The sequence below is a fragment of the Rhodococcus sp. NCIMB 12038 genome (assembly GCF_002165735.1).
GTDB lineage: Bacteria > Actinomycetota > Actinomycetes > Mycobacteriales > Mycobacteriaceae > Rhodococcus_F.
This window is the reverse complement of sequence record NZ_NHML01000015.1, coordinates 170,991-227,963: the sequence shown is the minus strand read 5'-3', so window position 1 is coordinate 227,963 and position 56,973 is coordinate 170,991. Positions and strand designations below refer to the sequence as shown.

Below are 56,973 nucleotides of genomic sequence, written 5' to 3'. Positions count from 1 at the left end.
CTCGAGGTGCTGCAGCTGTCGGGGCCCGCACCGGTGCTCGAAGCGTTGGACGCGGAGGCCTGGGGCGGGGCCGCCTGAGTGCTGGTCTATCGCGTCTTCCCATACCTGTCCACCGCGGCGCCGGGGCAACCGGGCCACCCACTGTACGAGCATCGACCGCAGCGCGGCGGCCGGATCGATCACCCGGATTATTACGTCTGGTACGTTTCGCGGCTGGCTGAGGCGGCCTGTGGGGAGAGTTTCGGCAACCTCGCCCGCTGGGAGGATTCGATGCTCGAGTTCCCGCTTTTGCCGGGTTCGCGGCGCGCGCTGGGGGTGTTCGAGTTGCCTGATGACCTGCGAATCCTCGACCTGGATGATCCGGCGGAGTTGGTGCGCTTGGGACTGCGTCCGACGCAGGTCGTGACCCGGAATCTGACGGTCACCCAGCGGTGGGGGCATCGGATCTGGTCGGAAACCGAACCCCACACGGGGGACCGGGCGTGGCAGGCGGTGGCATGGTGGTCGTATCACCGCCAGCAGTGGTCGGTGCTGGCGGGCTGGCTGCGCCCGCAGCTGGTGCGGGTCGAACCGCTCGCGCTCGATCACCCCGCGATCGTCGATGCGGCGAAGGCCCTCCAGCGCATCGTGATGTAACCGGCAAGTGCAATCGTCGAGGTGTATGACATTTCGGCAAGTCCCGGTGGCGGCTGCCACCGGGACTTGCCGAATCAGAAACCTAGACCTTGGCCGCGGCGGCGGCACTCTGCGCCGCGAGCTTCGCGAGCCCGGCCGGGTACATCCGCTTGCCGAGGAACAGGGCGACGATCGCCAGCACGTACACCAGCGGTGCCAGCTGCAGGGCGCCGAGCAGGCCGAGGCGGTCGGCGAGGATGCCGATGACGAAGGGGCCGGTGGCCAGGCCGAGGACGTTGTTGGTCACGGTCAGGCTGCCGAGGGCCGAGGCCCGCACCGACTGGTGGGTCAGACCCGCCACCATGGCGGCGGTGGGGCCGGACGAGCCGGCGGCGAAGAAGGCGCCGATGCCCAGCAGAATCAGCTGGGACGCACCGGTTTCCAGCTGAAATGCGATTCCGAGCGAGGTCAGCGAGATCGTGCAGTAGAGGATCGCGCTCGTCCACTTCGCGGCGGCGTTGTTTCGGCCGACCCGGTCGGTGATCATGCCGCAGACGATCATGCTGATGGCGATCAGCAACACGAACGCCGACGCAACCGCGCCCGCCTTGTCCGGGGCCATGCCGTAGTAGCGGTTGAAGAAGCTGGGGGCCCAGGCGAGCAGCACGGCCGCGTTGAACATCTGCAGTCCGCCGCCGAGGTATGCGCACCACACGGTCGGGTTGGTGAACAGTGTCGACACGGGGACGCGGATCGCGGGTTCGTCGGGGCGGGCGGCTTCGGCGGTGTCGTCGGTGGCGGCGTGCTCGGCCAGGCGGCGTTCGGTGACGATCGTGCGGAATGCGAGGACCAGGATGAGTCCGAGGACCGCCATCGCGGCGAACGACCAGCGCCAGCTCAGGTGCACGGCGATGACGGCGCCGAGCGAGACTCCGACGACGGAGCCGAAGGAACCGCCGGCCATGAACGCGCCGCTGAGCGTGGAGTGGACGCGTGGCGCGAAGACGCTGAGAACCACGGCGATTCCGACACTTCCGTACGCGGCCTCGCCGACACCGACCAGGAAGCGCGCGGCGAGCATCTGCTCGTAGCTGGAGGCGATCGCGCACAGCAGGGTCGCGACACTCCACAGCGAGGCCATCAGCACCAGGGACTTCACGCGCCCCCAGCGGTCGGCCAGCAGGGACAGCGGGAGGGTGAGCAGCCCGACCATCAGCGCGACGATGCTGGTGAGGGATGCGAGCTGGGAATCCGTCAGTGCCCAGTCGGCCTTCAGGAACGGGAAGACCGCACTGAGAACCTGGCGGGACATGTAGTCGGACAGCAGCAACGCGAACGCGAGGGCGAAAACGAGCCAGGGGTAGAACGAGGAGCGTCGGGTGCGGCGGTCGGCGGTCGGCACGGAACTCGACGGGCCGGCGACTGCGATCTCGAGTTCGGACGTGGTGGGATGCGGTCCCATGGATGCTCCTGAGGGTGCGGATGGAGAGGGAGAGAGTGGGGGAGCGGCGTTCAGTGTGCCGGGTGCCGGGACTCGTACGCGTCGAGTTCCTCCGCGAGGATCGGCACGCCGAGATTGCAGGCGTGGATTCCGAGGACGCTGACCATCTCGAGGACGGTGAGGATCTCCTCCTTGGACACACCGAGTTCGAGTGCGGCCCGGATGTGCCTGCGCACTCCCGGCGCGTACAGGTGGGTGGCGGCGGCATCGATGGCAATGCTGAGCAGTTCGACGAACTCGGGCGTGAACACCCCACGCTGCACGGGAGTGGCGTTCATGGCCATGAACTGCTCGGTCCACTCCGGATCCCACTGGGACAATTTGTCCCACAGCGGATTCCAGCTTCCCGCACTCTTCATTCGGTCGAGTGTCGGGGTGGGTATCGGCTCAGCGGTCATGGCGGCTCGTTTCACGGAGAGCGAATCGGGTGTGATGCGGGCTATGGCCCGACCCGATAGTGGCCTGCATCACGCTACGTGTCTCATGAGCCGATTAGTTGCCCCTACGGGACGGAATTCTTTGCATTTCGGGACATCAGTCGCCGTCACCTATCCCGTGGTCTGTTTGCGCCACTCGCGAGGACTCATGCCGAACTGCTGATGGAACCACCGGGAGAAACTGCTCGGCGTCGAGAAGGCGAGCATCTCGGAGATTTCCGTCAACGAGTAACGCCGGCCGGTGACCATGCGTTTCGCGAGTTCGGCGCGGGTGGAGTCGAGGACGGAGGTGAAGGTCTCTCCCGATTTCGCGAGGTGTCGGTGCACCGTCCGGCGGTCGACGCCGAGGCTGCGGGCGACCTGCTCGATCGAGCAACGCCCGCTCGGCAGCAGCAGTTCGACGAGTTCGCGCACGCGATTGGTGAGGGTCGGTTCCTCCGGCGTGCCGAGCGTGTCGAGGATCTGCTGCGCATAGGACCGCAGCAACGGGTCGGACAGTCTGTTCGGCTCGTCCAGATCGCCTGTGTAGACCAGGATTCCGGAGTACTCGCCGTCGAAGTGGAGTGGCGCGCCGAAGACCTGCCGGTGCGTCGAGTCGTCGGCCGGTCGTCCGTGTTCGAAGCTGACGGACACCGGATGCCACCGCTCGCCCAGCAGCTGCCGCAACAGCTGGTGGGTCACCGCGACCGCCAGTTCGACGGACTGCCGGACCGGCACGGGTTCGCCGGGATCGAAGCGGATTCGTATGGTGGCCAGGCCGTCGCGCTCGGACAGCCGGATGTGCAGTGCCTCGTTGTACGTGTGCTGGAAGCGAATCAGCATTCGCAGTGCGCTTCGCGCGTCGGGCTCGTCCCGGATGCCGACGCTCAGTGGGCCGAGGGTGGACAGGCGCCGCCGCTCGGCCAGCTTCAGCGCGAAGTCCTGGCGGCCCGACGTCGCCGCGGACAACTCGAGGAGACGGGCGACCGACGCTGCGGGTACCCAGCGGTCCTGCAGGTCCAGCCCGGCCGGGTCGAGTCCGACGCTCGTCAGCAGCTGCACCGGGTCGAGCGAGAGGGTGCGGCCCAGGTCGACGAAGCCGGTCAGCGCGGCATACCGGGCGAGGGGCTTGGCCATCCGCGTCACCTTCCGTCGCATGCGTCCCGCTCGGCTGGGTGTCCCGAACAGGAAACAAATATGTCCCGTCAGGGTAAGTATGCACCGCATCCCGTGGCTACCGTTGTGTCAGCTGAGTCACAGTCCCGCCGTCCGCAACCTTTCGAACGGAGAACACCCATGCATTTCCACGACGACGCCCTCTTCCCCGAAACCCAGGAGAAGCTGGTCATCACGTGCGCCCCGTACGGTCCNGAGTGGGAGCCGGACGACTTCCGCGAGGACCTGCCGCTGACGATGGACGAGCACGTCCAGAAGGCGGTGGACTGCTACGAGGCCGGCGCCACCGTGCTGCACATCCACGTCCGCGAACTCGACGGCAAGGGCTCCAAGCGGCTNTCGAAGTTCAACGAACTGCTCGCCGGACTGCGCCAGGCGGTGCCGGACATGATCCTGCAGGTCGGCGGTTCCATCTCNTTCGCCCCCGAGGGTGAGGGGTCGGACGCGAAGTGGCTCTCCGACGACACCCGGCACATGCTCGCCGACCTCGATCCGGCACCGGACCAGGTGACGATCGCGATCAACACCTCGCAGATGAACATCATGGAGNTGATGACCGCCGACGACATCGCCGGCACGTCGATGCAGCGCCCCGAGCTGGCNGAGGCGTACCGGGAGATGACGGTCCCGGCCGGNCCGGCGTGGGTCGAGGAGCACCTGCGCCGGCTGCAGGCNGCGGGGATCCAGCCGCACTTCCAGCTGTCGAGCATCCCGCAGCTCGAGACCGTCGANCGGCTNATCCGGCGCGGGGTGTACACCGGTCCGCTGAACCTGACCTGGGTCGGGATCGGCGGCGGCTTCGACGGCCCGAACCCGTACAACATCATGAACTTCGTNCANCGGGTNCCGGACGGTGCGTGCCTGACCCTCGAGACCCTGATGCGCAGTGTGTTGCCGGTCAACACGATGGCGATCGCGATGGGCCTGCACCCCCGCTGCGGCAACGAGGACACGATCTGGGGTCGCAAGGGCGAGAAGATGACNTCGGTCGCGCAGNTCGAGCAGTTGGTCCGGGTNGCCGGGGAACTCGGCCGGGAGGTGGCCACCGGTAAGGAGGCCCGCGACATCTACCGGATCGGTCAGACCTACGCCGATGCCGACGAGACCCTCGCCAAGCTCGGCTACGCCCCGAACCGCCGTCCCGGCCAGGTGGGCTTCACCCAGCACGCCTGACGTCGACGCCGCCCGGGCGACCACATCGTGGTCGGGCTCGCTACCACTTCCGCGCGGTGAGCAAGAGGTACTCCCAGTTCATCACGGTGCTGCCGGTGCCGTAGTCGAAACGCCTTGCAAGGTCGGCGAGTTCGTGGTCCAGCTCAGCCACCCGGGCGGGGTCGTCGGCGATGTTCCGGTACACCGCGATGGTCGGGCCGTAGCGGGTCTTGAAGTAGTCGCGGAAGTCTTCCGGGGTCCGGAACCGGTCGATGCGGACGGTGTGCCGGGTTGCCACGACGTCGGTCACCCGATGGCCGAACAACGCCCGCACGTGGTCCTCGCGACCCCACATCGGCGGCGGCTGCGCGCCGGGAGGCGGCGGGGGTGCGTACGGTTTCATCGTCGCGAACATCTGACCGATGAACCCCTCGGGGGTCCAGCTGAGCAGTCCGATCGTCCCGCCCGGCCTGCAGACGCGGACGAGTTCGTCGGCGCTGTCCTGATGGTGCGGGGCGAACATGACACCGACGCACGACATCACGGTGTCGAATTCGTTGTCGGCGAACGGCATCGCCTCGGCGTCGGCCTCGCGCCACTCGACCTCGGCGCCGAGTTCGGCGGCCCGGCGGCGGCCGGCGTCGAACAGTTCCGGGGTGAGGTCGCCGGCGACGACGCTCGCACCGGACAGCGCCGCGGGGATGGTGGCGTTGCCGGAACCGGCCGCGACGTCGAGGACACGGTCACCGGGCCTGACCCGGCTCGCCCGGACCAGGGCGGGGCCGAGGTCCGCGATGACGTCCGTCGCCACGGCGGGGTAGTCGCCGAGCGCCCACATGGCGCGGTGCTTGGTCTTCAGTTCGCGGTCGGCTCGTACTGCGTCGATCGTGTCATCCATCTCGGTACTCCGGTGGGTCGGCTGCATCGGTCGAGATTCAGCCTGGCCGGACGAGGGCGCCCGGAACAGGCACCCTCGGGGTGGGTTCCCGCCACCCGGAACGTCACTCCTGATCGCGGAACTGCGCCGCGAGTTCGCTGCGCGAGCGGATGCCGAGCTTCGCGTAGACGCGGGTCAGGTGGTACTGCACCGTCTTGACGGACAGGAACAGCTCGCCCGCCGCCTCCTTGTTGCTGGCTCCGCCCGCGACGAGTTCGGTCACCGCCCGTTCCTGCGGAGTCAGTTCCTCGAGCGTGAACCGGCTGCGTTTGACGTTGAGGCCGCCTGCCTTCAGTTCGCGGTCGCACCGCTGCACGTAGGAGGTGGCACCGAGCGCGGAATACCCTTCCCGCGCGGCCTGCATGACGGCGTCGGCTTCGCGTCGTTTGCCTGCCCGGCGCAGGGTCTGGCCGTACGCGAAGTTCACCCGGGCGCGGTCGTAGGGGAGGGGCAACGTGTCGAGTTGGGTCAGCGCATTCTCGAACACGTCCCTGGCGGCGTCGATGTCGCCGCGCGCGCCGGCGATGCGACCGCGGGCGTAGCCGAGACGCGCCATCGCGGACCGGTGCCCGCGTTCCGCGGCCCGTTCCTCGTGCGGGGTGAGGAACGCGTCCGCGTCGTCGACGTGCCCGGTCATCACGAGCGCGTTCGCGTAGACGTCTGGCCACTGCCAGAAGCCGGGTTCGTCGACCCCCTCCCGGGGTTCCAGGCGGGTGAGAGGCTCCAGCGCCCTGATGACGGCCGCGTAGTCGGCCTCCACTTCGGCGCACTGGGCACGCGCCAGTGAGGACGGGATGAACATCATCGGGTAGTCGTGCGAACTCGCGACGGCGAGGCGGAGATGCTCCTGTGCCGCGGGCCAGTTCCCGCGCAGCGCGTGGGTCTGCGCGCCGGTCCAATGGACGAGGGGCCGGAGAAGATCGAGCGTGGCGTCCTCGAGTTGGTGCGCGGCACGGTCGACGGTGGCGATGGCGCCGTTCCAATCGCCGAGGGCGAATTGTGTTCGCGCCAACCAGGCCTGCGCCCACAGCGAGATGCGGGTGGAGCCCATCCGGAAGGCCGTGGGGACGGCACTCTCGAGTTCCTGGCGCGCCGCTTCGGGATCGTCCAGCGCCAGGTCGAGCCAGCCCCGGGCCATGTCGAAGCGCTGGGACTGGGCGCCGAGGGCGATCTTCGCGGACAGGGTGTCGTAGTGTGCCCTCGCCTCCGCGATCCGGCCGGTGGCGGCGAGTCCGAGGCCCATGATCGCCGCGGATTCGACGGCCGACGGATCAGCCGAATCGACGAGAGCGACTGCCCGGGAACCCCACTCGACGAGGTCCGGTCCGTGCCAGCGGGCCAGCGAGTCGAGGACGCGCCGCTGGCAGATCAAGGCCGCGGTGGCGGGATCGGTCTCCGGGTCGCAGGCGGCCCAGGACTGGGTGAGCAGCGCCTCGGCTTCCGCGCGACGGCCGCGCTGGATCGCGAGGTAGCCGAGCACGGCGTCCCGCAACGGGCTTTCCGGGAAACTCTCGATCTCCGGGGCGAAAGCCACTGCCTGGGACAGATTTCCGGTACCGACGAGGGCGTCGACGGCGCGAATCAACCGCTGCTCGCGTTCCCGCCGATCCGCGGTGAGGCGGCTCGACTTGATCAGTGCGTCCGCGACCGCCGACCACGCCCCGACGGTCGCCCTGCTCGCGGAGTAGCGGTCTAGTTCGTTTGCGAGTGCCGGGTCGGCGAACGGGGAGGCCGCGGCGCGGTGGTCCAGTCGCCTGCCCTCGTCCTCGACGATCCGTGCGGCGTGATCGTGCAGGTCGCGCAATCGGGTCGGTCTGAGGCTGTGGTAGACGGCGGCGCGGGTGAGTGGCGACGGGAAGGTCAGCACGATCACACCGCGGTGCTCACCGGCGGTGAGGAGGCCTGCCCGGTGAAGTTCGTCGAGCGCGTCCACCGGGTGTTCGATGCCGGCGAGTGCGGCGGCGTCGGCGAATCTCGGACTCCCGGACAGGACTGCGGCCGCTTCGGCGAGCGCCCGGGCCTGCGGTGAGGCCTCCGACAGCAGCGACCGTACCTTTGCGGCGAACGTGTGCGGCACCGGGAGGACCGCCTGCCAGCGTCCCCAGGCGACCGGATCGACTTCCTGGAGGAGTTGCGTGAGGTGCCGCGGGTTCCCGGCCGTGTGCTGGACCAGCTGGTACGCGAGCGGGGCGGGAAGGTCGACGTGCGCGAGGCTGCTCGCGAGGGCGCGAGCGTCGGACGCGTCGAGTGGGCGGACACGAACCCGGTGGCGGCTGTGCCGGTCGAGAACGTCGAGGACGTCCGCGGGAACACCGTCGGGCGGATCCGGGTTCGTGACGAGGACGATCGTGGCCGGACGGTCGAGCAGGTGCACGGCGGAGGTCAGCGACTGAAGCGACGCGAGGTCTGCCCAGTGCGCGTCGTCGACCACGACGACGAACGGCGCGTCACCGGCGCGCGGACCCACCGACGTGACGAATTCACGGGCGACGTCGAGCGGGTCCTGCGACGTGACGGCCGTACCCAGCAGCTGTTCGGCGACTCCGAAGGGACGGCTCGACGCCCACGGGGCACACACCGCGGAGAACGCGGGCACGGCGGGATGCGCGGCGAGGAAATGTTCCACCAGAGTGGTCTTGCCGATGCCCGGCACGCCTTCGACGACCACGACGACGGGCCCGTGTAGGGCCGTCTCGTGCAGGGCCGCCTCGAGTTCGGCGAGCTCGCGGGAACGTCCGACGAACTCGATATTCCCTGGGTCACTCACGTCACTCACCGTATCGCGACGCGCTATTTCGGCGTCTTCCTGGCGAAAATTGGGAACGCTTGTACGGTGAGGTTAGAAGCTGCTGGTCAGAGCGAACACGAGTCGAAGGATTCGGTGCAATTCATGACGAGGGTGCATTCATGACGGGGGCCAACTCCACGAAGCTGGAGCGGGTGGCGATCCGCTTTGCCGGCGACTCGGGCGACGGTATGCAGTTGACCGGCGACCGGTTCACGTCGGAGGCGGCGGCGTTCGGCAACGACCTCGCCACCCAGCCCAACTTCCCCGCCGAGATCCGGGCGCCGCAGGGCACCCTCCCCGGTGTGTCGTCGTTCCAGATCCAGATCGCGGACTACGACATTCTCACGGCTGGCGACCGCCCGGACGTCCTGGTCGCGATGAACCCGGCGGCGTTGAAGGCGAACGTGGCCGATCTGCCGCGCGGCGGCATGATCATCGTGAACACGGACGAGTTCACCAAGCGGAATCTCGCGAAGGTCGGGTACGCCACGAGCCCGCTCGACGGCGATTCCCTCGAGGACTACGTGGTGCATCCGGTGGCGATGTCGACGCTGACGTCGGGTGCGGTGGAACCCGCCGGACTGAGCCGGAAGGACGGCGAGCGGGCGAAGAACATGTTCGCGCTCGGGCTGCTGTCCTGGATGTACAACCGCCCCACTCACGGCATCGAGCGGTTCCTGCAGGTCAAGTTCGCGGAGAAGCCGCAGATCGCGGAGGGCAACCTGCTCGCGTTCAGGGCCGGGTGGAACTACGGGGAGACGACGGAGAGTTTCGCGACGACGTACGAGGTGTCGGCGGCGACGCTCCCACCGGCCACGTACCGCCAGGTCACCGGGAACACGGCCCTGGCCTACGGGGTGGTCACCGCGGGGCAGCTGGCGTCGCGGGACGTCTTCCTCGGCACCTACCCGATCACCCCGGCGTCGGACATCCTGCACGAGCTGAGCAAACACCGGAATCTCGGTGTCACCACGTTCCAGGCGGAGGACGAGATCGCCGGGATCGGCGCGGCGCTGGGTGCGTCGATCGGGGGTGCGCTCGGGGTGACGAGTACGTCCGGGCCCGGGCTGGCGCTCAAGAGCGAAGCGATCGGCCTGGCGGTGATGACGGAGGTTCCGTTGCTCGTCATCGACGTCCAGCGCGGCGGCCCGTCCACCGGTCTTCCGACGAAGACCGAGCAGTCGGACCTGTTGCAGGCGATGTACGGGCGCAACGGCGAATCGCCGGTGGCCGTGATCGCCCCGTGCTCACCCGCGGACTGTTTCGGCGCGGCGGTCGAGGCCGCCCGGATCGCGTTCACGTACCGCACACCGGTGCTGTTGCTGTCGGACGGTGCGATCGCGAACGGCAGCGAACCGTGGGCCGTCCCGGACGTGTCCGCACTGGACCGGATCGATCCCGGCGTCGAGACGGCGCCACCGGCGGACGACGAGTTCGCACCGTACGTCCGCGACCGGGAGACGCTCGCGCGTGCGATGGCGATACCGGGAACTCCCGGGCTCGAACACCGCATCGGCGGTCTGGAGAAGGCCGACGGCAGCGGCGACATCTCCTACGATCCCGCCAACCACGACCTGATGGTCCGGCTGCGCCAGGCCAAGATCGACGGAATCACCGTTCCCGACGCCGTCGTCGACGACCCGTCGGGGGAGGCCGACCTGCTGCTCGTCGGGTGGGGAAGTTCGTACGGGCCCATCGGCGAGGCGTGCAGGCGTGCTCGCCGTGAGGGCAAGAAGGTGGCCCACGTGCACGTGCGCAACCTGAACCCGCTGCCCGCGAACCTCGGTGCGGTGCTTCGCAGTTACGGGACCGTCGTCGCCCCGGAGATGAATCTCGGGCAACTCGCGATGATCCTCCGCTCGCGGTTCCTCGTCGACGTGCAGTCGGTGACCAAGGTGAAGGGCCTCGCCTTCCTCGGCGACGAACTGCACGAGGTGATCGACTCCGCACTGGCCGGGACGTTGCGGGAGCACGAACTCGCGAAGACCTCCGACGCGCTCGCGTCGGCGACCTATCGATCGACCGGACCCCGGCAGGAGGAGTCGGCGTGACTCGGATGATCAGTCGGGTGGGCACGGATCTGGGACTGAGCGCCACGGCGCACGTGCCCCGGACCGACGAACCGCAGAAGGCCAAGGACTTCGCCTCGGACCAGGAGGTCCGCTGGTGTCCGGGGTGCGGAGATTACGTCATTCTCGCGACGATCCGAAGTTTTCTGCCCGAGTTGGGACTTCGACGCGAGAACCTGATGTTCGTCTCCGGCATCGGATGCTCGAGCCGGTTCCCGTACTACCTGGACACGTACGGTTTGCACTCGATTCACGGCCGCGCGCCCGCCATCGCGACCGGTCTGGCGGTGACGCGCCCCGACCTGTCGGTGTGGGTGGTGACCGGCGACGGCGACGCGCTGTCGATCGGCGGCAACCATCTCATCCACGCCCTGCGCCGGAACGTCAACCTGACGATCCTGCTGTTCAACAACAGGATCTACGGGTTGACGAAGGGTCAGTACTCCCCGACGTCGGAGGTCGGGAAGGTCACCAAGTCGACGCCGCTGGGGTCGGTCGACCACCCGTTCAACACGCTGTCCCTCGCGCTGGGCGCCGAGGCGACGTTCGCGGCCCGCGCGATGGACTCGGACCGCAAGGGGCTGACGGAGGTGCTGCGGCAGGCGGCGGCCCACCGCGGCACGTCCTTCGTGGAGATCTACCAGGACTGCCCGATCTTCAACGACGGCTCGTTCGACGTCCTGCGCAAGGACGGTGCGGAGCAGCGCCTGATCCCGCTGACCCACGGCGAGCCGATCGTGTTCGGCGGTTCAGGCGAATACTGCGTCGTCCGATCCGGTTTCGGCCTGAAGGTCGTCGCGACCGCCGACGTCGACCGGGACGAGATCGTGGTGCACGACGCCCACACCGACGACCCCGACTACGCCTACGCACTGTCGAGGCTGTCCGACCAGGACCTCACCCATACCGTGACGGGTGTGTTCCGCAGCGTCGCGCGGGACACGTACGACGACATGGTGCGCCTGCAGAACGAGATCGCGCGGGAGACGGACCCCGTCGACGACGGTTCGCTGCAGCGGTTGCTGACCGGTCACGACACCTGGACGGTGGAGTAGGACTCCTCGCTGGTGGTCGCAACCGCATCCCGCTGGCGCGGGACGAAGAACGTCACGATCCCGCCCAGGACGGCGATGCCCGCGAAGACGTAGAACGCCACCTGGCTGCTGATGCCGGCGCTGATCAGGGCGCCGCCGATCAGCGGGCCGAAGATGCCGCCCAGCCGGCCGAATCCGGCGCACCAGGCCACCCCGGCGCCGCGCGCGGACGTCGAGTAGTAGTTGGAGACGAATCCGTAGATCAGGACCTGGGTGCCGATGGTGCCGACTCCGGCGACCGCGACGGACGCGAGGAGCACCGGAAGCGAGAAGCCGAGCGTCAGGAGGATCAGGGCCAGCGCGGCGAGACCGAACGTGGTGGCGACGACCCGTTGCGGTCCGATGCCGTCGGCAACCTTCGAGGCGATCAGGCCGCCGAGGATCGCGCCGCCGTTGAGGACGAGCAGGAACGACAGCGACCCCTTCGCGTTGAAGCCGGCGTCCTCCATGATCTTCGGGAGCCACGTGTTGAGCCCGTAGGTGAGCAGCAGGCCGGAGAAGCTCATCAGCCCGAGAAGCGCGGTGCCCCAGGCGTAACGGCGCGTCGCGAGTGCCGCGAAGCCGACCTTCTCCACCGACGCCCGCTCCGCGGCGATCTCCTCGGGGCCGGGCATCGGGATACCCGTCCGTTCGGAGACGCGACGGGCCTTGTCCTCCTGCCCCCGCGCGACGAGCCACTTCGGCGACTCCGGCAGTTTCGCGAGCGCCAGCGGAAGGAGGATCACGATGGGCAGTGCGCCGATCCAGAAGAGGCCGCGCCACCCGATCGTGTCGCGCAGGACGATCGCGAGGAGGGAGGCGAGCACTCCGCCTGCGGGGACGCCGCTGTAGACGATCGCGTTGTACAGGTTCCGCTTTCCGGGAGGGGCGAACTCCGCCACCATCGCGCCCGCGGTGGCGACGAGACCGCCGACGCCGATGCCGGTGAAGAATCTCAGCAGGCCGAACATGGTGACGTTCGTGGCCAGCGCGGCGAGTCCCATGCCTACGGAGAACCATGCGATGTTGACCAGCATCATCCGGCGCCTGCCGAGGTAGTCGCCCACCGCGCCTGCGGTGAGTGCGCCCACCATGACGCCGATCAGTGCGTACGAGCCCAGTGCGCCAGCCTGCTGGGCGGAGATCTCGCCGAGTTGGCCGGGATCGTTCATCAACGTCGGGAGGATGGTTCCGTACACGACGAGGTCGTAGCCGTCGAAGATGATCGCGATCGTGGCGATGGCGACGATCCAGGTGACGGCGCTGCGGTGTCTCGGACTTGCCCAGGTGCCGGGGGTGGATTGAGTCATGGTGATCTCCGCTCGGTGGGTGTGACGGGGAATCGGGCCTTGCATCAAAGTGTGCTGTGTCACAGTTGAATTCGGGTAGAGAAATGCCCCATCGGCGAGGCGGTGCAACGCGCCTCGCCGATGAGGCGGTCGAGATCTGTGGGGCTAGCCGAGGTCGCCACCGGCGACGGGCAGGACCGTGCCGGTGATGTAGGAGGCCTCGTCCGAGGCGAGGAAGACGATCGCGGCGGCCTGCTCGTCGAGCGTGCCGTACCGCTTCATCAGCGACGAATCGACCGTCTGGTCGACGATCTGCTGGTACCAGGCCTTTTCCTGATCGGTGTCCGCGCCGGGACCGCGCGGAACACGGCGCGCGGGCGCCTCGGTGCCGCCGGGAGCGGTGGCCACCACGCGGATTCCGTACTGCGCCGCTTCGAGTGCGAGGGAGGCGGTGAGCGCGTTGACCCCGCCCTTCGATGCCGCGTAGGGCGCGCGGTTGACACCCCGGGTGGCCACCGAAGACACGTTGACGATGGTGCCCGACTGCTGCGCGATGAGGTGGGGGAGGACGGCGCGGCACGTCCACAGAGTCGGGAACAGGGAACGCTGCACCTCCGCCTGGATCTGCTCGGCGGTGTAGTGCTCGTACGGCTTGGCCCAGATGGTGCCGCCGACGTTGTTGATCAGCACGTCGAGCCGGCCGTGCTGCTGCCGCGCTTCACCGATTGCCGCCTCGGCGTCCGCGAACTGCTCCAGGTCGGCGGTGATGCTGTGCGCCTCGGTGCCATTCTCCCGCAATCCCTTCGCGACGTCGTGGACGAGGTCGGCGCGGTCGATGAGGATCAGCGACGCGCCCTCGGCCGCGAGTCGGGTGGCGACCGTCAGTCCGATGCCCTGCGCGGCACCGGTGACCGCGACGACCTTGCCGTCGAAACGGTGCGGCGTGACGAATCTGCTCATGCGACGGCACTCCTCTCGATGGCGCGGCACATGGTGGCCTTCGCGTGCGCGCTGTGGCTGACGATCAGGTCGTGGGCGGCGGCGCGGTCACCCTTCTCGAACGCGGCGACGATGTCGAGGTGGTCGTGCTGGATGTGCTCGTCCACCCAGTCCGCGGTGCGGAGCACCTTGGTCATCAACTGAGTGACCTCCAGGCGGTTGTACGCCTCCAGCAGCACGTCGTTGGCGGTGCACCGGAACAGGAACTCGTGGAACGAGGCGTTGGTGTCGGTGAACGCGCTCGCGTCCGTGAAGTGGTCGTTCTCGATCGATTCGCAGGAGGTCTCGGCGAGAATCCGGTACTCGGACAGCTGTTCCCGCGTCATCCGGCCGATGGTCAGTTCCATTGCACCCAGTTCGAGGGCCATGCGGGCGTCGAACTGTGCGTCCGACTCGGACAGCGGCTGGTGCTCCTCGCCGATCTCGTACTCGGGCGCCGCCGGGGCCGCGACCGCGACCGGGTCGGCCGCCGGCGCTGCGGCTCCCTCGGACCCGCTCGGCGTGGCCGCGTTGTTGAACTTCTCGAAGTAGAAGTTCGCCGGCGTCACGCCCTCCGCCTTCAGGTGGTCGCGCACCGCCTCGACCATCGGAGGCGGGCCGCACAGGTACACGTCCACGTCGCCGTCGTTCAGGTGCGCGGGTTCGAACAGGCCGGTCACGTACCCCTTGTTGGGGGCGCTGCTCGCGGGGTCGGACACGCAGTAGTCGAACGTGAACTGCGGCAGCGACTTCGTGTAGTCCTCGAGCTTGTCCAGTTCCACCAGGTCCGCGTCGGACGAGACCCCGTAGATCAGGTGCACGGGGTGGTCGGCGGCGTCGGTGCGCATCTTGTCGAGGATCGACAGCAGCGGGGCCAGCCCGGTGCCGCCGGCGAGCAGCAGCGCGCGGCGCTTCTGCTCACGCAGGAAGAAGCTTCCCATCGGGCCGGTGAACTCGAGTGTGTCGCCGACCTGGGCGCGGTCGCGGAGGTACTCCGACATCAGACCGCCGTCGGTGATCTTGACCAGGAACGACAGTTCCTTCGACGTGGGTCCGGTGCTGAACGAGTACGAGCGCGTCGCTTCGGTCCCGGGAACGGTGATGTTGACGTACTGCCCGGGGAGGAAGACGAGGTCGTCGCGGTTCGTTAGGTCGATGGTGAACCCGATGGTGGTGTCGGAGAACTTCCGGATCTCCGTGACCGTCGACGTGAACGTGCCCGCAGCCGTCTTGGCGACATCCGACGTCGTCGGGATCTGCAGCACCAGATCGCTTTCCGGCATCATCTGGCAGGGAAGGCAGTAGCCCTGCTCCGCCTCGTCGTCGGTGAGCGCTTCCTCGATGTAGTCGCCGCCGTCGTACGTGCCGGACTCGCAGAGCGACTTGCAGGTGCCGCACGCCCCGTCCCGGCAGTCGAGGGGAATGTTGATGCGTGCGCGGTAGGACGCGTCGGCGACCGTCTCGTCGCCGTCACACTTGATGAAGCGGGTGATCCCGTCCTCGAAACTCAGTGCAACTTGGAAAGTCATGGAAAACAGCTCGATTCGCGAAGAATGGAAAGGAAATCAGATGTGATAGATGTCGACCACGTGGTGGATGTAGTCGTTCTTGAGCACGACCTTCTTCTTCATGATCAGAGGCTGCTCACCGGAAAAGTCGATCGTGTAGAACGAGTTCCCGAAGTACGTGTCGACCGTGTTGTACCGGAAGTACAGCGTGAACCAGTTGAACCGGACATCCACGACGTCGCCCCGGCGCTCGACGACCTCGACGTTCGAGATGTTGTGCCCGGTACGCGGTTCCGGAAGGCTCGTCGCGCTCGACCGGTCGGTCTTGATGCGGAACACCCGGTCCTCGATGCCGCCACGGTTGGCGTAGTAGATCAGGGAGATCTCGGTCATCGGATCGGTGGTCAGTTCACCGTCGTCGGCCCAGGCCGGCATCCAGAACTCGGAGTCGGGGTGATAGCACTCGATCCACTTCTCGAACTCGCGGTCGTCGAGGTAGCGGGCCTCACGGTAGAGGAACTGCTCGATGTCGTGCTGGGTGACGGTGCTTTCGGCTACTGCAGTCATGGTGATCGTCTCCCTCAGCGGTTGTTCGCGGCAACGTCGGCGTCGAGCGCCTTGGTGAGCGCCTGCACCCAGTAGCCGTGCTGGATCGGGTAGAGGCCCTCGTCCTCGGTCTTCACACCACTGGAGATCGGGTTGATGCCGATCTTCTTGGCGTCCTCGTCGGGACCCTGGATTTGGTGGGTGACACCGCGGCTGAGGTCGTTGAACGGTGCGGCCCCGGCCTGGTACGTCTTCTGGCAGGAGCGGAACTCCTCGAGATCGTCCGGGGTGGCCATACCGGTGGCGTTGAAGAAGTCCTCGTACTGCCGGATGCGGGCGGCGCGGGCCGTCCGGCTCTCACCCTTGGGTGCGATGCAGTAAATGGTGACCTCGGTCTTGTCGACGGAGATCGGACGGAAATGCCGGATCTGCGAACCGAACTGGTCCATCAGGTACACGTTCGGGTACAGGCACAGGTTGCGGGACACGCCGATCATCCAGTCGGCGCGGTCCTCGCCGTACTCGGCGACCAGTTCGTCGCGGCGCTCGTTGAGGGGGCGGTTGGCGGGGTCGGCCCACTTGGTCCACAGCAGCAGATGGCCGTTGTCGAACGAGTAGTAGCCGCCCTGCTGCTTCGACCACTTGCCGGCGTCCATCGCCTTCGTGGCGTTGGTGGACTCACCGGATTCGCGCCGCGACGTGGTCGCCGCGTAGTTCCAGTGGGTGGCGGACACGTGGTAGCCGTCGGCGCCGTTCTCGGTCTGCAGCTTCCAGTTGCCGTCGTAGGTGTAGGTGGACGCACCGCGCAGCACCTCGAGTCCGTCGGGCGACTGGTCGACGATCATGTCGATGATCTTCGTGGTGTCACCGAGGTGTTCCTCGAGCGGCGGGACGTCGGCGTTGAGGCTGCCGAACAGGAAGCCGCGGTAGTTCTCGAACCGCGCGACCTTGGTGAGGTCGTGGGAGCCGTCCTTGTTGAACTGCTCCGGGTAGCCGGCCTCGCGGGGGTCCTTGACCTTGAGCAGCTTGCCGGAGTTGTTGAACGTCCAGCCGTGGAACGGGCAGGTGAACGTGGTCCGGTTGTCCGTCTTGCGCCGGCAGAGCATGGCGCCGCGGTGGCTGCACGCGTTCACCAGGGCGTTGAGTTCGCCCTCCTTGTTGCGGGAGATCACGATCGGCTGGCGGCCCATGTACGTGGTGAAGTAGTCGCCGACGTTCGGGATCTGGCTTTCGTGGGCCAGGTAGATCCAGTTGCCCTCGAAGATGTGCTTCATCTCCAGTTCGAACAGGTCCTCGTCGGTGAAGACGCTTCGTCGCACCTGGTAGCGGCCGGTTTCCGAGTCTTCGATGAGCGCGTCGGCCAGCTTGGCGCGCACGTCCTCGGACGGCGCTGAGTACAGGGTTTCAGTCATGGGATCCTCCAAGATCTCCGGGGGCTTGCGCCCTGCGGGGGCGCCCGGGTCCGGCAATGGATTCCACTCTTGCAGCCTGTGCCCTGCATCACACTAGGCATTTACCGAGTACTGACTAGGACGTGTTCGGCATGCGCACGCCGGGGTCTCGGCGGCCCCGGCGTGCGTCTTGTACCGGGATCAGCCGGCGGGGGTGAACTTCTCCCGGAAGATACGCCGCGGCGCCATCCGCCTGCGTTTGAACGCCTTGATCCCGGCGTCGACCATCGCGGGCGGCCCGCACAGGTACCCGGAGTGACCGCGGCAGGTGTCGAAGTCCGCCACGAATGCATCGGTGACGTACCCGGACCGCCCGGACCACGTCTCGTCGCTCAGGCACGGAACGTATCGGAACCCCGGGTGCGCCCGCTCCCATTCCCGCAGCAGGTCCACGTCGTACAGGTCGGCTTCCCCGCGCACCCCGTGATACAGGTGGATCGCCCGGTCCGGTTCTTTCGTCAGTGCCTGGCGAGCAATCGATTTCAGCGGGGCGAGACCGGTTCCGCCGCCGAGCAGGATCATCGGACCGGCGTCCTCCGGGTCGAGACGGAACTCGCCGAGCGGGCCTACCATGTCTACTCGCTCACCGACGGACATCGAGCCGAACACCCAGCCTTCCGTCGCCGCTCCACCCGGTTGCCTGCGGATGTGGAACTCGAGCTGTTTCGACTCGCCCGGTGTGTTCGCCATCGAGTACGGGCGGCCGTGACCGGTGCCGGGGACCCGCAGTTCGACGTACTGCCCCGCGGAGAACTCGAGCGGGCTGTCGAGCGTGACGAGAACGCGCCTCGTGTCGCGGGCGATGTCCTCGATCGCGCTCACGGTGCCGACGAGGTCCCGCAGTGCGTGGACGTCGCCCGCGGGCGACGCGTCCAGGCGCTCGACCACCGTGTCGCTGCACGGGGTCGCCTGGCAGGCCAGCGCGAACCCCTGCTCGCGCTCGGCCGGGGACAGGGTGTTCTCCGGCGACGGTCCGTGGTCGACGGCCCCCGACACCACCCGCAGCTTGCACGTTCCGCACGTGCCCTGATTGCACGAATTCGGCATCCACACGCTGCCCCGGAGGAAGGCGTCCAGGATCGGCTGGTCGGGGCGGCAGTCCACGCTGTCGGTGCCGACCGAGACGGTGAAGGTCACGGCTACACCTCCCACGTGGTCCGCAGTGCGGTCGGACCGCGGAAACCCCAGCCCCAGAACTCGACGTCCGCGCCGGCATCGCGTTCGAGGTTCGGGATCGCCTCGAACAGCTCCTCCAGGCCGATGCGGCACACGTGGTTGGCGAAGTAGATGCCCGCACACGCGTGGTTGCCGGAACCGAACGCCAGGTGGGGGAGCGGGGGACGCGTCATGTCGTAGTCGGTGGGGGCGTCGTAGACGGCGGTGTCGTGGTTGGCCGAACCGTAGGACAGCAGCACCACGGATCCCTCGGGAAGGAACACGTCCCCGAGCGTGACGTCCCGGGTGCTGATGCGGGCGGTGGCCGACCAGATCGGAGAGGTCCAGCGCATTCCCTCGGAGATCGCCCGCGGAATCAGGGCGGGCTCGTCGACGACGGCCTCCAACTGCTCGGGGCGGGTGAACAGACCCACGAGCGTCGACGCCATGCCGTGCCCGGGCTCCTGCATCGCGCCCAGCAGGTAGACGAACAGGGTGGGGTAGATGTACTCGCGGTCGCGGACCTGCCCCTCGGGCATGCCGTCGTGCAACCAGTGCGAGATGGCGCTGTCGTCGGGGTCGACGGTCCACTTGTCGATGAGCGGATCGACGACCGCCCGGATCTCGGCCTTCGCCTCGTCACCCTGCACGAAGCCCTCCGGGTTCGTGAATTCTCCGTTCGCGTCCACGCCCGCGTTGGTGAAGGAGTTCGACAGCCGGTGGAACCAGTCGCGCAACGTGTCCGAGCTGACGTCGTTCAGGCCCAGCAGATCACCGAGTGCGCGCACGCTGACCGGCTCGCAGTACTGCGACACCAGATCGGCGGTGCCGTCGTTCTCGAACTGCTCCACGTAGCGCCGCGCGATGGGCCGGACGAGCCCGTCGACCCACCGATCCACCTCCGACGGTTGCAGCGCCGGGTCGACCATCGACCGCAGGTCGCGGTGGATCTCACCGTTGACTCCGATCACCGCCGGGTGGCCGAACGTGCGCCCGCCCGCCTTCGTGATGATCCCCTCGAAGTCGGGGCTGTTGGCGATGGAGCGGCACAGGTCGGCGGTGGTCGCGACGAACGACCCGAGAACCGGGACGTACGCCAGCGGCGCCTCGGCGCGCAGCCGTTCGTACACCGGGTACGGGTTGCGCTCGAGTTCCGTCATCGTGATCTCGTCGATCCAGGACAGCGTGGCGGTCATGTCAATTCTCCTCTTCGAAAACAACTTTCGTGGCCGTGGCGGCGTGGAAGAGAACGTATTGCGCAGGTCGGCGGGCCGTCTAGCCACTCTGCGCGGGGCCTGGACGATGTGCGCGACAAGTTGTGATCGGCATCTCAGTTACCCTCGACTCGGAGTCCCGGCGCAGCTTCAATTGGTCGGAAGAGATACTTCAGCGAGGCAGGTGCATGACGATGGCATCGACGATCACCGAGACCCGGGACTGGGATGCGGCGTCGAGAGCGGTGGCCGGTGCGTACTTTCCCCATACGCTGACCGACCTGTCGTCGGGCGGTGCGATGACCCTGTCGATGCGGACCGTCGACTTCGGTCCCGTCACGCTCGGCAGGCTGGGCTGGGGCGCGGACGTGTCGATCGAATGCGACTACCCGGGCGCGTACGAGGTCAACATCCCGCTGTCCGGTTCGCTGGAGTCCTGTTCGCCGGGCGGCACGGTGGTGTCGCGGCCGGGACAGGCCACCGTCTTCCGGGCGGACGAGCCGACCCTGATCACCCGGTGGAGCGGCGACTGCTCGGTGCTCGGCGTCAAATTCGACGGCGACTTCCTCGAGCGGGAGGCCGACCGGATCCTCGGTTCCGAGCTGCGGACCGGGCTGCGCCTGCCCGCACAGCTGGATCTCACCGGTGCCGCGGGAAACAGCTGGTTCCGTCTGGTGCGCTCACTGACCGCGCAACTGCGGGAGCCGGCCGACCTTCTCGCGAACCCGGTGGTCGGCCCGCAACTCGCCGGCGCGATCACGTCGGCGTTCATCCTCGCCGTCACCCCCGACGAGGACGCCCGCCCGAGCTCCCCGCGACCGCGGATCGTCAAACGCGTCCTCGACGGACTCCACGACGACCCGGCCCGTGCCTGGACCGCGGCCGACATGGCCGAGCTGGCGGGCACCAGTGTCCGCCGCCTGCAGGAAGGGTTCCGCCAGTACGTCGGGCGTAGCCCCTCCGAATGCCTCCTCGACATCCGGCTGAGCCGCGCCCACGAAGACCTGAAGGCGCTGGGGTCGAGTGTCACCGTCTCCGAAGTCGCTGCCCGATGGGGCTTCACGCACGCGGGCCGGTTCTCCGCCGCGTACCGCCGCAGGTACGGCAAATCCCCGTCAGAGCTCGTTCGCTTCTGACGGGGAGTGCGCGTGTGGGACTACTTGTTACCGAAGTACGAGACGTCGTCGTTGCCGATGAGGTCGGGCACCGTCCAGCCGTCGAGGTCGTACTCGGACAGGCACTGCTCGGCGAGGCCCTTCATGGAGGCGACGTCGCCACGGTTCTCGGCGGCGAACAGCAGTTCGGCCTTGACGTTCTCGTGGTTGCCGGAGTAGTTCCGCTCGTACAGTTCGTGGCGGCCACCGAATTCGCTGCCGATCGAATCCCACAGTGCCTTCATGATCTTCACGCGTTCGACGGCGGTCATGCCGTCCGAGCCGCGGACGTACTTGTCGAGGTACGGGCGGACGTCGGGTGACTTGAAGTCGCGGGCGCTCGACGGCAGGTAGATCAGGCCGGACGCGACGTCCTGCTCGATGATCTCCTTGATCCGCGGGTAGCCCTGGATCATGAACATGCGGTACGTGAGACCGTATTCGAGCTTGGGGATGACGGTGTCGCCGATCCACGGCTCGGGGTTGCGTGCCATGGATTCGGTGAGTGACCAGAACAGGTTTCGCCATCCGATCACTTCACCGACGCGGGTCTGGACGCCGCGGAAGCCGCCGGCCCCGGTGGCGTCGAGGGCCTTCATCAGCATGCCGGCGATGAAGTCGAGCTTCACCGCGAGACGCGTGCAGCCCTGGAACGTGAAGCGGGGCAGGAACCCCGACTGCGGGAAGAAGCCGTTGATCTTGTCCACGTCGCCGTACATGAAGACGTTCTCCCACGGCACCAGCACCTTGTCGAAGATGAAGATGGTGTCGTTCTCGTCCATCCGGCTCGACAGGGGATAGTCGAACGGGGTGCCCATCACGGCCGCGTTCTGCGTGAACGAGGACCGGCAGATCAGCTTCACCCCGGGCGCGTCCATCGGGACGGTGCAGATGAGGGCGAATTCCTTCTTCTTGATCGGNAGNCCGTAGTGGGCGATGAAGTTGTAGTTGGTGATCGCCGATCCGGTGGCGACGACCTTGGCGCCACTGACGATCAGGCCNGCGTCGGTTTCCTTNTCCACCTTCATGAACACGTCNCCGACCTCGTCCGGCGGCAACTGGCGGTCGACGGGCGGGTTGATGATGGCGTGGTTCCAATAGAGAACCTTCTCCTGCGATTCCTTGTACCAGCGCTCGGCGTTGTCCTGGAACGGCGAATACAGTTCCTTGTTCGCGTGCAGGGTGCCGAGGAANGACGCCTTGTAGTCGGGGGAGCGGCCCATCCAGCCGTANGTCATGCGCGCCCAGGTGGCGATGGCGTCGCGTTCCTTCAGCAGGTCGTCGGAGGACTTCGGCGCCTTGAAGAACGGCATCGTCACGCCGCCGTTGCCGGTGTCGGTGGAGGTGGTGACCTTGTCGACGTGCTCACCGGTGTGCATCGAGTCGTAGAGGCGGGCGGTCATCCGGATCGGGTTGCGGAACGCCGGATGCGTCGTGACGTCCTTCACCCGTTCCCCGTGCAGCCAGATCTCGCGGTCGTCGCGCAACGACTCGATGTACTCGTCGCCGGTCATCGGGCGGGTGGCGAAGTTGGCGGTGCGGTTGGCCTCGCAGTCGGCGGCAGGGTTGACCTTCGTCGGGTCGACCGCGGTCTCGGGAGTGCTTTCGGTGGTGGTCATGGGAGTGAAGTCCTTTCGGATTCGGCAATCAGTGGGCAGGCTGAAGATGGAATGGGGTGAAGGAGGTGGTGGAGTCGAACCATCCGTTGTTCGGATCGTCCATCGATCCGTTCCACGCGGCCGACGCGGACGGCGAACCGAGATCGTGGAAGGTGCTCCGGTAGAACAGCAGCGGATCCTTGCCGCTGGATTCGGCGGCCACGATCTCACCGATGAAGATGATGTGGTCGCCACCGTCGTACTCCGCCCACGGCTCGCAGGACAGCGTGGCGGCGGCGCCGCAGATGACGGGGGCCGTCGGTCCGTCGGCCCACACGGGTTCGGGATTCTGCGGGCGCCCGGCGAAATGCATCGCGGTGTCCACCTGGTCCGCGGCGAGGATGTTGACGGCGAACGGAGACTTGCTCAAGTAATTGCAGGCCTTCGACTTTCGGGTCAGGGTGATCTGGCACAGCCTCGGTTCGATCGAGACGGCGGTGAAGGCGGTGACCGTCGCTCCGTGCGGCAGACCGTCGGAGTTGGCGCACGTGATGACCGTGACTCCGCTGGCAAACTGCCCGAAAATGTTTCGGAGTTCGCGCTGCTCCATGTTCGGAGCCTCCCTTCCTGTCCGGGGCGCTGTTGAGGTACGGAGAAACGTACGACTGCGGGAACGGGGCGTCGATCCGCTGAGCGCGGAGGTGATCCGCTTTGCGCGGAGAGTTGAGGCGGGGCCTCGATTGCATTGCGGAGTGTGCGCGGTCACACTGGTGCCATGTCGGCCACGTCGAAGATTTCCCGCCCCGAGGATTGGGACGAGGCGTCACACGTCGTGTCGGACGTGTACTTCCCGCACATCCTCACCCCGCTGAGCAGGTCGAAGGCGACCAATACGGTCGCGGAGGCCGTGGAACTGGGCCCGGTGAAGATCACGCACATCGGCTGGGGTGCGGACGTGTCGATCCGGTCCGACCACCCCGGCGCGTACGCCGTCAACGTCCCGCTGTCGGGGCACCTCGAGTCGGTGACCGGCAGGAACGAGGTGCTCTCGGCGCCGGGTTCCGGAATGATCTGCCCGCCCGACACGTCGACGGTCATCACCACCTGGAGTGAGGAGTGCTCCATCATCGGGGTCCGCGTCGACCGGGACCACCTGCACCGGGAAATGTCGCGGATCCTGGCCCGGCCCGACATTCAGCTACCCCCGCAGATCGACGTGACCACGGAGAACGGCGCGAGTTGGCTCGCTCTGGTGCGGTCGTTGCTGAACCAGATGCTGGAATCGGGCGGGGTGCTGGGCAACGCGCTCGTCGCGGAGCAGTTGTCGGGTGCGGTCACCACCGCGCTCGTGCTCGCCGCGGTCCCGGACGATGGGGCCGGGGTGGGATGCGCGCGTCCGCGGATCGTGAAGCGGGTGGTCGACGAGATCCACGCCGACCCGTCGCGCGCCTGGACGGCGGCCGACATGGCCGAGGTCGCCGGGGTCAGCGTGCGCCGGTTGCAGGAGGGGTTCCGCGACTACGTCGGGGTGAGCCCCCGCGACTACCTGCTGGACGTGCGACTCGAACGCGTCCACGACGACCTGCTGCGCGCGGACGGTGCACCGACGGTCGCCGAGGTCGCGATGCGCTGGGGTTTCACCCACACCGGCCGGTTCGCGGCGGCGTACCGCCGCAAGTACGGTGTGGCGCCCTCGGAGGCGCTCCGGCGCTGACGGTCCGGGCTCAGCCGGTGTAGGAGAAGATGGTCGCCATGCCCGCGGCGAGATGATAGTCGTTGTGGCAGTGCGTGATCCACTGGCCAGGGTTCGTCGTGTCGATGTCGGCGGCGACGGTCTGGCCGGGGAGCACGATCACGGTGTCCTTCCGCGGTCCGGAGCCGTCGATCCGGGCCACCGCGAACGTGTGCCCGTGCAGGTGCATGGGGTGCCACATCATCGTCGTGTTGGTGTAGACCAGTCGTACCCGCTGATCCGAGTGCACCGTCAGCGGTGTGTGGTCGGGATACGCCTGGCCGTTGACCGTCCACGAATACGCCTTCATGTCGCCGCCGAGCGACGCCTCCAGGGTGACGGCAGGGTCGAGAACCGGTAGGCGCGCGGCCTCGGTGGCGCGCAGGTCGGCCACGGTGAGCGGCGGTGCCGCGAGCTCGGCGGGCATCACCGTGGTTGCGGGGGCCGCGCCGCCCCCGGTGCGGACCACCGCGAATCCCTGCGCGCCCTTCCCCTCGGCGACCGCGACCAGCGGGAACACCCCGTCCTGCAGGGTGACGACGGCGTCGTACCGCTCGCCCATGCCGATCAGCACCGAATCGGTGTCGACCGGATCGACAGGGAAACCGTCCGTGTCCGTGACGGTCAGCCGGTGGCCACCCAGCGCGACCCGGAACGCCGTGTCGTCGCCGGCGTTGATCAGCCGGATCCGGGCGCGTTGCCCCGCTCGCGCGGTGAACACCACCGGGTCGGCGGGAGTTCTGCCGTTTACGAGATACACCGGATACCGCACGTCCCCGGCGTCGCCGCCGAGCGCGGCCGATTTCATGTCGGGGCCCGGCGCGGACGCCATCGTGCCGCCCCGCAGGTCGTCGAAGACCTGCGTCGGCGTGCGATCGGTCAGCCAGTCGGACAGCACGGCGACGAACTCGGCGTCGTAGTTCGCAGGTGCCCCGGGGTCGTCGACGATCAGCGCCCCGTACAGCCCGCGGCCGCGCTGGAGATCGCCGTGCGTGTGATACCAGTACGTTCCCGGGGCGGGCGGGATGAAGTCGTAGACGAATTCGTCCCCCGCCGGGATCGGGGCCTGCGTGACGTCCGGGACCCCGTCCATGTCGTTGCGGATGGCGAGTCCGTGCCAGTGCACCGTCGTGGGGTCCGGGAGCTGGTTGCGAAACCGCACCTGGACCCGGTCGCCGACGTTCGCGCGCAGAATCGGGCCCGGCAGTTGCGTGTTGTACAGCCACGCCGCGGTGCGCGTGCCTGCGAGGTCGACGTCGGACTGCGCCGCGGTCAGTTCGTAGGCGACCGGCCGGCCGCCGGGGAACCGCTGCGACTCGGCCTCGGCGAACGCCCGCACCTGCGGCGAATCCGGCCCGATCGCGGCCTCGGTGTTCTCGGTGCGAGCGCAGGCCGCGGTGAGTCCGAGCAGCGCGGCTCCCGCGCCCCACTGGAGCACGCGCCGCCGGGACAACTGCGCGTCGAATGGACGGTTGCCGGGCATCCCCCGCTCCTTCCGCGGGTAGACCTTTTCCCGTGACGCTACCCGGGCGGGGTCAGGCGAGGGCGCCGATTCGCGCCCGGTCGCGGAGGGCGATGAGTTCGCGGGCGTGCGCGTCCAGGTTGCGATCCTCGCCGGACTGCGGAACCCACTGCCGCACAGCCGTTGCCGCGCCGTCGTCGTCGACAGCGGCGACGACGGTGAGGCAGTGGGTGGTGAGGTTCATTTCCCGGGTGCGCGGGTCGCCCGATCGCACGTGCACCGAGATGTGCATGGTCTGCGCGCCCGTGTGCAGCAGGCGGGCGTCGACCTCGACGACGTGCCCGATCTGGATCGGGCGGTAGAACCGGACACCGCCGGCGTACACGGACACGCACGGGGTGCCGTTCCACGACGTGCCGCAGAGGTAGGCGGCCTCGTCGATCCAGCGCATCACGGTCCCGCCGTGAGTCTTGCCGCCCCAGTTGACATCGGTGGGCGCGGCCAGGAAGCGGGTCAGTGATTCCGGTGCGGTGCCCGCGTCGGTGTAGCTCTGCTTGCTCATCGCCTCTTCGATGTCGGCCCGCAGGCCGATGCGCATGACGGCCTCCTCGGACTCGGCGTGGTCTGTGGCGGTGACGGGCTTCCACGGCGGCACCGTCGTCGGCTTTCCGGAGTCGTCGACGGCCACGAAGATGATCAGGCAGTTGCTGGCCTCGGTGAACTGCCCGGTCCGCGGATCGGCGGACGAGACCGTGCACTGGATGTGCATGCTGGAGCGCCCGGTGTGGACGAGCCGTGCTTCGACTTCCACGAGGTGTCCGGACTCGATGGACCGGGTGAATTTGATGTTTCCGACGTACGCGGTGACGCAGTAACTACCGCTCCAGCCGACCGCGCAGGCGTACGCGGCCTTGTCGATCCATTCGAGGATGCGGCCGCCCTGGACTGCACCTCCGAGCGTCGCGACCTCGGTGGGTGCGGCGAGGAAGCGGAGGGTGATGCTGCGGGGAGGGGTGGTCATCGATGTGTTCCTCGGGTGTTCGACGTGGCCGGCGCGAGGGCGCGCACCGTGCGACGGCGAAACGTCGTTGTCCGCCGGTGGCCGGGAAATCATCCCACAGTTGCCCCTAACCGACCCGTTCGCGATGTGAACGGACCGCGGTTGACGAACGCTTGTGACTGCGGGCACACTCGACCAGGACCGCACAGCGTTCCCTGTGTACGCACAGCGTGCACGAGTGATCGGATCAGGTGATGAGCTCAACCTCGACGACGACCGCACCCAGGGCGGACCTGGCCTGCCTCGACTACGTGGACCGGGAGTTCTACCTCCCCGCGCAGCGGGTACTGCCGTGGACTGCGAACCTCGCCGCACTTCCCGGCGAACCGGGGACGCCGCTGCGGATGACGGGCGTCGTCCGGTCCCGCACCGGCGAACCGCTGTCGGGTGCGGAGATCGAGATCTGGCACGCGGACGCCGACGGATGCTATTCCGGGTACTCCGTGGAGATCCTGCGCAACAACCTGCGCGGCATCGTCGTCACGTGCGCGGGCGGCCGCTTCGACATCGCGACGGTGCAGCCCGCGCCGTGCGAATTCTCCAGCGCCCGAGGTGATGCCGACGTGGGTCACCTCAATGTGATCGTGCACGCGCGCGGCTACCGGTCGCTCGAGACGCGCGTCGTTCCCAGTGTGGGTGGTGCGCGAGTGGTGGGGGAGTCCGCCGTCGAGACACTCGTCGACGTCGGTGCCGGCGGTGCGGTCTCCTGCGATTTCGTGCTCGACCCGATCCGACCGGCGTGCGGCCCTCAGCCGGTGTAGCCCATGTCCGCACTCAGGGCGGCCGCGGCGGCGAGGACGCACGGAACGGCCTGTTCCCGGAACTGCGCCGGAGTGTTGCGTGCCGACGAGGTGGAGCACGCGACCACGCCGACCACCGTGCCTGCGGCGTCGCGGACCGGTGCGGCGAGCGAGATCAGCCCCTTCTCCAGTTCCTCGGCCGTCAGCGCGAAGCCCTGCTCCCGGACCTTCGCGAGTTCGCGGTCGAGTTCGGCCGCGGAGCCGATGGTCTCCGGTCCCAGCTTCTGGAACGTCGACTCGGCGACCACCCGTTCGACGATGTCGACGGGTGCCCAGGCGAGGAGGGCGCGGCCCATGGACGTGGCGTACGCGGGGACGCGGGTGCCCACGGAGACGTTGATGCTCATGATCCGCCGGACGGGGACGCGCGCGGCGTAGACCACGTCGGCGCCGTCGAGCACGCCGAGCGACGCGGACTCCTGGGTCTTCTCGGCCACCTCGAGCAGTCGGGGCATCGCGGCCTCGATCAGCGCGTGCGACTCCGAGTAGTGCTGTCCGATGCTGAGCACGCGCGGGGTGAGCGACCACCGGCCTCCCGCCCCCGCGACGTACCCCAGTTTCTGGAGGGTGAGCAGAATCCGGCGGACGGCGGGTCGCGACAGTCCCGCTTCCGTCGCGAGTTCGGCGAGCGTCGGGTTCGGGCGCTGGGCGTCGAACGCCAGCAGCACTGCGAAACCGCGCTCGATGCTCTGGATGTAATCGCGATCGCTCTCGGTCATTGCGGCCTCCACCAGCGATTCGTGTGCTTCTTCGGACTCGGGGTTGACATTTCAATGTGACTGCGCGCACAGTAGTGGTGTACGCACAGCGTGATATTAGTACGCAGAGCGTACAGATGCAAGAACTTCCGGCGTGTGAACACCCACCGCGTCGCCCAGAACTCGATAACCGCCCTGTCCGAATTCCTTCAGCCCGAGGAGAAACGATGACCACCACCGAGAGCCCCACCGCAGCCGGTTCCGGTTCCGCCGCCACCGACAAGTTCAAGTCCGAGCGCGTCAGCGCCGACACGTCGCCCGAGCGGCTCGCGGCGATCGCCAAGGACGCCCTCGGCGCGCTCAACGACGTGATCCTGAAGCACGGCGTCACCTACCCCGAGTACCGCGTGTTCAAGCAGTGGCTCATCGACGTCGGCGAGGGCGGCGAATGGCCGCTGTTCCTCGACGTGTTCATCGAGCACTCCGTCGAAGAAGTCCTCGCCCGCTCCCGCAAGGGCACCAAGGGCAGCATCGAGGGCCCGTACTACATCGAGAACTCGCCGGAACTGCCGTCCAAGTGCACCCTGCCGATGCGTCCCGAGGACGAGAAGATCACCCCGCTCGTCTTCGCCGGTCAGGTCACCGACCTCGACGGCAACGGGCTCGCCGGGGCGAAGGTCGAACTGTGGCACGCCGACAACGACGGCTACTACTCGCAGTTCGCACCGCACCTGCCCGAGTGGAACCTGCGCGGCACGATCATCGCCGACGACGAGGGTCGCTACGAGATCACCACGATCCAGCCGGCGCCCTACCAGATCCCGACCGACGGCCCGACCGGCCAGTTCATCGAGGCGCAGAACGGCCACCCGTGGCGTCCCGCGCACCTGCACCTCATCGTGTCGGCGCCCGGCAAGGAGTCGGTCACCACGCAGCTGTACTTCAAGGGCGGCGAGTGGATCGACAGCGACGTCGCGTCGGCCACCAAGCCGGAACTGATCCTCGACCCGAAGACCGGCGACGACGGCAAGAACTACGTCACCTACAACTTCGTGCTCGACCCCGCGTGACCCGTTCCACCCGTACAGAAAGTGATCCGATGACCGACCTGTCGATCGTCTCCGTCGAAACGACGATCCTCGATGTGCCGCTGGTGCGTCCCCACAAGTTCGCGACCACGTCGATGACCGCGCAGCCGCTCCTGCTGGTCGCGGTGAAGACCGCGGGCGGCGTGACCGGCCACGGCGAGGGCGTCGTCCCCGGCGGCCCCTGGTGGGGCGGTGAGTCGGTGGAGACGATGCAGGCGATCATCGAGAAATACATCGTCCCGGTCCTGCTGGGGCGGGGCGTCGACGAGATCACCGGCATCATGTCGAACATCGAAAGGGTGGTCGCCAACGCGCGTTTCGCGAAGGCCGCCGTCGACGTTGCGTTGCACGACGCCTGGGCGCGCAGCCTGGGTGTGCCCGTGCACACGCTGCTCGGCGGCGCCTTCCGAAAGGGCGTCGACGTGACCTGGGCCCTCGGCGCCGCACCGGCCGAGGAGATCATCGAGGAGGCCCTGGGTCTCGTCGAGTCGAAGCGGCACTTCAGTTTCAAGCTGAAGATGGGCGCGCTCGACCCCGCCGTCGACACCGCGCGGGTGGTCCGGATCGCGCAGGCGCTCGAGGGCAAGGCCGGTGTCCGGATCGACGTCAACGCCCGATGGGACCGGCTCACGGCGCTGAAGTACGTGCCCCGCCTCGTCGACGGCGGCGTCGAACTGATCGAGCAGCCCACCCCCGGTGAGCAACTCGAGGTCCTCGCCGAGCTGAACCGTCTCGTCCCCGTCCCGGTGATGGCCGACGAGAGCGTCCAGACCCCGCACGACGCGCTCGAGGTCGCCCGCCGCGGCGCCGCCGACGTCATCGCGCTCAAGACCACCAAATGCGGTGGCCTCGCCAAGAGCCGCGAAGTAGTCGCCATCGCCAAGGCCGCCGGAATCGCCTGCCACGGCGCCACGTCCATCGAAGGCCCGATCGGCACCGCCGCGTCCATCCAGTTCGCCTGCGCCGAGCCCGGCATCAACTTCGGCAGCGAACTGTTCGGGCCCCTGCTGTTCAGTGAGGAACTGCTGCAGGAACCGATCCACTACGCCGACGGCCAGGTGTCCCTGCCCGAAGGCCCCGGACTCGGAGTCGAGCTCAACATGGACGCAGTCAAGACCTGGACCAGGAACTGAGGAGGACACCACCCGATGACACTCTTTCACGTGCGCATGGACGTCGCCATTCCCCGCGACCTCGACCCGAAGGTCCGGGACGAGACCATCGCCAAGGAGAAGGCCTACTCGCAGGAGCTCCAGCGCTCCGGCAAGTGGCCCGAGATCTGGCGGATCGTCGGTCAGTACAGCAACATCAGCATCTTCGACGTCGAGTCGGCCGACGAACTGCACGAGATCCTGTGGAACCTTCCACTTTTCCCGTACATGAAGATCGAGATCATGCCGCTCACCCGGCACGGTTCCGACATCAAGTAGGCCACGGGCGGCGGAGCCGCCTATTTCTGCTGCGCGAGCAGCCGGTCGACGGCCCGCACGCTGAGCACGTGGTCGAGTGCCATGGTGGCGCTGCCGACGACGCCCGACAGTTCCCCGTGCGTCCAGGGGAGGATCTGAAGCTGCTGGGTGGCGACGGCGATCGCGTTGCCGTACAGGGTTTCGCGTAGCCCGGCGACGAACGTGTCGTACGCCTGCGCCATGTCGCCGCCGACGATCACGACCTCCGGGTTGAGGAGGTTGATCGCCCCCGACAGGACCTCGCCGATCTGACGCCCGCTCTCGCGGATCATCCGCCGGGCCTCGGCGTCGCCGGCGAGGGCGAGGGTGATCACGTCGCGGATGTGCGTGACTTCGCGTCCCTGCTCCTGCAGGTTGCGGACCAGTGCCCACCCGCCGGCGACGGCCTCGATACATCCCACATCACCGCAGCGGCACACCACACCTTGTGCCGCTGCGGTTTTCGTGTGTCCGATCTCGCCTGCCGCGCCCAGGGCGCCCCGCTGCAGCACGCCGCCGGACACGAGTCCGGCGCCGAGCCCGGTCGATGCCTTGATGAGCAGCATGTCGGCGAAGTCGCGGCGTTCCCCGCGCCGCTCGGCCAGGACCATGACGTTGGCGTCGTTGTCGACGAAGACGGGCGCGTCGGTGACGTCGGCGAGGAACGGCTGCAGCGGGACGCCGTCCCAGCCCGACATCATGGGGGAGTTCAGGCTGCACCCGCGTTCGGTGTCGACGGTGCCGGGGAGGCTGATCCCGATCCCGACCGGCCGCCCCGCGGTCTCGCCCAGGCCCTCGCGCAGCGCGAGGAGGCGCCTCGCGATGACGGGCATCAGTTCGGCCGGGCTCGTGCCGATCTCCTGCTCCACGTCCTCGGCGACGATGACGTCGCCTGCGAGGTCGCAGATGGCCAACTGGGTGCGGCTGCGGCCGATGGCGGCCGACAGCACCACACCGGCCTGCACGTGAAACGAGAGTTTCACCGGCGGGCGTCCGCCGGTCGACACGCCCTCTTCGCGTTCGACGACGAGTCCCGACGCCTGCAGTGACGACACCCGGGCTGCGACGGCCGTGCGGGACAGCCCGGTGAGGTTGCCGATCTCGGTGCGCGTGGTGGCTAGCCCTGCGCGAATGAGGGCGAAAACGTCGCCACCCGTCGCCGGGGAGGTCGTCGAGCGAGGCGTCCGCATGCAGGCCATTCAACCAACCGGACACGCGTCTGACAACGTAAGGTTCAGATCTTTGTTCGTCGAAATACCTAAGTTTGTATTGATTGAAAGCCAAAGGTCGCCTACTCTCGTCTGTGATGGCCCACACATCCGGCTTTCAGAGGGAGATGACATGTCACCAGCGACCACCGTGGAACCGTGCGATTTCGTCGTGTTCGGCGGCACCGGCGACCTGGCGGTTCGTAAGCTGCTTCCCGCGCTCTACCTGCGCGACAGGGACGGTCAGCTGCCCGCCGAAACCCGCGTGATCGGTGCCTCGCGAGCCGGTCTCGACACCGACGGCTACCGCGACAAGGTGCGAGGAGAACTCGCGCGGTTCGTCTCCGGCGATCAGCTGGATTCGGACACCTGTGAGCGATTTCTCAATCGCCTCGAATACGTCACCGTCGACGTCGCGGACCCGGCGGACTGGGCGGGCCTGCAGGACTGTCTCGCCGACCGGGAAGGTGCCATCCGGGTGTTCTACCTGGCGTGCGCACCCGGCCTGTTCGGGCCGATCTGCGAGAACCTCGCCCTGAACGATCTCGCCGACGCGCAGTCCCGCGTCGTGCTGGAGAAGCCCATCGGCCACGACCTCGCCTCGGCCCGCGCCGTCAACGACGCGGTCGGCGCAGTGTTCGAGGAATCGCAGATCTTCCGCATCGACCACTACCTCGGCAAGGAGAGCGTCCAGAACCTGCTGGTCACTCGATTCGCCAACACGTTCCTCGAGCCGCTGTGGAACTCCTCGTCGATCGACCACGTGCAGATCAACGTCGCCGAGTCGCTCGGAGTGGGCAGCCGCGGCGGCTACTACGAGTCGGCGGGCGCGCTGCGCGACATGCTGCAGAACCACCTGCTGCAGATGCTCTGCCTCGTTGCGATGGAGCCGCCCACCTACGTCGACCGCGAGACCGTGCGTGACGAGAAGCTGAAGGTGCTCCAGGCCCTCAAGCCGATGAGCCCGCAGGACGTCGAACGCTGCACGGTCGCAGGCCAGTACGGCCCCGGGCTCGCCGACGGCAAGGCCGTCCCCGGATACCAGGACGACGTCGAGAACCCGGACAGCACCACCGAGACGTTCATCGCCGTCAAGGCCGAGATCCAGAACTGGCGATGGGCCGGCGTGCCGTTCTACCTGCGCACCGGCAAGCGCATGGACCGGCGCTGCTCGGAGATCGTCGTGCAGTTCAAGCCCGTCCCGCACCCCATGTTCCCGGGCAGCGAGGGCCACAGCGAACCCAACCGCCTGGTCATCCAGTTGCAGCCCCACGAGGGCATGCGCCTGCACATGACGGCCAAGGAACCCGGCCCCGGCGGCATCCGCCTCAAGCCGGTGTCGCTGGACCTCAACTACATCGAAACGTTCAAGCGTCCGTCGCCCGACGCCTACGAGCGGCTGCTGATGGACGTGGTCCGGGGCAACCCGACCCTTTTCATGCGCCGCGACGAGGTCGAGGCCGCCTGGGAATGGGTCGAGCAGATCCTCGTCGGGTGGCAGAAGTCCGAGCGCGCACCGCGGCGGTACCCGGCCGGCACCAACGGACCCACCGACGCGACCACCCTGATCGAGCGCGACGGCCGCGCCTGGCACGAAGGAGTTACCGCATGACCGACGCGCCCACACCCACCGCCGACGTACACCCCGTCCTCGCCGCCGTCACCGAACGCATCATCGAGCGCAGCAGGCCCGAGCGCACGGTCTACCTCGACCGCATCCGGCAGGCCGCCGACCGCGGTCCGGCGCGCGGCAAGCTGGCCTGCGCGAACCTGGCGCACGGCTTCGCCGCGTCCGGCCCGGCCGACAAGAAGGCGCTGCGCGCCTTCGTCAAGCCCAACATCGCGATCGTCTCCTCGTACAACGACATGCTGTCGGCGCACCAGCCGTTCGAGCACTTCCCCCGGCAGCTGAAGGCCGCGGTCATGGAAGCGGGCGGCATCGCCCAGTTCGCGGGCGGCGTCCCCGCCATGTGCGACGGCATCACCCAGGGCCGCGACGGAATGCAGCTGTCGCTGTTCAGCCGCGACGTCATCGCGATGGCGACGGCGATCGGCCTGTCCCACGACATGTTCGACGGCGCCCTCATGCTCGGCGTGTGCGACAAGATCGTGCCGGGAATGCTCATCGGTGCACTCGGATTCGGCCACCTGCCGACGATCTTCGTGCCCGCCGGGCCGATGACGTCCGGTCTGCCCAACAACGAGAAGTCGCGCGTCCGCCAGCTGTACGCGGAGGGCAAGGCCGACCGCGAGCAACTGCTCGACGCCGAGGCCGCGTCGTACCACGGTGTCGGCACCTGCACGTTCTTCGGCACAGCCAACTCCAACCAGCTGCTCATGGAGGTCATGGGCCTGCACCTGCCCGGGTCGAGCTTCGTGAACCCGGGCACCCCGCTGCGTGAGGCCCTCACGTGGGAGGCCGGAAAACGCGTCACCGGTCTCACCTCGCTCGGCGACGACTACACACCGGTCGGTGAGGTCGTGGACGAGAAGGCCGTGGTCAACGGCTGCGTCGCGCTGCTCGCGACCGGCGGATCGACCAACCACACGATGCACCTCGTGGCGATCGCCCGCGCCGCAGGCATCACCCTCACGTGGGACGACCTGTCGGACCTGTCCGCGGTGGTGCCGCTGCTCGCCCGGATCTACCCCAACGGCTCGGCGGACGTGAACCACTTCCACGCGGCGGGTGGCCTCGGCTACGTCGTGTCCTCGATGCTGGACGCGGGACTGCTGCACGAGGACGTGAAGACCGTCGTCGGCGCCGGACTCCGCCGGTACACCGAGGAGCCGAAGCTGTCCGGTGAGGGCGTCGAATGGCAGCCGGGCACCGGAATCAGCCTCGACACCAACGTTTTGCGCGGACCGGAAGATCCGTTCGACGTCAACGGCGGCCTCAAGATGCTGACCGGAAACCTGGGTTCGTGCGTGATGAAGACGTCGGCCGTCCACCCGGACCACCGCGTGGTGACGGCCCCGGCCCGGGTGTTCGACGATCAGCTCGACTTCCTCGCCGCGTTCGAGGCGGGCACGCTGACCGGCGATTTCGTTGCCGTGCTCCGGTACCAGGGGCCGCGCGCCAACGGCATGCCCGAATTGCACAAGCTCACACCGGTACTCGGTGTTCTGCAGGATCAGGGCCGCAAGGTCGCGCTGGTCACCGACGGCCGGATGTCCGGCGCGTCCGGGAAGGTGCCCGCGGCCATCCACCTCACCCCCGAGGCGGCCGCGGACGGACCGCTCGCGCGGGTGCGTGACGGCGACGTCCTCACCGTCGACGCGGTGACCGGATCCGTGAACGTGCACCTGGGCGACGAAGAACTGGCCGCCCGCCCGGCGACCGGTCGTGCGCCGGGCGCCGACGAATGGGTCGGCACGGGCCGCGAACTCTTCGCCGGCCTGCGTGCCGCCGTCGGACCGGCGACCCAGGGCGCCAGCGTTTTCCACCCCCAACCTGTCTAAGGAGTATTCAGTGACGAACAGCCCCTCCCTCCTCGACCGCGTCCCGGTCATCCCGGTCGTCGTCGTGGACGACCTCGGCGACGCGGTGCCGGTGGCCCGCGCGCTGGTGGCCGGCGGCATCCCGATGATCGAACTGACCCTGCGGACGCCGTGCGCCCTCGACGCCATCAAGGCGATCGCGAGCGAGGTGCCGGAGATCTGCGTCGGCGCGGGCACGATCGTGGAACCGGTGCAGGCTGCGCAGGCGGCCGAGGCGGGAGCGCAGTTCCTGGTCTCGCCGGGCAGCACCGAAACCCTGTTGAAGGCGATGACGGACACCGGACTGCCGCACCTCCCCGGCGCGGCGACCGTCTCCGAGGTGCTCTTCCTGCTCGAGCACGGCTACCGCGAACTCAAGTTCTTCCCCGCCGAGGCGTCGGGCGGCGCGAAGTTCCTCGGCTCGATCCACTCACCCGTTCCGGCCGCGCGGTTCTGTCCCACCGGCGGCATCTCGACGTCGAACGTCGGCGACTACCTGTCGCTGCCGAACGTCGGCTGCGTCGGCGGATCCTGGCTCACGCCCGCCGAGGCAGTGAAGCAGCAGGACTGGGACCGGATCAGCGGACTCGCACGTGAGGCGGCGGCACTCGCTCGGTAACGCGTGAAGCGGCGCGGTACGGTGAATCGTGCGCGACAGTGACAACGGTGATTCCCAGCGGCCGGGTTCTCAGTCCTCGCTGAAATCGGCCAACCAGCACCGTGTGGTCCGCGCGCTCCAGACGTCGGGTGAACTCACCCAGGCGGAGATCGCGCGTCGCACCGGATTGGCCCCCGCCACCGTCTCCAACATGGTCAAGGAATTGACCGCGGCCGGGATGGTCGCCGTACCGGGCGGCGACCATCCCGGCCAGCGCGGCCGTGCGGTGCGACTGACCCGCCGGATGGGCCTTGCGGTCGGGATCGACTTCGGGCACCGCCATCTCACCGTCGCAGTCGCCGACATGGCACACGAGGTGCTCGCCGAGGAACGCGTCGAACTCGGTACGGGTCACCGCGCGGAGGACGGCGTGGTGCAGGCGGGCGCACTTCTCGACGCGGCCCTCGATCGACTCGGCTGCGATCGCAAGTCCGTCCTCGCAGTCGGGATGGGTCTGCCCGCACCGCTCGAGACCGACACCGGCGAGGTCGGTGGTCCGTCCATCCTCCCCGGCTGGGTCGGTGTCGACGCGGCCGCCATCGCGTCGGAGTATCTAGGCACCGCCGTGCACGTCGACAACGACGCGAACCTCGGTGTGCTCGCCGAGCACATGTGGGGAGCGGGTCGCGGAACCACCGATCTCGCCTACATCAAACTGTCCGACGGTGTGGGCGCCGGTCTCGTCCTCGACGGCCGCCTGTACCGCGGAAGAGGCGGCACCGCAGGCGAAATCGGCCACCTGACCCTCGACGAGTTCGGGCAGGTGTGCCGCTGCGGCAACCGCGGCTGCCTCGAGACCCTCGTCGCCTCGCACGTCGTGATCGGGCTGCTCGCCCCGAGCCGCGGTCCCGATCTGAGCATCGCCGACATCGTCGCGATGGCCGAGGGCGGCGACGCCGCCTGCATCCGGGTGCTCGCCGACACCGGCCGGCACGTGGGCGTCGCGGCAGCGAGCCTGTGCAATCTCGTCAATCCCGAACGACTCGTCATCGGCGGCGAACTCGCGCTGGCCGGCGAACTGCTCCTGGGGCCGATGCGTGAGGTCGTCGGCCGCTACGCGGTGCCCAGCGCGGTCCGTTCCCTGGACATCCGGGTCGCCGAACTCGGCCCCCGCGCCCAGGTGCTCGGCGCCGTCGCGCTGGGTCTGCGGTCCGCGCTTCCCGCCTGACCGTTCGCCGCTGAATTCTCGCTCCGTTTCAAAGGCTGAGCTCTGCGCCCGACACGGTTCTTGTGTTCATTGGTGAATGTAAAGCGGACAAATGAGTCTTTGTATGTTCATGTCTTGACGATTCGTGGTTTCGTTGCCTACTGTGTTCCACACCACAACGACTGCGCACTCTGCGTAGGCCTCGGCTCGATCCGAGTCTCGATCACCCCTTGCTCACGAGGAGTCCCATGACTGAACACGTCCTGTTGCCCGGCGCGGAAGCGCCCGGCGACACCGCAGAGGGCACTTCGGTTCCCGTCCGGATCGCGGCCGTCGCCGCACTCGGCGGCCTACTGTTCGGCTACGACAGCGCAGTGATCAACGGCGCCGTGTCGGCGATCGAGGGCAAGTTCCAGGTCGAGTCCGCACTCCTCGGATTCGCGATCGCCTCGGCACTGCTCGGTGCCGCGGCAGGAGCGATGCTGGCCGGGCGGATCGCCGACCGCTACGGTCGCCTCGTCACCATGCGGGCGGCTGCGGTGATGTTCCTCCTGAGCGCCATCGGCACCGGATTCGCGACCAACGTCGAGATGCTGGTGACGTTCCGGATCGTCGGCGGCATCGGTGTGGGCCTGGCCTCGGTCATCGCACCCGCCTACATCGCCGAGATCTCGCCCGCCCGGGTGCGTGGACGTCTCGGGTCGCTGCAGCAACTCGCGATCGTCACCGGCATCTTCGTCTCGCTCCTGGTGGACTACGCCCTCGCCGCGCTCGCCGGCGGATCGCAGGAAGAACTGTGGTTCGGGCTCGAGGCGTGGCGGTGGATGTTCCTCGCGATGTGTGTGCCCGCGCTCGCCTACGGTCTGCTGTCGCTGACCATTCCCGAATCCCCCCGCTACCTGATCGCTCAGGGGCGCATCGCCGAGGCCCGCGGCATCCTCGCGTTCCTGCTCGGCGAGAAGGGCCTCGACCTCAAGATCGAGAGCATCCGTTCGACGCTGGCCCGCGAGACGCAGCCGTCGATCCGCGACCTGAAGGGCTCCGCGTTCGGCCTGATGCCGATCGTGTGGATCGGTATCGGACTATCGGTCTTCCAGCAGTTCGTCGGTATCAACGTGATCTTCTACTACTCGAGTGTCCTGTGGCAGGCCGTCGGCTTCGACGAGGGCAGCTCCCTGAAGATCACGGTCATCACGTCGGTGGTCAACATCGCCACCACCCTCATCGCCATCGCGTACATCGACCGGGTGGGCCGTCGGCCGCTGCTCATCATCGGCTCCGCCGGCATGGCCGTGACGCTCGCGACCATGGCGTTCATCTTCGGAACCGCCTCCACCACCGTCGTGAACGGTGTCACGACGCCGCAGCTCACCGGGCTGCAGGGCCCGATCGCGCTCGTTGCCGCCAACCTGTTCGTGGTGGCCTTCGGAATGTCCTGGGGCCCGGTGGTGTGGGTCCTGCTCGGTGAGGCGTTCCCCAACCGCATCCGGGCCGCCGCGCTGTCGCTCGCCGCGGGTGCCCAGTGGGCGGCGAACTGGCTGATCACCGTGACGTTCCCGTCCATGAAGGACTTCTCGCTCGGAATCTCCTATGGCTTCTACGCGGTCTGCGCGGTGCTGTCGCTCGTCTTCGTGCTGCGCTGGGTCAAGGAGACGAAGGGCGTGGAACTCGAAGCCATGCACGCCGATTCGGTCGTGTAGACCCTTTAGCGCGACGACGTCGACACCCGCGAGGATTTCACTCGCGGGTGTCTTCGTCGTCCTTCATCTGCTCGACGGCGGTCGCGGATTCGCTGACGATCGCGCGCATGGCCGCCTCCGCCGCGTCCGCGTCGCCCATCTGGATCGACGACGCCACCACGCCGTGCAGGCGGATCGCTTCGGTCTCCGCGACGTGCGGCATCAGCGAGTGCCGGGTGCGGCCCTCGAGCACCTCCACGACGATCTGCGACATCGCGCGCAGCAGCGGATTCCCGGACGCGGTCAGTAGTGTGCGGTGAAAGTCGGAATCGTGGGCCAGGTACGCGTCCGTGTCGGCCGCACGGGACGTCGAGGACATTCCGATGACGGCCGCCGTGAGCGCCCCGCACTGCTCCGGCGTCGCCCGTGTCGCCGCGAGACGCGCGGCGAGCGGTTCGATGCCCGACCGCAGTTCGCTCAGGCTCGACAGCTGTTCGAACCGCTGCGGTCCGGCGAGTTTCCAGCGAATCACGCTCGGATCCAGTGAATTCCAGTGCTCCTCGCCGAGGACGGTGATCCCCACGCGACGGCGGACGGCCAGGAGTCCGAGGGATTCGAGAACCCGGACCACCTCGCGGACGACGGTGCGGGAGACGGAGTACTGGGTGACCACGTCGTCGGCGGAGATGCGGGTGCCGGGTGCCAGGACTCCGGCCACGATGTCGCTGCCGAGCCGATCGAGCACCGTTTCGTGCAATTGCCGGTACTCGGCGCCCTCTGCGTTGGTCATCCGCCGATGGTCCCACGCTTGCCCCCGCTGAACACACGTTGGCGCGGGATCGCACTTCTAAGTAGTACTTATTCGAGCTAGGTCTTGAAATCGTATGGTTTATAAGGCAGAGTGACCTGAGTCACGAACAAGGGTCATTCCAACACCGATCTCCCTGGAGCAACAGAATGAGTACCGCGTCACTACTCGCAGCGGCCGACAGCGCCGGCACCGACGCGCAGTTGATCACGGCTGCCGTCGTCGGCGTCGCCGTCATCATCGCGCTGATCACCTGGCTCAAACTCCACCCTTTCCTCGCGCTGTCGATCGGCGCCGTCGGCGTCGGCATCGGCGCAGGTCTCGGCGCCACGGACTCGGTGAAATCGTTCGTCGAAGGCTTCGGCGCCACGATGGGCAGCGTCGGAATCCTGATCGGATTCGGTGCCATGTTCGGCAAGCTGCTCGCCGATTCGGGTGGCGCCGACCGCGTCGTCGACACCCTCGTCGGGCGCGCCGGACCACGGACGCTGCCCTGGATGATGGCACTGGTCGGCGCGGTGATCGGCCTGCCGATGTTCTTCGAGATCGGCCTCGTGCTGCTGATGCCGGTCATCATTCTCGTCGCGCGCCGTTCGGGGCTGTCGCTGATGCGCATCGCGATTCCCACCCTGGCGGGCCTGTCCGCGATGCACGGTCTCGTTCCGCCGCACCCCGGGCCGCTGGTCGCGGTGGCGGCCCTCAACGCGAACCTCGGACTCACCCTCGCGCTGGGCGTCGTCGTCGCGATTCCGACCGTCATCATTGCCGGACCGCTGTTCAGTAACCTGGCCGCCCGCTGGGTGGACGTCCCCGTCCCCGAGCTCTACGTGACCGTAGAGGAGCGGGTGGGCGCCGAAGCCGCCGCCGAGCGTCGCCGCCCCAGCTTCGCGGCCAGCCTGTGCGCCATCCTGCTCCCGGTCGTCCTGATGCTGGGCAAGGCGATCGCCGACGTCGTCGCCGCCGACTCGGAGTCGCCCGCGAAGGCGCTGCTCGACTTCCTCGGAACGCCGGTCGTTGCCCTCGCATTCGCGGTGCTCGCCGGAATGCTGCTCCTCGGCCGGGGCGGTGGCATGGACCGCAAGGCGATCGCGGCCTCTCTGGAGAGTTCGCTGCCCCCGATCGCCGGAATCCTCCTCATCGTCGGTGCGGGCGGCGGATTCAAGCAGGTCCTGATCGACACCGGCATCGCCGACGTGATCGCCGAAGCCATCAACGGCAGTGCCCTTCCCGTCCTGTTCCTCGCCTGGCTCGTGGCCGTCCTGATCCGGGTCGCCACCGGATCGGCCACCGTCGCGACCGTCACCGCCTCCGGCATCCTCGCGCCCGTCGCCGCCGAGCTGACATCCACGCACGTCTCGCTGATGGTGCTCGCGATCGGCTCCGGCTCGCTGTTCCTGTCGCACGTCAACGACGCGGGATTCTGGCTGGTGAAGGAATACCTCGGCGTCACGGTGGTACAGAACCTGAAGACGTGGACCGTGATGGAGTGCATCATCTCCGTCACCGGTCTGGCCGGTGTCCTCGCGCTGAGCGTGTTCATCTAAAGGGGGTCGAGAATGTCGAGTGAGGTTGGTGAGATGCACGTGAGTACGCGCGAACCCGTAGGACGCACGCCGCAGACGGCGGATCCCGTCCTGGTGCTGATGGGCGTGTCCGGGTCCGGGAAGTCGACGGTCGCGGGAATCATCGCCGGCGCGATGGGCTGGGACCTGCAGGAGGGGGACGCCCTGCATCCTCCCGCGAATGTCGCGAAGATGGCGTCGGGGCAGCCGCTGGCCGACGAGGACCGCTGGCCGTGGCTCGATCTCGTTGCGGGATGGATCCGGGACCACACGGACAACGGTCTTCCCGGGGTCATCACCTGCTCCGCGCTCAAGCGCAGCTACCGCGACGTCCTGCGCGGCGACAACGTCGTGTTCGTGCATCTCGCCGGGTCGCGCGCGCAGATCGGGGAACGGCTGACCGCCCGGCTGGACCACTTCATGCCCCCGTCGTTGCTGGACACGCAGATCTCGACGCTCGAGCCGATCGAGCCCGACGAGGACGCCATCGTGGTGGACGTGGGTGGATCGCCGACACAGGTGGCGACGGAGATCATCGCTCGGCTGGAGCAGCGGCTCGGCCGGTGAACTTCCGGTAATCGGACGGAAATTCGGTCGAAGTCGCTCGGTAACGGGCGGCTTCGACTTACCGTGGCGTGAGGTCTCGGGGGTTGCGGGTGCGTTTCTACCCGGATCGCCCTAGGGTGTCCAGTGAGCTGGACAAGCGTCCGATACAACGGAGGGCAGTATGCGAACGCGAGGATCGATCGTGTGGCACTGGGATGTCAGTCAGCGGGCGCGCATGACGTTCTGGTTTGCCAGGGCTTTCGTCAAACCGCTGTTCACGATTTGGCCGACGACGGACCGCGGCATCGAACTGCTGGCGGCCCTCGACGAACTCATCGACCGGCTACCCAAGCCGAAGGGGCTCGACATCGAGGCGATCTCGCTCGGCGGGGTGCCGTGCGAGAAGATCACCCACCCGCGACCCACCGTCACCTCGATGGACGGCGCCACCATCCTCTACTTCCACGGCGGCGGATTCGTGTTCTGCGGGCTCGCCACCCACCGGGCGCTGTGCGGTCTGCTCGCCGCGCGGTCGGGTGCGCCCGTCGTGTCGGTCGAGTACCGGCAGCTTCCCAAGGGGGCGATCGGGGCGTCGCTGGTGGACGCCATGACCGCCTACACCGAGGTGCTGAAGGTCTGCGACGACCCCACCCGCGTGATCGTCGCGGGGGACTCGGCGGGCGGGTACCTCGCGATGAAGGTCGCCGAAGTCGCCGCACTGCGGGGCATCACCCGGCCGGCGGCCGTCATCGGATACTCGCCGCTGCTCAACCTCGACCTCGAAGATCACGACCCCGATTTCATGAAGTGCGACGCGTACCTGCCGATGTCGCAGGTGGCGAAGCTGAAGGATCGCTGGCTGGCCGGGCCCGACCAGATTCCGGGTGCCCAGTCGCCCGTGAACGCGGATCCGGCACTGTTCCCGCCGGTCTTCCTCACCGCCGCCGAGTACGAGATCATGCGGCCCGACGTCGAGATCCTCACCGACCGGTTCGACCGGGAGGGACGACAGATCGAGACCCACATCTGGAGTGGGCAGATCCACGCGTTCCCGGTGATCGGCAAGGTGCTGCGGGAAAGCCGCACGATCATCGGACTCACCGTCGACTTCGCGTCCCGCGCACTCACGGAGTCGAAGCGGCACTCGGCCTGAGTTACGCGGGGTTGAGCACCCGGCGCAGCAGCGGTGACACCGTGATCAGCAGTCCCAGCAGGGCGACTCCCGTGACGAGCACGAGGCCGGAGTGGAACTGGTGGAACCCGGCGCCGCTGATGCCGGTGGCGGTGTGCGAGCCTGCGGTGACGAGCGCGGTGGTCAGTGCCAGCACCAGCGCGGCGCCGACCTGTGCGGACGTCTGCACGAGTCCCGACGCCAGCCCCTGCTCGGAGTCGTCGACACCCGACGTGGCCTGGGCCATGATCGACGTGAAGCCCAGTGCGAAGCCGACGCCCAGCAGCATCACGCTCGGCAGGATCGCGATCGTGTAGTTCGGCTGATCGCTCCCGGCGAAGAGGAACCACAGGTAGCCGAGGCTCAGCGAGGTGAGTGCCGCGATGATCATGCGGGCGGTGCCGAACGCGTCGATCAGTCGTCCCACGAACGGCGACCCGAAGGCCACGATGATGCCCGCGGGGAGAAGGCCCAGCGCCATCTCCAGCGGCGACCATCCGAGCACCGACTGCAGGAAGATCGTCATCATGAACTGGAAGCTCAGGTAGGAGCCGAAGAGTGCGACGATGCTGAGGTTGGCCCGCACGATCGAGCCGACCCGCAAAATGCTCAGCCGCACCAGTGGGTGCGCCACCCGGTTCTCCACGACGAAGAACGACGCCAGCAGGGCGGCGGCCAGTGCGAACGATCCCAGCGTGAGCGGATCGGCCCAGCCGCGGGCCGGCGCCGACACGACGGTGTAGACGGCGAGCAACATGCCCGACACCAGCGTCGCGGCTCCGACGATGTCGTGGCCGCCGGTGTCGGCGGCACGGTCGCGGGGGATCAGGACGGCGCCTGCGACCAGGGCGAGCACCGCGAACGGCACCGGCATCAGGAACGTCCAGCGCCACCCGGCACTGGTCAGCAGCCCGCCCAGGATCAGGCCGGACGAATATCCGCTCGCTCCGAAGACCGAGAAGATCGACAACGCCCGGTTGCGGGCGGGCCCCTCCTTGAACGTGGTGGTGAGGATCGACATCGCGGTCGGCGCGGTGAACGCGGCGGCGAGTCCTTTCACGAAACGGCTCGCGATGAGCAGCGTGCCGTTGTCGACGAGTCCGCCGACCAGGGACGCGATCGCGAACACGGTCAGCGCGATCAGGAAGACGCGGCGGCGTCCGAGGAGATCGGCGGTGCGCCCACCCAGCAGCAGCAGACCACCGAATCCGAGGACGTATCCGTTGATGATCCATTGCAGCGAGGTGGTCGACAGCCCCAGTTCGGTTCCGATGGAGGGCAGTGCAACACCCACCATCGAGACGTCGAGTCCGTCGAGAAACATCACGAGGCACAGCACGGCCAGGACGCCCCAGAGGCGGGGAGTCCAGGCCTGGTCGGTCGGCGGGGCGGTGGTGGCGCCCGACGAGGTGGCGAGGTCCGGGGTGGCGTCGCTGATAGTCACAGGGAGAATGTAGATGCACGTGCAATCAATGCGCAAGCACTAATTTCGTTTGCATTTAATTCGCTTGCACGTTTTTCGTGCGCGCGCTAGGGTGCGGATCATGAGCTCAGAAGCGGACCTGCGCGACACGTGGCGGCTGCTCGCGAGCCGATACAACTCGATCGCCTGCGAGTTGGATCGTGAGATGCAACACGCACACGGCCTGAGCATGAGCGACTTCGAGACGCTCGACCGACTGATGGACGCCACGTGCGACCGGCCACGGATGCAGGACCTGGCGGCCGAGATGTACCTCAGCCCCAGCGCGCTGTCCCGGAGTGTGGCCCGGCTGGAGAAGGCGGGCCTGGTCGCCAGGGCGCTGTGCGAGGCGGACCGGCGGGGCGTCTTCGTCGACGTCACCGACGCCGGCCGCGAGGTGCACGCCGACGCCAAGAAGATTCAGTTGGGCGTGCTCACCGAAAGGCTTGCGGAAGCAACCTGATTCGTTACGTCAACGAGGTGGGTGTCGAGTAGTCGTCGGACGGGAACTCGCCGTCGACGACGGCGGTCACCACCGTGTTCTCGAGCGTGATCGCCCCGCCGTGATTGTCCAGGAACGCGGTGTCCGCGGCGTCGCGCCCCGTCGCGATCCGCAGCAGTGCCGAACGCGGGGCCAGCCGGGTGGCGTCGACCACCCGCCACTCGGAATCGACGAACGCCTCGACGACGGCGTGGAAGTCCATCGGATCGCACCCCGGCGCATACACCGCTGCCAATCGTGCCGGGATGGTGACGGCCCGCAAGAGTGCCACCGTGAGGTGGGCGAAGTCACGGCACACCCCGGCCCCGGACAGCATCGTGTCGACGGCACTGTCGGTGGATCTGCTCGACCCCGCCTGGTACAGCAGCCGCGACCCCACCCACGTGGTGATGTCCTGCAGCAGTTCCGGGTGCGGCTTGGACAGGTTGAACTCCCCTCCGGTGAAACCGAAGAACTTGTCCGCCTCGGCATATCGGCTCGGGCGCAGATACTTCGAGAGGTCGTAGTCGGTGACGGGAGGCGGATCGGCCTTGCCCACAACCGAAGCCGAATACTCGACGTGCAGCGAGCCGCGGGGGCTGTCCAGCAGGTGGACGCGAGTGCCGTGCTCCGCCACCATCTCTCGTGCCTCGACCGGATTGCCGTCGAGGGTGAACGCCAGCGACTCCGACAACCCCGAACCGGGGGTCCGGGCCACCGCGATCTTGAATTCGAGACTGGTGGCGTCGGTGACCTCGATGTCCAGAGTGGCGGTGACGTGACGTTTCATCAGCCCATCCTGGCATCCCGCGTCCGGGGGTGCAGAATCCCCCGGCGGAGTCAGGCCTGAACGCGCGGCCGCAACCACTCGACGAGATCGTCGAGTACCTCCTCGTTCTCCGGTTCGTTGAACACCTCGTGGAACAGGTTTTCGTAGATCTCCACCGTGAGATCCTCCGATCCGGCGTACTCCGCGATGAGTTCCGTGCCGTGCACGCTCGCGAGCCCGTCGTCCCGGCCGTGCTGCAGCAGCAGGGGAACTTTCAACGACGGCAGGCGCTCCGGCAGATGTTCGGCAGCCAGAATCATTCCGCGCGCAATCCCCGCGGGCACTTTCCCGTGGTGGACGAGGGGATCCGCCTCGTAGGCCGCCACGACCGCCGGATCGCGGGACACCAGCTTCGCGTCGAGCGACTCGACGGGCACTCCGGGGAGGTAGCGGCCCACCAGCTTGCCGATCTCGACCACCACGCGCGGTGTTCCGCTCGTCACGTCGACCGCGGGTCCGGACAGCATGAGAGCCTTGAGATCCTGCTGGTGGTCGAGGGCGTACGTCAGTGCGATGGAACCGCCCATGCTGTGGCCGAGGAGGAACCGGTCGGTGCCCGGCCAGTCCGTCGACGCGATGCCGAACAACTGGTGCAGGTCGTCGGTGAATTCGCGCCAGTCCTTCAGATGGACCCGTTTGCCGCCCGACCGCCCGTGTCCGCGGTGGTCGGGCGCGTAGATCGCGAGGTCGAGTTCGCCGAGTCGCTCGATCACGTGGTCGTAGCGCCGGGCGTGCTCGCCGAAGCCGTGGCACAGCACCAGCACGCCCCGCGGGCGCCGCTCGGGGAGCCACACGTCGTAGACGATGGGAATTCCACCGACGCCGGCGAAGGACGATTCTCGATGCTGCATGATGCCCCTTCGTGGTCCGAATTCGACGACTCAGATCATCGCACGGTGAGGTACCCCGACAAGCGGAAAATTAGGGGATCGGTCCCTTCGACAACAGGTCGATCACGGCGCGGGAGGTGCGCCGCCGCAGCCATCCGCGGGGTCCGTCCTCGCCGAGCGCGGCGCGGGCGGCATTCAGGCCCGACACCCCGTGCACACCGCCACCCGGGTGCGCCGAGGCGCTGCCCAGGTACAGGCCCTGAACGGGGGTTTCCGAGCGGGAGATGCCCGGCCCCGGCCGGAAGACCAACTGCTGATGGAGTTGCGCAGTCCCTCCGTTGACGGCGCCGCCCACCAGATTCGCGTCGGCCGCCTCGAGGTCCGACGGGCGCTGGACGACACGCCCGACGACTCGCTCCGCGAAACCCGGTGCGTGGGCCTCGAGGACGTCGTCGACCCGCGCGGCCAGCAGATCGGCAGATGCATTGTCGGTGACATCGCGCGGTAGATGTGTGTACGCCCAGGCGCTTTCGGTGCCCTCCGGCGACCTGCTGGGATCGGCGGTCGTCATCTGCCCGAACAGCAGGAACGGGCTGGCCGGGACGGTGCCGGTGGTCAGGTCGGCCATCCAGCGGACGAGGCCGTTGTCGTCGGCGCCCAGGTGGACGGTCCCCGCGCCGCCCAGGCTGGGCGAACGCCACGGAATCTTCTGCGACAAGGCGTAATTGACCTTCAATACCGGCGTGTCCCACTCGAAATGCTCGAGGTCCGCCCGCACACGGGCGGGGACGGCGTGGTCCGGAAGCAGCGACCCGTACAGCGCGGGTGCCGAGACGTCGGCGATCACCGCCCGGCGTGCCGTGTAGCGCGCACCCGACGCGGTCCGCACGCCGACGGCGCGACCCGACCGAACCTCGATCCCGGTCACCGCGTCGCCGTAATGGAAATGTGCGCCCGCGTGCTCGGCCCGGCGTACCATCGCGGCCGACAACTCGCCGGCGCCGCCCACCGGGACCGGGTACCCGCCGTCCTGGGCGAGCATCGTCAGGATGTACCCCATGACGCCGCTGCCCGGTGCGTCCGGAGGCGTGTCGGCGTGCATCGCGTTGCCCAGCAACAGCAGTCGTGCTGCCTCGCCGCGGAACAGTTCGTGCGCCATCCGCCGCGCAGGCAGGAGCAGGAATCGGGCCACCCGCAGCGACTCGGCGGTGCCCAGTCTGCGCAGCAGGGCGCTCGGGCCGCGCACCGGTGGGAACGGGCTGAACAGGGTGCTCAGCAGCGGTTCCTTGATGTGGTGCCACTGCTCGACCAGCGCCGTCCACGCGACGCCGTCGCCGGGTTGCCTGCGTTCGAGGTCGGCGGCCGTGTCAGCCGGGTCGGGATGAATCACCGGCGCGTCCTCGTTGGAGGCCGAGCGGGCGTGCCCGACCGCGTGGGGCGCGTGACTCCACCGCAGCCCGTGCGATTCGAGGTCCAGCCCGCGGATTGCAGGGGACACGGTCGACAGGGGATAGAACGCGCTGAACAGGTCCGACGTGAAGCCGGGGACGAGTTCGGCAGACTTCACCGCACCGCCGGGTGTCGGCTGCGCCTCCACGACCGCGACGTCCCAGCCCGCATCGGCGAGTGTCGCGGCCGCGACGAGCCCGTTGGGACCGGATCCGATGACCACTGCGTCGACGTTGCTCACCCGACCAGGCTGTCAGAAAAGACGGCGCTCCGCTCAGAGGGACGACGGTGTGAACGTCACCGGAAGGTGCTTCAGCCCGTTGATGAAGTTGGATCGCAGCCGCTGGGCAGGCGCCGTCTGCTCCATGTCGGGCATCCGACGCAGAATCTCACTCAGCATCACCTTCATCTCGGCGCGAGCGAGGTTGGCGCCGAGGCAGAAATGGTGACCGCCGCCGCCGAACGCGATGTGCTGCGAGAAGTGGCCGGTGGGCCGATCGATGTCGAACTTATACGGATCGTCGAACACCGCCTCGTCACGGTTCCCCGACATGTGCCAGATGACCACGCGGTCGCCCTCGGCGATCTCGACGTCGTGCAGCACCGTGTCCCTGGTCGCGGTCCGGCGGAACTGCATCACCGGTGTGGCCCACCGCAACCCCTCCTCGATCAGGGCGTCGAGCTTCGACGGATCCTCGAGCACCTTGCGGCGCTCCTCGGGGTGCTCCATCAGCGCCAGCTGGGTGTGCGAGATGGCGTTGCGGGTGGTCTCGTTGCCTGCGACCGCGAGCAGCATGAAGAACATGTTGAAATCGAGTTCGCCGAGCTTCTCGCCGTGCACGTCGGCCTGGATGAGAGCGGTCGCGATGTCGTCGCGCGGGTGCCGCTTGCGGTCCTCGAACATCGCGAGGCTGTAGGCGAACATCTGGCCGGCCGCCGCGCGTTCCTGACCTTCCTCGAGATGGAATTCGGGATCGGACGAGCCGATCATCTGATTCGTCAGGTCGAAGATCAGCTTGCGGTCCTCCTGGGGCACGCCCAGGAAATCGGCGATCGCCTGCAGCGGCAGTTCGGACGCGACGTCGACGACGAAGTCGCACTCGCCACGCTCGATCACCGCGTCGACGATGCTCGTGGCGCGCTGCGCGAGAATTTCGTGCAGCTGGCCGATGCGTCGGGGCGTGAAGCCCTTGCTGACGATCTTCCGCAGCGCCGTGTGGTCCGGTGGATCCATGTTCAGCATCATCAACTGCTGGCCCGCCAGGTCGTCGGGGGCCAGATCGTCGATGTAGGTGGCGCCCCGCCACGACGAATACGTCTCGGCGTCCCGGTTCACCGTCACGATGTCGGAGTGCCGGGTGACGCACCAGAACGGGTCGCCTCGGTCGTCGAGATGCCGGTAGACGGGGGCCTCCCGCCGCAACGTGGCGAACATCTCGTGGGGCACGCCCTGCACGAAGGTGTCCGGGTTGTAGAGATCGACGTCGGCGAGCTGCACGGTCCCTCCTGAGGCCTCACGTACGAGAATACGTTCTAGTCCAGGAGGATGTGGGGACAACGAAAACGGCCCCGGAGAATTGAATCTCCGGAGCCGTTTCCACTTGGTAGCGGGGACAGGATTTGAACCTGCGACCTCTGGGTTATGAGCCCAGCGAGCTACCGAGCTGCTCCACCCCGCGTTGCATTGACAACACTACACCCTTCCCGGAGTGCTCTTGACCAACCCTGGGGAGGGCTAGGTCACATCAGCCGGAACTGGACCATTTCGATGGCGTTCTCGATCGCCTCGGACACCTCCCGCAGGCGCTCGTCCGCGCCGGCCGCCGCGAGAATCTGCAGGCGGTCGGCGTCGCCCATCGGAATGTAGGTGGCGATCTCGTAAAGCCTCGTACCGAGCGACCCGCGGAACCCGCCGATGACGGGAACGTCGGGCGGGACGTTTCCCGTCTCCGCCGCGAGACGGCGGAGGAGGCCGTACAGGAATTCGAGTCTCTCGATCAGCGACGGGAATTCGTAATCCGCCGTCTGGGTGCCGGTGTTCTCATCCGGCCACACATCCACCTCGGCGATCGGATACGGATTGTCCGGCAACCACTTCGACACCTTGATGCGTTCCTCGGTGCGGCAGAACAACTCGTACCGGCCGTCGCCGATCGACGCGTGGGACTCGATCCGCGCGATCGTGCCCACATCGTGGCGCACGTCGCCGCCGCCCACCTCTTTGCCGCGGGCAATGAGGACCACCCCGAATCGGGGACCGTCCGGTGCGTCCAGGCAGTCGCGGACCAGTTCCTGGTAGCGGGGTTCGAAGACGTGGAGGGGAAGCTGCTGCCCGGGCAGCATCGTCGAGCCCAGCGGGAACATGGGAAGCAGAGTCATCAGGGGATTCTCAATCGGGGTACGGGCGTCGCCGGCAACGGGTCGACGCGATCGATCTCGTCCGTCAGGTGTTCCGACCACGTCAGGAGGCCGGCGATGTCGAGGCCGTGCGGCGCCTCCACCTCGTAATGCCGGATCCGGTCGTGGCCCTGGCGCAGCAACGACCGCGCACCGGTCTTGTTGCCCCGCATCAGATGGGTGAGCCCCACCGCGAGCTGTGCGAGCCCCTGCCACAGTTCCCGCTCGTCCTCGGGGGCGATCTTCCACGTTCCCTCGAGGATTTCGTGGGCGTGGAACGGCATGCCGTGGTCGAGTAGCCGCTGAGCCTCGGTGATCGCCTCGTCGGGCGGTAACCGCAGGTCGTCGGGGACGCGCGGCACACCCTCGGCGTCGTGGGGCAGGGGCCGGCCGAGCTCGTCGCGGGGGCGTGCATTGAGCGGCTTGCCCGTCCCGTCCCTGTCCCGATCGGTCATGGGACAAGGGTAACGCTCAGCCGCGGGTCGGCGAAGGGTTGGCAGAGGTGTCGGCAAGGGCCCCAGACACGCGTTTCGACAGCTCGTCGCGAACCATCCGGACCGTCGCCGACCGCAGGTGAACACGGTCGTCCTGGTGGTAGAGGTAGCGGCCATCCGATTCCACGTCGATCCAGGTCAGTTCACCCAGAACCGGCTCGTCGAGTCCGCTGCGCGCGCCACGGATGCAGATGTACCCGATCCCGCTCCGCGGGCGGCCGACGATCGCTCGCAGACGAGTGCCGTCGGAGGCTCGGGCATTCTGCAGCACAGAAGTGCCGGTGCCTCGGTTCTGGACGTCGTCGGGGTGCGCGGTCAGCGACGGGGTTCGTCCGGGAGCGCAGTCGGGCAGGTCGCTCAGAAGTCGGGCGGTGAACCCGTCGACGTTCTCGGCGCCCGCGTCGATCCGGATGTCGCCGCGGCCCGGTTCGCCGCGGAGTTGTTCGGCGACGACGGCGAGCCGGCCACGGATGCTGCCCCTCCGCCGAATCCCGGAGTCGAGTTCGGGGGAGGGGGCGAGCACCGTGACGGACACTTGCGGGTTCCGCAGTGCCTGGATCGCCGCGACCAGTTTCGGCTCGTCGAGCGCGGAACGCCACTGCTCCAGTTCACGTTGCTGGATTGCATACCGGTCTTCCGTCGACGCCGCGGACCGGTACTTCAGTGGGTACGGCATCCGGTCGAGATCGGTTGCATCCCAAAGGCACATGAATTGGGCTGCCGTCAGCCGCCAGTTCACGCGCCGATCACCGGCGGTGCGACGGGGTCGAGTTTGCCGATCAGTTCGTTACCGTTGTCGACGGTGATGAGATAGCTCGGCGTCTGATGCTCCGTGTCGCCCTCACCGTTGCCGCCTGCCCGGCCGGGCGAACCCATCATGCCGGGTGACATGCCCATCCCCGGACGACTCATGCTCGACTTCACCGGGGTCGCCGCTGCGGCAGCGGCAGCCGCCCCGGCCCCTGCTGCGGCACCGCCCGACGGGATCGGACCACCTGGAACCACACCGCCCGAGTTGGACTCGGAGTCGCGTTTGTCGTTCTTCCGGCGCGTGCTCGACGCCGAACCCCCGACGCCCGATCCACCGGCACCGGACCCCGAACGACCGCCGATTCCGCCATAACCTGCGCCGCTTGCGCCGCTGCCCTGGGTGCCCGCACCAGCAGCGTTCTGCGCATTCGCAGCCGCAGTCTGTGCGCCCGAACCGGATCCGGCGTTGGCACCGGCGCCCTGATTTGCGGCGGCCTGATTGGCAGCGGCCTCGGCATTCGCTGCAGACGTGGTCGCGGCGTCATCCCCCGCGGACTCCTCGGCCCCAGGAGTCCCACCGTTCGCAGACGCATCGCCATCGCCCGACGCGAAGGAGGTATTGCTGTCGGATGCGCTCCAGGGGTTCGAACCCTGTGGCACCGTTCCGTACGTACTCGGCATGTCGCCGGAGCCGGAACCGTCGCCAGATGGGTTGTAGGGCTCCGGCAACTGCGGGACGTTCGTGCCGACATCCCGGTAGTTCGGCACGTAGATCGCTTCCAACCTCCGAACCGCCTCGAGACGTGCAGCTTCCCTCTCGGTCTCGGACCTTTCGGCCGCGAGCGGGCTCAGCGGGAGTTGAGTCAGGACACCTTCGGAACTAGCCGGCTGAGGCACAGAGGCTTTCACATCCGCAGCCGCACTGCTCAGGATGTCGAGCTTGACGGCGATTGCCGCGATACTCGATGTCAACTGACCACTCGTTGCAGCGAGTTTCTCGGTCGCTTGTGCCGCGGCGTCCGCCGCGGCACCCTCCCAACGTTCGGAAATCGTGTTACGAAGAATCGCGAAGCCGAATGCAAGAGGGAGCGAATTCGAGATGCTGTGGCAGGCTTGGGCGAGATCACCAATCGCGTCGGGAACCATGGTCTGTGTTTTGTCGTACATCTCCTCATGGCTCATGCCGTGGAAGCTCTCCATGGTGTTGATGTACGGATCGTCGGGCTGAGAACCGTGGGAGAGCTTGTCGGCAGAATCCTGCAAGCTTGATCGTCGTTGATGGTCTGCGCCGTGAGGGCTCAGCGAGTCAAGGATCACGGAGATTGGGTCCTTAGGTGCCATCGCCTAGCTCTCCTTCGGTATATAGCGTTCGAAGATGCGGGCCGTGTCCTCCAAACCAGCGCACCATTCTGCTTCTGGTGCGGCGCCTGAATAGTCGGGAAATATGCTGCGGGTGAGGCCGAAGACTCCATATGAAGTTTCCATGCTGAGATCGCACGAATTTGTGACGCCACTGTTGAACTTCAAGAGTCCTCGTCGCCCGTTGATTTCGATCGGGGTGGAGTGTTCTCTCGACTTCTCTTCTTCCTCAGCAAAAGTGATGTTTCCTGAAAGTGCGTTCATCCCATAAAGCCGCTGAGGCGTCTTATAGCTGCAACCGAGGAATGTGTACTCGTCTGGAGTGAAGTCCGCGTTCTTCTCGGTCGCGGGGTTGTAGCCAGCCTCAATCAACGCTGAGTCGGGGATGTCCAGGCATGGATCAAAAGTGACTTGCGGACGATCGGATTTGTCGACATGCCGAGGTACTCGAATTGTGGGTTGTACTTCAGAATTGTCCGAACCGGCTGACCCCGTGGTGGCCTGAGTGCCGCAGCCAACGAGGATCAACGCGACCGACGCAACGCCTATGACTTCTCTTGTGCGATTCATTTGTCCATCTGCTCCCGGATCGCAACAATGGCATTGCCAATCGCACTGTCAGCGTCAGCGAATGCGTCCCCTCCAGCCAAGAACGTGTCTCGCATCAAGGTGATTGCATCGCGAAACTGGTTCAATCGTTCATGAACTGAACCGCCATCGCCGGTGAACTTTCTCGTGTACCCAGCTTGGAGTTCCTGTGCCGAGTCGAACCCACCGAAGCCGCTGACGAACCGCAGTCGATCGGCCAACATCACCGCATCGTCAAGTTGCTCCAGCATCGTGTTGCACACGCCGACACACTTCTCTATTGCGTCATCTTCCAGACGCAGTGTTTTGCTCATTCCCATCCCCCCAGTGCTCGACAGGACCCCCTCGGCCGCGTGCGGAGATGCTACCGCACGGGTGTGTCACTCGGTCCAGTGCGCGGCGCTGCAATGTTCAGGCTGCGTTGAGGAATTCGATGAGGATGCGCTCGACGGGTGAGTCGGTCTGAACTTCGCGGAATGGCAATGGTTTCGGTAGTGGTGGTGCCGTCGACCGGTACCGGTGTCCGGTGGGGGTGTAGACCTCGATCTGGTGCAGTCCTCCGGGCCGCTGGCGAGGGGTGGCGTGCCATCCTGCGCCTTGTTTGGCGTAGTTGCAGGCTGCACACAGCCCGGCGCCGTTGTGCGCGGTGGTCGGACCCTCGGATTCGCGGGGTCGGATGTGGTCGTGGTGCCGGATCGGGGCATCGCACCACGGTGTCCGGCAGGTGCGATCGCGTAGATCGATCAGCCTCGCCAACCCGGTCGGGAAGCAGCGGGCCTGGGACTCAGTCGCGGTCAGCGCTCCCGACTGCGGGTTGGCGTACAGACGGCGCAGGTTCACCCGCGTCGCATTCCCGGTGGCCGGATCGATCGCGGCCTGGACTGCCTCGGAAATCCAGTGCCCCGCCAGTTCGGCGGGAACGGGACCGTATCCCTGCACGTAGGCGGGTTCGGATCCGCTGTCGAGGAGGGCACGGTCGGAGATCACCAGGTTCACGGTGATCGGCGGTGTCGTCGCCGTGTGGTGCGTGCCCGTGACCCGGGACACGAGGAGATCGGCCATGATCTGCGACCGCGTGCGTTCGTCGCCGGCAGCGAGGATCGAATCGGCGTCGCGGGCGAGGGTGGCGTGCACGGCCACGCCTTCCGCGACCGGCAGCAGGGCGCTGACGTAGGCCATGGTGTCCGGGGCCGGACGGGAGGTGACCCGCCGATCCGACACGGCTTTGCGGGCCCGTCGCACCACGGCCTCGGCGTCGACCTCTGCGGCGGCCGCGCGGACTTTCGCGCACACCGCCCCGTCGCCGAGCCCGTCCAGTGTGGCCGGGTCACCGCACAGCAGGTAATCGAGTGCCGTGCGATCGTCCCGGGTCAGGCATGCCGTTTCGCGGACCAGGATTGTCGCTCGCCATTCGCTGAGCAACCCCCGTTCGAGCAGGGCCAGGGTGCAGGGCATCTCGTGGGCGAGCGCGGTGGCCATGCCGAGGTGGCGACCACCGCGAAATGGTGAGTCCCGTCGTGCCAGCGCCACCTGGTTGGCGATGCCGCGCCCTCGCTGCGGCAGCGGCACATTGCGGTTCGCTCGTTCAGCTCGGATGGAGGCGTCGAGGTCTGCGGTCACCCGGGCCTGCACGCCGGCGCAGGCGGCCTTCACTTCTTCCAGTGTTCGGAGTACATCGATGCGCATCGCATCGTCGATATCCCGATCGAGTTCCGGCAACTCGGCCAGAAACGCGATTACCGCCCCTGCATCCACCCCGACCCCCCACGACTGGCGAAACCCCCGAATCGAACGTATATTCTATTCTAGCTCGACCGCGGGACCTCGGCAATACCCAAAGCAATACCTACGCTGCTCCGACCAGTCGCATGGCGAGGCCGGCGTAGAGGTCCGCGACGGCCTTCGGTTCGGTGTAGGCGCCCGCGGGAAACCAGCGGCAGATGTCCACGCACAGTGACATGAGGGCGAGGGTGACGCCTTCGCCGTCGGGGACGGTGAATTCGCCGGATGCCGCACCGGCGTCGACGACGGAGCGGACGATGTGGGTGATGTCGCGGCGCAGTTTGACCACGTCGCGGTAGTGCTCCGGCGTGAGGGCATTGAGTTCGTACTGCACGACACGGGCCTGCGCGTGGTGGGTGGCCTGCCAGCTCGCGAACGCGCCGATCAGTGCCTGCAGCCTCGTCGACGGGGACTCGTCGGGTAGGTCGGCGTTCCTCACGACGTCGAGTGCGGCGGTGTGGCCTTCGTAACTGATCGCGAAGAGAAGTTCTTCCTTGGAGCGGTAGTGCGGGTACATCGCGGCCGGGCTCATGTCGAGGCGGGCGGCGATCTCGCGAGTGGTGGTGCCTCCGTATCCGCTGGTAGCGAATGCGTCGACGGCTGCGGCTCGGATGCGGGCGGCAGCCTTGGACGGGCTGATCACCTGGCTGGGTGATTCGCTCATGTCTCTCTCCATCCTCGGCTGCGCGGCTGTTGACAATACCGCGTCACGCCATCAGTATAAGCAAGCGCTTAGAAAATAAGCAGACGCTTACATGCTCGAAGCGTGAATCAATCAATAGCTCGACATCCAGAAGGAGCGGTCATGCGACGCACCCTGTACGGCCCCGATCACGAGGCATTCCGCGAATCGGTCCGGGAGTTCGTGAACCGCAACCTGCTGCCGGTGGCAGACAAGCTCATCGCCCAGCGGTTCATCGACCGCGAGATCTGGCTCGAAGCGGGCCGCAACGGCTTCCTCGGCCTCGAGGTCCCCGAGGCGTACGGCGGAAGCGAGGCCGGCGACTACCGGTTCAACGCCGTCCTCGGGGAGGAACTCGCACGCGCAAGCGCCGCCGTGTCGTCGAGCTTCGGTATTCACGCCGACGTCGTCGCGCCGTACCTCGTGCAACTCACGACCGAGGAGCAGAAGCAGCGCTGGCTGCCCAAGTTCTGCACCGGTGAGCTGCTCACCGCGATCGGCATGACCGAGCCCTCCGGCGGTTCCGACCTCGCCTCGCTCAAGACCACCGCGGTCAAGGACGGCGACGGCTGGATCATCAACGGTTCCAAGACGTTCATCACCAACGGCTACAACGCCGACCTGGTGATCGTCGCCGCCCGCACCAGCCCCGAGAAGAAGTCCAAGGGCATCACCCTGTTCGCCGTGGAGACGGGCATGGAGG

General features: G+C 67.5%; 53 protein-coding genes and 1 tRNA gene (2 of these 54 running past the window's edge). 21 read left to right on the top strand and 33 right to left on the bottom strand.

Features of this window, described 5'->3' with window-relative positions; genetic code table 11:
* Together CA951_RS23940 and CA951_RS23935 are read left to right on the top strand one after the other, a co-directional pair.
* On the top strand, window positions 1-78 hold the 3' end of the coding sequence (locus CA951_RS23940) for an antitoxin Xre/MbcA/ParS toxin-binding domain-containing protein (RefSeq protein WP_236580859.1). Its footprint begins 366 nt before the window's first position; the window shows 78 of its 444 coding nt (coding positions 367-444); its start codon lies off the left edge, out of view; it ends in the stop codon at window positions 76-78.
* Window positions 79-636, top strand: coding sequence for an RES domain-containing protein (locus CA951_RS23935; RefSeq protein ID WP_087559185.1), 558 nt, complete (start codon window positions 79-81; stop codon window positions 634-636). It begins immediately after the preceding gene.
* 82 nt (window positions 637-718) lie between these two features.
* On the opposite strand, the gene CA951_RS23930 is transcribed toward CA951_RS23935, so the two are convergent.
* The 3 genes from CA951_RS23930 to CA951_RS23920 all read right to left on the bottom strand — a co-directional run bounded on the left by CA951_RS23930 (window position 719) and on the right by CA951_RS23920 (window position 3,669).
* On the bottom strand, window positions 719-2,077 hold the full coding sequence (locus CA951_RS23930) for an MFS transporter (RefSeq protein WP_087559184.1): 1,359 nt from the start codon (window positions 2,075-2,077) through the stop codon (window positions 719-721).
* 50 nt (window positions 2,078-2,127) lie between these two features.
* Window positions 2,128-2,514 (bottom strand): carboxymuconolactone decarboxylase family protein, encoded by a 387-nt coding sequence (locus CA951_RS23925; RefSeq protein ID WP_087559183.1) that lies wholly within the window; start codon window positions 2,512-2,514, stop codon window positions 2,128-2,130.
* Window positions 2,515-2,664: 150 nt separating this feature from the next.
* Window positions 2,665-3,669, bottom strand: a complete 1,005-nt coding sequence (locus CA951_RS23920; protein WP_087559182.1) for an AraC family transcriptional regulator — start codon at window positions 3,667-3,669, stop codon at window positions 2,665-2,667.
* A 159-nt stretch (window positions 3,670-3,828) separates the two neighbouring features.
* On the opposite strand from CA951_RS23920, the gene CA951_RS23915 reads away from it, so the two are divergent.
* Window positions 3,829-4,881 carry a 3-keto-5-aminohexanoate cleavage protein gene (locus tag CA951_RS23915; RefSeq protein WP_087559181.1) on the top strand — a complete coding sequence of 351 codons (1,053 nt, stop codon included), beginning with the start codon at window positions 3,829-3,831 and terminating at the stop codon, window positions 4,879-4,881.
* A 40-nt stretch (window positions 4,882-4,921) separates the two neighbouring features.
* Here CA951_RS23915 and CA951_RS23910 read toward each other — a convergent pair whose 3' ends face one another.
* Both CA951_RS23910 and CA951_RS23905 read right to left on the bottom strand, forming a co-directional pair.
* A complete protein-coding gene (locus CA951_RS23910; RefSeq protein WP_087559180.1) occupies window positions 4,922-5,758 on the bottom strand; it encodes a class I SAM-dependent methyltransferase in 837 nt (278 codons plus the stop codon).
* A gap of 103 nt (window positions 5,759-5,861) precedes the next feature.
* Window positions 5,862-8,564 carry a LuxR family transcriptional regulator gene (locus CA951_RS23905; RefSeq protein WP_087559179.1) on the bottom strand — a complete coding sequence of 901 codons (2,703 nt, stop codon included), beginning with the start codon at window positions 8,562-8,564 and terminating at the stop codon, window positions 5,862-5,864.
* Window positions 8,565-8,704: 140 nt separating this feature from the next.
* Between CA951_RS23905 and CA951_RS23900 the strand changes: the two genes are divergently transcribed.
* Window positions 8,705-10,636, top strand: coding sequence for a 2-oxoacid:acceptor oxidoreductase subunit alpha (locus CA951_RS23900; RefSeq protein WP_087559178.1), 1,932 nt, complete (start codon window positions 8,705-8,707; stop codon window positions 10,634-10,636).
* Window positions 10,637-10,641: 5 nt separating this feature from the next.
* Window positions 10,642-11,709 (top strand): 2-oxoacid:ferredoxin oxidoreductase subunit beta, encoded by a 1,068-nt coding sequence (locus tag CA951_RS23895; protein ID WP_087559177.1) that lies wholly within the window; start codon window positions 10,642-10,644, stop codon window positions 11,707-11,709.
* On the opposite strand, the gene CA951_RS23890 is transcribed toward CA951_RS23895, so the two are convergent.
* The 7 genes from CA951_RS23890 to CA951_RS23860 all read right to left on the bottom strand — a co-directional run bounded on the left by CA951_RS23890 (window position 11,685) and on the right by CA951_RS23860 (window position 19,850).
* A complete protein-coding gene (locus CA951_RS23890; protein WP_087559176.1) occupies window positions 11,685-13,037 on the bottom strand; it encodes an aromatic acid/H+ symport family MFS transporter in 1,353 nt (450 codons plus the stop codon). The two genes, CA951_RS23895 and CA951_RS23890, sit on opposite strands and share 25 nt — an antisense overlap.
* 144 nt (window positions 13,038-13,181) lie before the next feature.
* A complete protein-coding gene (locus tag CA951_RS23885) occupies window positions 13,182-13,976 on the bottom strand; it encodes a 1,6-dihydroxycyclohexa-2,4-diene-1-carboxylate dehydrogenase (protein WP_087559175.1) in 795 nt (264 codons plus the stop codon).
* On the bottom strand, window positions 13,973-15,523 hold the full coding sequence (gene benC, locus CA951_RS23880) for a benzoate 1,2-dioxygenase electron transfer component BenC (RefSeq protein ID WP_087559174.1): 1,551 nt from the start codon (window positions 15,521-15,523) through the stop codon (window positions 13,973-13,975). The genes CA951_RS23885 and benC overlap by 4 nt, the downstream gene beginning before the upstream one ends.
* A 36-nt stretch (window positions 15,524-15,559) precedes the next feature.
* Window positions 15,560-16,069 (bottom strand): benzoate 1,2-dioxygenase small subunit, encoded by a 510-nt coding sequence (gene benB, locus CA951_RS23875; protein WP_087559173.1) that lies wholly within the window; start codon window positions 16,067-16,069, stop codon window positions 15,560-15,562.
* Between the two features lie 14 nt (window positions 16,070-16,083).
* On the bottom strand, window positions 16,084-17,460 hold the full coding sequence (gene benA / locus CA951_RS23870) for a benzoate 1,2-dioxygenase large subunit (RefSeq protein ID WP_087559172.1): 1,377 nt from the start codon (window positions 17,458-17,460) through the stop codon (window positions 16,084-16,086).
* Window positions 17,461-17,640: 180 nt separating this feature from the next.
* Window positions 17,641-18,636 carry a 2Fe-2S iron-sulfur cluster-binding protein gene (locus tag CA951_RS23865; protein WP_087559171.1) on the bottom strand — a complete coding sequence of 332 codons (996 nt, stop codon included), beginning with the start codon at window positions 18,634-18,636 and terminating at the stop codon, window positions 17,641-17,643.
* A gap of 2 nt (window positions 18,637-18,638) precedes the next feature.
* The gene (locus tag CA951_RS23860) at window positions 18,639-19,850 is read right to left on the bottom strand and encodes a cytochrome P450 (protein ID WP_087559170.1); all 1,212 of its coding nucleotides are present in this window, start codon (window positions 19,848-19,850) and stop codon (window positions 18,639-18,641) included.
* A gap of 206 nt (window positions 19,851-20,056) precedes the next feature.
* On the opposite strand from CA951_RS23860, the gene CA951_RS23855 reads away from it, so the two are divergent.
* Window positions 20,057-21,004, top strand: coding sequence for an AraC family transcriptional regulator (locus tag CA951_RS23855; protein ID WP_087559169.1), 948 nt, complete (start codon window positions 20,057-20,059; stop codon window positions 21,002-21,004).
* 20 nt (window positions 21,005-21,024) lie between these two features.
* Here CA951_RS23855 and CA951_RS23850 read toward each other — a convergent pair whose 3' ends face one another.
* Both CA951_RS23850 and CA951_RS23845 read right to left on the bottom strand, forming a co-directional pair.
* Window positions 21,025-22,641 (bottom strand): 4-hydroxyphenylacetate 3-hydroxylase family protein, encoded by a 1,617-nt coding sequence (locus CA951_RS23850; protein WP_087559168.1) that lies wholly within the window; start codon window positions 22,639-22,641, stop codon window positions 21,025-21,027.
* Window positions 22,642-22,669: 28 nt separating this feature from the next.
* On the bottom strand, window positions 22,670-23,230 hold the full coding sequence (locus CA951_RS23845; RefSeq protein ID WP_087559167.1) for a flavin reductase family protein: 561 nt from the start codon (window positions 23,228-23,230) through the stop codon (window positions 22,670-22,672).
* A 165-nt stretch (window positions 23,231-23,395) separates the two neighbouring features.
* On the opposite strand from CA951_RS23845, the gene CA951_RS23840 reads away from it, so the two are divergent.
* Window positions 23,396-24,334 carry an AraC family transcriptional regulator gene (locus tag CA951_RS23840; protein ID WP_087559166.1) on the top strand — a complete coding sequence of 313 codons (939 nt, stop codon included), beginning with the start codon at window positions 23,396-23,398 and terminating at the stop codon, window positions 24,332-24,334.
* Between the two features lie 10 nt (window positions 24,335-24,344).
* Here CA951_RS23840 and CA951_RS23835 read toward each other — a convergent pair whose 3' ends face one another.
* On the bottom strand, window positions 24,345-25,835 hold the full coding sequence (locus CA951_RS23835) for a multicopper oxidase family protein (protein ID WP_087559165.1): 1,491 nt from the start codon (window positions 25,833-25,835) through the stop codon (window positions 24,345-24,347).
* A 52-nt stretch (window positions 25,836-25,887) separates the two neighbouring features.
* Window positions 25,888-26,835 (bottom strand): acyl-CoA thioesterase, encoded by a 948-nt coding sequence (locus tag CA951_RS23830; protein ID WP_087559164.1) that lies wholly within the window; start codon window positions 26,833-26,835, stop codon window positions 25,888-25,890.
* Between the two features lie 233 nt (window positions 26,836-27,068).
* Between CA951_RS23830 and CA951_RS23825 the strand changes: the two genes are divergently transcribed.
* Entirely contained in the window at window positions 27,069-27,635 is a 567-nt protein-coding gene (locus tag CA951_RS23825; RefSeq protein WP_087559163.1) for an intradiol ring-cleavage dioxygenase, read from the top strand.
* Here CA951_RS23825 and CA951_RS23820 read toward each other — a convergent pair.
* On the bottom strand, window positions 27,623-28,393 hold the full coding sequence (locus CA951_RS23820; protein WP_087559214.1) for an IclR family transcriptional regulator C-terminal domain-containing protein: 771 nt from the start codon (window positions 28,391-28,393) through the stop codon (window positions 27,623-27,625). The genes CA951_RS23825 and CA951_RS23820 overlap by 13 nt on opposite strands.
* 206 nt (window positions 28,394-28,599) lie before the next feature.
* Between CA951_RS23820 and catA the strand changes: the two genes are divergently transcribed.
* Genes catA through catC form a run of 3 tightly spaced genes read left to right on the top strand, consistent with a single transcriptional unit; the run spans window position 28,600 to window position 30,890 of the window.
* Window positions 28,600-29,442 carry a catechol 1,2-dioxygenase gene (gene catA, locus CA951_RS23815; protein WP_087559162.1) on the top strand — a complete coding sequence of 281 codons (843 nt, stop codon included), beginning with the start codon at window positions 28,600-28,602 and terminating at the stop codon, window positions 29,440-29,442.
* Window positions 29,443-29,471: 29 nt separating this feature from the next.
* Window positions 29,472-30,593: a muconate/chloromuconate family cycloisomerase gene (locus tag CA951_RS23810; protein ID WP_087559161.1), complete on the top strand. Its 1,122-nt coding sequence runs from the start codon at window positions 29,472-29,474 to the stop codon at window positions 30,591-30,593.
* 15 nt (window positions 30,594-30,608) lie between these two features.
* Window positions 30,609-30,890 (top strand): muconolactone Delta-isomerase, encoded by a 282-nt coding sequence (gene catC, locus CA951_RS23805; RefSeq protein WP_087559160.1) that lies wholly within the window; start codon window positions 30,609-30,611, stop codon window positions 30,888-30,890.
* A 20-nt stretch (window positions 30,891-30,910) separates the two neighbouring features.
* Here the strand turns inward: catC and CA951_RS23800 are convergent, their stop codons facing one another.
* A complete protein-coding gene (locus tag CA951_RS23800) occupies window positions 30,911-32,098 on the bottom strand; it encodes an ROK family protein (RefSeq protein ID WP_087559159.1) in 1,188 nt (395 codons plus the stop codon).
* A gap of 151 nt (window positions 32,099-32,249) precedes the next feature.
* On the opposite strand from CA951_RS23800, the gene zwf reads away from it, so the two are divergent.
* The 5 genes from zwf to CA951_RS23775 all read left to right on the top strand — a co-directional run bounded on the left by zwf (window position 32,250) and on the right by CA951_RS23775 (window position 39,101).
* The gene (zwf, locus tag CA951_RS23795; RefSeq protein ID WP_087559158.1) at window positions 32,250-33,728 is read left to right on the top strand and encodes a glucose-6-phosphate dehydrogenase; all 1,479 of its coding nucleotides are present in this window, start codon (window positions 32,250-32,252) and stop codon (window positions 33,726-33,728) included.
* Window positions 33,725-35,578, top strand: a complete 1,854-nt coding sequence (gene edd / locus CA951_RS23790) for a phosphogluconate dehydratase (protein ID WP_087559157.1) — start codon at window positions 33,725-33,727, stop codon at window positions 35,576-35,578. The genes zwf and edd overlap by 4 nt, the downstream gene beginning before the upstream one ends.
* 10 nt (window positions 35,579-35,588) lie before the next feature.
* Window positions 35,589-36,215 (top strand): bifunctional 4-hydroxy-2-oxoglutarate aldolase/2-dehydro-3-deoxy-phosphogluconate aldolase, encoded by a 627-nt coding sequence (gene eda / locus CA951_RS23785; protein ID WP_012689284.1) that lies wholly within the window; start codon window positions 35,589-35,591, stop codon window positions 36,213-36,215.
* 28 nt (window positions 36,216-36,243) lie between these two features.
* Entirely contained in the window at window positions 36,244-37,422 is a 1,179-nt protein-coding gene (locus tag CA951_RS23780) for an ROK family transcriptional regulator (protein ID WP_087559156.1), read from the top strand.
* A gap of 227 nt (window positions 37,423-37,649) precedes the next feature.
* Window positions 37,650-39,101: a sugar porter family MFS transporter gene (locus CA951_RS23775; RefSeq protein ID WP_087559155.1), complete on the top strand. Its 1,452-nt coding sequence runs from the start codon at window positions 37,650-37,652 to the stop codon at window positions 39,099-39,101.
* A 37-nt stretch (window positions 39,102-39,138) separates the two neighbouring features.
* Here CA951_RS23775 and CA951_RS23770 read toward each other — a convergent pair whose 3' ends face one another.
* Window positions 39,139-39,870 (bottom strand): FadR/GntR family transcriptional regulator, encoded by a 732-nt coding sequence (locus CA951_RS23770; RefSeq protein WP_087559154.1) that lies wholly within the window; start codon window positions 39,868-39,870, stop codon window positions 39,139-39,141.
* Between the two features lie 167 nt (window positions 39,871-40,037).
* Between CA951_RS23770 and CA951_RS23765 the strand changes: the two genes are divergently transcribed.
* The 3 genes from CA951_RS23765 to CA951_RS23755 all read left to right on the top strand — a co-directional run bounded on the left by CA951_RS23765 (window position 40,038) and on the right by CA951_RS23755 (window position 43,149).
* A complete protein-coding gene (locus CA951_RS23765) occupies window positions 40,038-41,432 on the top strand; it encodes a GntP family permease (protein ID WP_087559153.1) in 1,395 nt (464 codons plus the stop codon).
* Between the two features lie 33 nt (window positions 41,433-41,465).
* Window positions 41,466-42,017 (top strand): gluconokinase, encoded by a 552-nt coding sequence (locus CA951_RS23760; protein WP_087559152.1) that lies wholly within the window; start codon window positions 41,466-41,468, stop codon window positions 42,015-42,017.
* A gap of 160 nt (window positions 42,018-42,177) precedes the next feature.
* Entirely contained in the window at window positions 42,178-43,149 is a 972-nt protein-coding gene (locus tag CA951_RS23755) for an alpha/beta hydrolase (protein WP_087559151.1), read from the top strand.
* A gap of 1 nt (window position 43,150) precedes the next feature.
* Here the strand turns inward: CA951_RS23755 and CA951_RS23750 are convergent, their stop codons facing one another.
* Window positions 43,151-44,647, bottom strand: coding sequence for an MFS transporter (locus CA951_RS23750; protein WP_087559150.1), 1,497 nt, complete (start codon window positions 44,645-44,647; stop codon window positions 43,151-43,153).
* Window positions 44,648-44,711: 64 nt separating this feature from the next.
* Here CA951_RS23750 and CA951_RS23745 point away from each other — a divergent pair, with 64 nt between their 5' ends.
* Window positions 44,712-45,092: a MarR family winged helix-turn-helix transcriptional regulator gene (locus CA951_RS23745; RefSeq protein WP_087559213.1), complete on the top strand. Its 381-nt coding sequence runs from the start codon at window positions 44,712-44,714 to the stop codon at window positions 45,090-45,092.
* A 4-nt stretch (window positions 45,093-45,096) separates the two neighbouring features.
* Here the strand turns inward: CA951_RS23745 and CA951_RS23740 are convergent, their stop codons facing one another.
* The 13 genes from CA951_RS23740 to CA951_RS23680 form a co-directional block, all read right to left on the bottom strand.
* Window positions 45,097-45,900: a transglutaminase family protein gene (locus CA951_RS23740; protein WP_087559149.1), complete on the bottom strand. Its 804-nt coding sequence runs from the start codon at window positions 45,898-45,900 to the stop codon at window positions 45,097-45,099.
* A gap of 50 nt (window positions 45,901-45,950) precedes the next feature.
* Window positions 45,951-46,790, bottom strand: coding sequence for an alpha/beta hydrolase (locus tag CA951_RS23735; RefSeq protein WP_087559148.1), 840 nt, complete (start codon window positions 46,788-46,790; stop codon window positions 45,951-45,953).
* A 70-nt stretch (window positions 46,791-46,860) separates the two neighbouring features.
* A complete protein-coding gene (locus CA951_RS23730) occupies window positions 46,861-48,459 on the bottom strand; it encodes an NAD(P)/FAD-dependent oxidoreductase (protein ID WP_087559147.1) in 1,599 nt (532 codons plus the stop codon).
* A gap of 33 nt (window positions 48,460-48,492) precedes the next feature.
* Window positions 48,493-49,716, bottom strand: coding sequence for a cytochrome P450 (locus CA951_RS23725; RefSeq protein WP_087559146.1), 1,224 nt, complete (start codon window positions 49,714-49,716; stop codon window positions 48,493-48,495).
* Window positions 49,717-49,820: 104 nt separating this feature from the next.
* Window positions 49,821-49,897, bottom strand: a tRNA-Met gene (locus CA951_RS23720).
* A 61-nt stretch (window positions 49,898-49,958) separates the two neighbouring features.
* Entirely contained in the window at window positions 49,959-50,597 is a 639-nt protein-coding gene (locus CA951_RS23715; RefSeq protein WP_087559145.1) for an LON peptidase substrate-binding domain-containing protein, read from the bottom strand.
* Window positions 50,597-51,070, bottom strand: a complete 474-nt coding sequence (locus CA951_RS23710; protein ID WP_005251430.1) for a DUF309 domain-containing protein — start codon at window positions 51,068-51,070, stop codon at window positions 50,597-50,599. The genes CA951_RS23715 and CA951_RS23710 overlap by 1 nt, the downstream gene beginning before the upstream one ends.
* Before the next feature lie 16 nt (window positions 51,071-51,086).
* Window positions 51,087-51,848, bottom strand: a complete 762-nt coding sequence (locus tag CA951_RS23705) for an ESX secretion-associated protein EspG (RefSeq protein ID WP_087559144.1) — start codon at window positions 51,846-51,848, stop codon at window positions 51,087-51,089.
* Window positions 51,845-53,200 carry a hypothetical protein gene (locus CA951_RS23700; protein WP_087559143.1) on the bottom strand — a complete coding sequence of 452 codons (1,356 nt, stop codon included), beginning with the start codon at window positions 53,198-53,200 and terminating at the stop codon, window positions 51,845-51,847. The genes CA951_RS23705 and CA951_RS23700 overlap by 4 nt, the downstream gene beginning before the upstream one ends.
* A 3-nt stretch (window positions 53,201-53,203) precedes the next feature.
* The gene (locus CA951_RS23695; RefSeq protein ID WP_087559142.1) at window positions 53,204-53,788 is read right to left on the bottom strand and encodes a DUF3558 domain-containing protein; all 585 of its coding nucleotides are present in this window, start codon (window positions 53,786-53,788) and stop codon (window positions 53,204-53,206) included.
* Window positions 53,785-54,120 (bottom strand): hypothetical protein, encoded by a 336-nt coding sequence (locus CA951_RS23690; RefSeq protein WP_306300857.1) that lies wholly within the window; start codon window positions 54,118-54,120, stop codon window positions 53,785-53,787. Before CA951_RS23690 ends, CA951_RS23695 begins: the two co-directional genes overlap by 4 nt.
* Before the next feature lie 97 nt (window positions 54,121-54,217).
* Window positions 54,218-55,561 (bottom strand): HNH endonuclease signature motif containing protein, encoded by a 1,344-nt coding sequence (locus tag CA951_RS23685; RefSeq protein ID WP_087559140.1) that lies wholly within the window; start codon window positions 55,559-55,561, stop codon window positions 54,218-54,220.
* Window positions 55,562-55,652: 91 nt separating this feature from the next.
* A complete protein-coding gene (locus CA951_RS23680; protein ID WP_179220291.1) occupies window positions 55,653-56,252 on the bottom strand; it encodes a TetR/AcrR family transcriptional regulator in 600 nt (199 codons plus the stop codon).
* A 141-nt stretch (window positions 56,253-56,393) separates the two neighbouring features.
* Between CA951_RS23680 and CA951_RS23675 the strand changes: the two genes are divergently transcribed.
* On the top strand, window positions 56,394-56,973 hold the 5' portion of the coding sequence (locus tag CA951_RS23675) for an acyl-CoA dehydrogenase family protein (protein ID WP_087559138.1). 566 nt of this gene lie beyond the right edge of the window; 580 of the gene's 1,146 nt are visible here — the first part of the coding sequence; it begins with the start codon at window positions 56,394-56,396; the stop codon falls past the right edge of the window.

Coding starts and splice junctions, on each gene's coding strand:
- CA951_RS23930 (WP_087559184.1), bottom strand. CDS start 2,077: ATGGGACCGCATCCCACCACGTCCGAACTCGAGATCGCAGTCGCCGGC.
- CA951_RS23925 (WP_087559183.1), bottom strand. CDS start 2,514: ATGACCGCTGAGCCGATACCCACCCCGACACTCGACCGAATGAAGAGT.
- CA951_RS23920 (WP_087559182.1), bottom strand. CDS start 3,669: ATGGCCAAGCCCCTCGCCCGGTATGCCGCGCTGACCGGCTTCGTCGAC.
- CA951_RS23910 (WP_087559180.1), bottom strand. CDS start 5,758: ATGGATGACACGATCGACGCAGTACGAGCCGACCGCGAACTGAAGACC.
- CA951_RS23900 (WP_087559178.1), top strand. CDS start 8,705: ATGACGGGGGCCAACTCCACGAAGCTGGAGCGGGTGGCGATCCGCTTT.
- CA951_RS23895 (WP_087559177.1), top strand. CDS start 10,642: ATGATCAGTCGGGTGGGCACGGATCTGGGACTGAGCGCCACGGCGCAC.
- CA951_RS23890 (WP_087559176.1), bottom strand. CDS start 13,037: ATGACTCAATCCACCCCCGGCACCTGGGCAAGTCCGAGACACCGCAGC.
- CA951_RS23885 (WP_087559175.1), bottom strand. CDS start 13,976: ATGAGCAGATTCGTCACGCCGCACCGTTTCGACGGCAAGGTCGTCGCG.
- benC (WP_087559174.1), bottom strand. CDS start 15,523: ATGACTTTCCAAGTTGCACTGAGTTTCGAGGACGGGATCACCCGCTTC.
- benB (WP_087559173.1), bottom strand. CDS start 16,069: ATGACTGCAGTAGCCGAAAGCACCGTCACCCAGCACGACATCGAGCAG.
- benA (WP_087559172.1), bottom strand. CDS start 17,460: ATGACTGAAACCCTGTACTCAGCGCCGTCCGAGGACGTGCGCGCCAAG.
- CA951_RS23860 (WP_087559170.1), bottom strand. CDS start 19,850: ATGACCGCCACGCTGTCCTGGATCGACGAGATCACGATGACGGAACTC.
- CA951_RS23855 (WP_087559169.1), top strand. CDS start 20,057: ATGACGATGGCATCGACGATCACCGAGACCCGGGACTGGGATGCGGCG.
- CA951_RS23845 (WP_087559167.1), bottom strand. CDS start 23,230: ATGGAGCAGCGCGAACTCCGAAACATTTTCGGGCAGTTTGCCAGCGGA.
- CA951_RS23840 (WP_087559166.1), top strand. CDS start 23,396: ATGTCGGCCACGTCGAAGATTTCCCGCCCCGAGGATTGGGACGAGGCG.
- CA951_RS23835 (WP_087559165.1), bottom strand. CDS start 25,835: ATGCCCGGCAACCGTCCATTCGACGCGCAGTTGTCCCGGCGGCGCGTG.
- CA951_RS23830 (WP_087559164.1), bottom strand. CDS start 26,835: ATGACCACCCCTCCCCGCAGCATCACCCTCCGCTTCCTCGCCGCACCC.
- CA951_RS23825 (WP_087559163.1), top strand. CDS start 27,069: ATGAGCTCAACCTCGACGACGACCGCACCCAGGGCGGACCTGGCCTGC.
- CA951_RS23820 (WP_087559214.1), bottom strand. CDS start 28,393: ATGACCGAGAGCGATCGCGATTACATCCAGAGCATCGAGCGCGGTTTC.
- catA (WP_087559162.1), top strand. CDS start 28,600: ATGACCACCACCGAGAGCCCCACCGCAGCCGGTTCCGGTTCCGCCGCC.
- CA951_RS23810 (WP_087559161.1), top strand. CDS start 29,472: ATGACCGACCTGTCGATCGTCTCCGTCGAAACGACGATCCTCGATGTG.
- catC (WP_087559160.1), top strand. CDS start 30,609: ATGACACTCTTTCACGTGCGCATGGACGTCGCCATTCCCCGCGACCTC.
- CA951_RS23800 (WP_087559159.1), bottom strand. CDS start 32,098: ATGCGGACGCCTCGCTCGACGACCTCCCCGGCGACGGGTGGCGACGTT.
- zwf (WP_087559158.1), top strand. CDS start 32,250: ATGTCACCAGCGACCACCGTGGAACCGTGCGATTTCGTCGTGTTCGGC.
- edd (WP_087559157.1), top strand. CDS start 33,725: ATGACCGACGCGCCCACACCCACCGCCGACGTACACCCCGTCCTCGCC.
- CA951_RS23775 (WP_087559155.1), top strand. CDS start 37,650: ATGACTGAACACGTCCTGTTGCCCGGCGCGGAAGCGCCCGGCGACACC.
- CA951_RS23770 (WP_087559154.1), bottom strand. CDS start 39,870: ATGACCAACGCAGAGGGCGCCGAGTACCGGCAATTGCACGAAACGGTG.
- CA951_RS23765 (WP_087559153.1), top strand. CDS start 40,038: ATGAGTACCGCGTCACTACTCGCAGCGGCCGACAGCGCCGGCACCGAC.
- CA951_RS23760 (WP_087559152.1), top strand. CDS start 41,466: ATGCACGTGAGTACGCGCGAACCCGTAGGACGCACGCCGCAGACGGCG.
- CA951_RS23755 (WP_087559151.1), top strand. CDS start 42,178: ATGCGAACGCGAGGATCGATCGTGTGGCACTGGGATGTCAGTCAGCGG.
- CA951_RS23745 (WP_087559213.1), top strand. CDS start 44,712: ATGAGCTCAGAAGCGGACCTGCGCGACACGTGGCGGCTGCTCGCGAGC.
- CA951_RS23740 (WP_087559149.1), bottom strand. CDS start 45,900: ATGAAACGTCACGTCACCGCCACTCTGGACATCGAGGTCACCGACGCC.
- CA951_RS23735 (WP_087559148.1), bottom strand. CDS start 46,790: ATGCAGCATCGAGAATCGTCCTTCGCCGGCGTCGGTGGAATTCCCATC.
- CA951_RS23715 (WP_087559145.1), bottom strand. CDS start 50,597: ATGACTCTGCTTCCCATGTTCCCGCTGGGCTCGACGATGCTGCCCGGG.
- CA951_RS23710 (WP_005251430.1), bottom strand. CDS start 51,070: ATGACCGATCGGGACAGGGACGGGACGGGCAAGCCGCTCAATGCACGC.
- CA951_RS23700 (WP_087559143.1), bottom strand. CDS start 53,200: ATGGCACCTAAGGACCCAATCTCCGTGATCCTTGACTCGCTGAGCCCT.
- CA951_RS23695 (WP_087559142.1), bottom strand. CDS start 53,788: ATGAATCGCACAAGAGAAGTCATAGGCGTTGCGTCGGTCGCGTTGATC.
- CA951_RS23690 (WP_306300857.1), bottom strand. CDS start 54,120: ATGAGCAAAACACTGCGTCTGGAAGATGACGCAATAGAGAAGTGTGTC.
- CA951_RS23680 (WP_179220291.1), bottom strand. CDS start 56,252: ATGAGCGAATCACCCAGCCAGGTGATCAGCCCGTCCAAGGCTGCCGCC.